This window comes from Nocardioides sp., assembly GCF_025964975.1.
Taxonomy (GTDB): domain Bacteria; phylum Actinomycetota; class Actinomycetes; order Propionibacteriales; family Nocardioidaceae; genus Nocardioides.
The window spans coordinates 1-49,768 of the sequence record NZ_JAOPXV010000103.1 but is presented as its reverse complement, the minus strand read 5'-3'; the positions used below and the strand labels follow the sequence as shown (position 1 = coordinate 49,768).

At 68.5% G+C, this 49,768-nt stretch carries 55 protein-coding genes and 1 pseudogene; 30 read left to right on the top strand and 26 right to left on the bottom strand.

Going from position 1 to position 49,768, the window contains the following annotated elements:
• The 5 genes from JWN68_RS19260 to xseA form a co-directional block, all read right to left on the bottom strand.
• On the bottom strand, positions 1–421 hold a 421-nt coding region (locus JWN68_RS19260), incomplete at its 3' end, for an HNH endonuclease signature motif containing protein (RefSeq protein WP_366519763.1).
• Positions 422–470: 49 nt separating this feature from the next.
• Entirely contained in the window at positions 471–941 is a 471-nt protein-coding gene (locus JWN68_RS07485) for a DUF222 domain-containing protein (RefSeq protein ID WP_297736974.1), read from the bottom strand.
• A 110-nt stretch (positions 942–1,051) separates the two neighbouring features.
• On the bottom strand, positions 1,052–1,903 hold the full coding sequence (locus tag JWN68_RS07480; protein WP_297736972.1) for a hypothetical protein: 852 nt from the start codon (positions 1,901–1,903) through the stop codon (positions 1,052–1,054).
• 248 nt (positions 1,904–2,151) lie between these two features.
• Positions 2,152–2,355, bottom strand: a complete 204-nt coding sequence (locus JWN68_RS07475; RefSeq protein WP_297736969.1) for an exodeoxyribonuclease VII small subunit — start codon at positions 2,353–2,355, stop codon at positions 2,152–2,154.
• Positions 2,348–3,616 carry an exodeoxyribonuclease VII large subunit gene (xseA, locus tag JWN68_RS07470; RefSeq protein WP_297736966.1) on the bottom strand — a complete coding sequence of 423 codons (1,269 nt, stop codon included), beginning with the start codon at positions 3,614–3,616 and terminating at the stop codon, positions 2,348–2,350. Before xseA ends, JWN68_RS07475 begins: the two co-directional genes overlap by 8 nt.
• Positions 3,617–3,680: 64 nt before the next feature.
• On the opposite strand from xseA, the gene JWN68_RS07465 reads away from it, so the two are divergent.
• Together JWN68_RS07465 and JWN68_RS07460 are read left to right on the top strand one after the other, a co-directional pair.
• Positions 3,681–4,679 (top strand): 4-hydroxy-3-methylbut-2-enyl diphosphate reductase, encoded by a 999-nt coding sequence (locus JWN68_RS07465; protein ID WP_297736964.1) that lies wholly within the window; start codon positions 3,681–3,683, stop codon positions 4,677–4,679.
• 8 nt (positions 4,680–4,687) lie between these two features.
• Positions 4,688–5,311, top strand: a complete 624-nt coding sequence (locus JWN68_RS07460) for an L-threonylcarbamoyladenylate synthase (RefSeq protein WP_297736962.1) — start codon at positions 4,688–4,690, stop codon at positions 5,309–5,311.
• A gap of 29 nt (positions 5,312–5,340) precedes the next feature.
• Here the strand turns inward: JWN68_RS07460 and JWN68_RS07455 are convergent, their stop codons facing one another.
• The 3 genes from JWN68_RS07455 to JWN68_RS07445 all read right to left on the bottom strand — a co-directional run bounded on the left by JWN68_RS07455 (position 5,341) and on the right by JWN68_RS07445 (position 7,836).
• Complete coding sequence (locus JWN68_RS07455) at positions 5,341–5,754, bottom strand: DUF6542 domain-containing protein (protein ID WP_297736959.1); 414 nt, start codon at positions 5,752–5,754, stop codon at positions 5,341–5,343.
• A gap of 76 nt (positions 5,755–5,830) precedes the next feature.
• Positions 5,831–7,531 (bottom strand): DNA recombination protein RmuC, encoded by a 1,701-nt coding sequence (gene rmuC / locus JWN68_RS07450; RefSeq protein WP_297736956.1) that lies wholly within the window; start codon positions 7,529–7,531, stop codon positions 5,831–5,833.
• Positions 7,453–7,836: a DJ-1/PfpI family protein gene (locus JWN68_RS07445; protein WP_297736952.1), complete on the bottom strand. Its 384-nt coding sequence runs from the start codon at positions 7,834–7,836 to the stop codon at positions 7,453–7,455. The genes rmuC and JWN68_RS07445 overlap by 79 nt, the downstream gene beginning before the upstream one ends.
• Here JWN68_RS07445 and JWN68_RS07440 point away from each other — a divergent pair.
• The gene (locus JWN68_RS07440) at positions 7,829–8,986 is read left to right on the top strand and encodes an MFS transporter (RefSeq protein ID WP_297736949.1); all 1,158 of its coding nucleotides are present in this window, start codon (positions 7,829–7,831) and stop codon (positions 8,984–8,986) included. The genes JWN68_RS07445 and JWN68_RS07440 overlap by 8 nt on opposite strands.
• On the opposite strand, the gene JWN68_RS07435 is transcribed toward JWN68_RS07440, so the two are convergent.
• The 3 genes from JWN68_RS07435 to JWN68_RS07425 are packed head-to-tail and all read right to left on the bottom strand — an operon-like array spanning position 8,979 to position 11,855.
• Positions 8,979–9,758, bottom strand: coding sequence for an exodeoxyribonuclease III (locus tag JWN68_RS07435; protein ID WP_297736945.1), 780 nt, complete (start codon positions 9,756–9,758; stop codon positions 8,979–8,981). The two genes, JWN68_RS07440 and JWN68_RS07435, sit on opposite strands and share 8 nt — an antisense overlap.
• A gap of 55 nt (positions 9,759–9,813) precedes the next feature.
• Positions 9,814–11,337 carry a PH domain-containing protein gene (locus JWN68_RS07430; protein WP_297736942.1) on the bottom strand — a complete coding sequence of 508 codons (1,524 nt, stop codon included), beginning with the start codon at positions 11,335–11,337 and terminating at the stop codon, positions 9,814–9,816.
• Positions 11,334–11,855 (bottom strand): PH domain-containing protein, encoded by a 522-nt coding sequence (locus JWN68_RS07425; RefSeq protein ID WP_297736939.1) that lies wholly within the window; start codon positions 11,853–11,855, stop codon positions 11,334–11,336. Before JWN68_RS07425 ends, JWN68_RS07430 begins: the two co-directional genes overlap by 4 nt.
• A gap of 69 nt (positions 11,856–11,924) precedes the next feature.
• Here JWN68_RS07425 and ychF point away from each other — a divergent pair, with 69 nt between their 5' ends.
• Positions 11,925–13,001, top strand: coding sequence for a redox-regulated ATPase YchF (gene ychF, locus JWN68_RS07420; protein WP_297736935.1), 1,077 nt, complete (start codon positions 11,925–11,927; stop codon positions 12,999–13,001).
• A gap of 44 nt (positions 13,002–13,045) precedes the next feature.
• On the opposite strand, the gene JWN68_RS07415 is transcribed toward ychF, so the two are convergent.
• The 3 genes from JWN68_RS07415 to JWN68_RS07405 form a co-directional block, all read right to left on the bottom strand.
• Positions 13,046–13,663 carry a site-specific integrase gene (locus JWN68_RS07415; protein WP_297736931.1) on the bottom strand — a complete coding sequence of 206 codons (618 nt, stop codon included), beginning with the start codon at positions 13,661–13,663 and terminating at the stop codon, positions 13,046–13,048.
• Positions 13,660–13,839 (bottom strand): hypothetical protein, encoded by a 180-nt coding sequence (locus JWN68_RS07410; RefSeq protein ID WP_297736927.1) that lies wholly within the window; start codon positions 13,837–13,839, stop codon positions 13,660–13,662. The genes JWN68_RS07415 and JWN68_RS07410 overlap by 4 nt, the downstream gene beginning before the upstream one ends.
• Positions 13,840–13,937: 98 nt before the next feature.
• Entirely contained in the window at positions 13,938–14,192 is a 255-nt protein-coding gene (locus JWN68_RS07405; RefSeq protein ID WP_297736924.1) for a hypothetical protein, read from the bottom strand.
• 1,171 nt (positions 14,193–15,363) lie between these two features.
• Here JWN68_RS07405 and JWN68_RS07400 point away from each other — a divergent pair.
• The 8 genes from JWN68_RS07400 (at position 15,364) to JWN68_RS07365 (ending at position 24,744) form a co-directional block, all read left to right on the top strand.
• On the top strand, positions 15,364–16,545 hold the full coding sequence (locus tag JWN68_RS07400) for a sugar ABC transporter substrate-binding protein (protein ID WP_297736921.1): 1,182 nt from the start codon (positions 15,364–15,366) through the stop codon (positions 16,543–16,545).
• Positions 16,542–18,095: a sugar ABC transporter ATP-binding protein gene (locus tag JWN68_RS07395; protein ID WP_297736917.1), complete on the top strand. Its 1,554-nt coding sequence runs from the start codon at positions 16,542–16,544 to the stop codon at positions 18,093–18,095. The genes JWN68_RS07400 and JWN68_RS07395 overlap by 4 nt, the downstream gene beginning before the upstream one ends.
• Positions 18,092–19,150 carry an ABC transporter permease gene (locus JWN68_RS07390; protein ID WP_297736913.1) on the top strand — a complete coding sequence of 353 codons (1,059 nt, stop codon included), beginning with the start codon at positions 18,092–18,094 and terminating at the stop codon, positions 19,148–19,150. The genes JWN68_RS07395 and JWN68_RS07390 overlap by 4 nt, the downstream gene beginning before the upstream one ends.
• A 166-nt stretch (positions 19,151–19,316) precedes the next feature.
• The gene (locus tag JWN68_RS07385; RefSeq protein ID WP_297736907.1) at positions 19,317–20,801 is read left to right on the top strand and encodes an aldehyde dehydrogenase family protein; all 1,485 of its coding nucleotides are present in this window, start codon (positions 19,317–19,319) and stop codon (positions 20,799–20,801) included.
• A 43-nt stretch (positions 20,802–20,844) separates the two neighbouring features.
• Positions 20,845–22,485 (top strand): GMC family oxidoreductase, encoded by a 1,641-nt coding sequence (locus JWN68_RS07380; protein WP_297736904.1) that lies wholly within the window; start codon positions 20,845–20,847, stop codon positions 22,483–22,485.
• A gap of 189 nt (positions 22,486–22,674) precedes the next feature.
• Positions 22,675–23,067 carry a hypothetical protein gene (locus tag JWN68_RS07375; protein ID WP_297736900.1) on the top strand — a complete coding sequence of 131 codons (393 nt, stop codon included), beginning with the start codon at positions 22,675–22,677 and terminating at the stop codon, positions 23,065–23,067.
• A 112-nt stretch (positions 23,068–23,179) separates the two neighbouring features.
• Entirely contained in the window at positions 23,180–24,022 is an 843-nt protein-coding gene (locus tag JWN68_RS07370) for a fumarylacetoacetate hydrolase family protein (RefSeq protein ID WP_297736897.1), read from the top strand.
• Positions 24,019–24,744 carry an SDR family NAD(P)-dependent oxidoreductase gene (locus tag JWN68_RS07365; protein WP_297736894.1) on the top strand — a complete coding sequence of 242 codons (726 nt, stop codon included), beginning with the start codon at positions 24,019–24,021 and terminating at the stop codon, positions 24,742–24,744. The genes JWN68_RS07370 and JWN68_RS07365 overlap by 4 nt, the downstream gene beginning before the upstream one ends.
• Positions 24,745–24,786: 42 nt before the next feature.
• Here the strand turns inward: JWN68_RS07365 and JWN68_RS07360 are convergent, their stop codons facing one another.
• Positions 24,787–25,497, bottom strand: coding sequence for a GntR family transcriptional regulator (locus tag JWN68_RS07360; RefSeq protein ID WP_297736890.1), 711 nt, complete (start codon positions 25,495–25,497; stop codon positions 24,787–24,789).
• 151 nt (positions 25,498–25,648) lie between these two features.
• Between JWN68_RS07360 and JWN68_RS07355 the strand changes: the two genes are divergently transcribed.
• The 5 genes and pseudogenes from JWN68_RS07355 to JWN68_RS07335 all read left to right on the top strand — a co-directional run bounded on the left by JWN68_RS07355 (position 25,649) and on the right by JWN68_RS07335 (position 29,200).
• Entirely contained in the window at positions 25,649–26,821 is a 1,173-nt protein-coding gene (locus JWN68_RS07355) for an alpha-hydroxy acid oxidase (RefSeq protein ID WP_297736887.1), read from the top strand.
• Positions 26,822–27,121: 300 nt separating this feature from the next.
• Positions 27,122–28,108 carry a C-terminal binding protein gene (locus JWN68_RS07350; protein WP_297736882.1) on the top strand — a complete coding sequence of 329 codons (987 nt, stop codon included), beginning with the start codon at positions 27,122–27,124 and terminating at the stop codon, positions 28,106–28,108.
• A 134-nt stretch (positions 28,109–28,242) separates the two neighbouring features.
• Positions 28,243–28,557: pseudogene (locus JWN68_RS07345) on the top strand (hypothetical protein); the annotation flags it as partial.
• A 133-nt stretch (positions 28,558–28,690) separates the two neighbouring features.
• Positions 28,691–28,819 (top strand): hypothetical protein, encoded by a 129-nt coding sequence (locus JWN68_RS07340; protein ID WP_297736981.1) that lies wholly within the window; start codon positions 28,691–28,693, stop codon positions 28,817–28,819.
• A 114-nt stretch (positions 28,820–28,933) separates the two neighbouring features.
• Positions 28,934–29,200: a hypothetical protein gene (locus tag JWN68_RS07335; RefSeq protein ID WP_297736879.1), complete on the top strand. Its 267-nt coding sequence runs from the start codon at positions 28,934–28,936 to the stop codon at positions 29,198–29,200.
• A 45-nt stretch (positions 29,201–29,245) separates the two neighbouring features.
• Here the strand turns inward: JWN68_RS07335 and JWN68_RS07330 are convergent, their stop codons facing one another.
• Positions 29,246–29,494, bottom strand: coding sequence for an SCO4226 family nickel-binding protein (locus JWN68_RS07330; protein WP_297736876.1), 249 nt, complete (start codon positions 29,492–29,494; stop codon positions 29,246–29,248).
• Between the two features lie 186 nt (positions 29,495–29,680).
• Here JWN68_RS07330 and JWN68_RS07325 point away from each other — a divergent pair, with 186 nt between their 5' ends.
• Positions 29,681–29,869: a hypothetical protein gene (locus tag JWN68_RS07325; protein ID WP_297736874.1), complete on the top strand. Its 189-nt coding sequence runs from the start codon at positions 29,681–29,683 to the stop codon at positions 29,867–29,869.
• Positions 29,870–29,958: 89 nt separating this feature from the next.
• On the opposite strand, the gene JWN68_RS07320 is transcribed toward JWN68_RS07325, so the two are convergent.
• The 3 genes from JWN68_RS07320 to JWN68_RS07310 all read right to left on the bottom strand — a co-directional run bounded on the left by JWN68_RS07320 (position 29,959) and on the right by JWN68_RS07310 (position 31,753).
• Entirely contained in the window at positions 29,959–30,891 is a 933-nt protein-coding gene (locus JWN68_RS07320) for a hypothetical protein (protein ID WP_297736872.1), read from the bottom strand.
• A gap of 261 nt (positions 30,892–31,152) precedes the next feature.
• Positions 31,153–31,275, bottom strand: a complete 123-nt coding sequence (locus JWN68_RS07315) for a hypothetical protein (RefSeq protein WP_297736869.1) — start codon at positions 31,273–31,275, stop codon at positions 31,153–31,155.
• A 1-nt stretch (position 31,276) separates the two neighbouring features.
• Positions 31,277–31,753, bottom strand: a complete 477-nt coding sequence (locus tag JWN68_RS07310; protein ID WP_297736866.1) for an SRPBCC family protein — start codon at positions 31,751–31,753, stop codon at positions 31,277–31,279.
• Between the two features lie 65 nt (positions 31,754–31,818).
• Between JWN68_RS07310 and JWN68_RS07305 the strand changes: the two genes are divergently transcribed.
• From JWN68_RS07305 to JWN68_RS07295, 3 genes are read left to right on the top strand one after another with little or no spacing between them, the layout of a single operon-like run.
• Entirely contained in the window at positions 31,819–33,186 is a 1,368-nt protein-coding gene (locus tag JWN68_RS07305) for a wax ester/triacylglycerol synthase family O-acyltransferase (protein WP_297736863.1), read from the top strand.
• A gap of 9 nt (positions 33,187–33,195) precedes the next feature.
• Positions 33,196–34,032 carry a thioesterase family protein gene (locus JWN68_RS07300; protein ID WP_297736860.1) on the top strand — a complete coding sequence of 279 codons (837 nt, stop codon included), beginning with the start codon at positions 33,196–33,198 and terminating at the stop codon, positions 34,030–34,032.
• A 25-nt stretch (positions 34,033–34,057) separates the two neighbouring features.
• The gene (locus tag JWN68_RS07295; RefSeq protein WP_297736857.1) at positions 34,058–36,346 is read left to right on the top strand and encodes an MMPL family transporter; all 2,289 of its coding nucleotides are present in this window, start codon (positions 34,058–34,060) and stop codon (positions 36,344–36,346) included.
• A gap of 9 nt (positions 36,347–36,355) precedes the next feature.
• Here the strand turns inward: JWN68_RS07295 and JWN68_RS07290 are convergent, their stop codons facing one another.
• A complete protein-coding gene (locus JWN68_RS07290) occupies positions 36,356–37,492 on the bottom strand; it encodes a hypothetical protein (RefSeq protein ID WP_297736854.1) in 1,137 nt (378 codons plus the stop codon).
• A gap of 24 nt (positions 37,493–37,516) precedes the next feature.
• Here JWN68_RS07290 and JWN68_RS07285 point away from each other — a divergent pair, with 24 nt between their 5' ends.
• Genes JWN68_RS07285 through JWN68_RS07265 form a run of 5 tightly spaced genes read left to right on the top strand, consistent with a single transcriptional unit; the run spans position 37,517 to position 41,249 of the window.
• Positions 37,517–37,915 (top strand): (deoxy)nucleoside triphosphate pyrophosphohydrolase, encoded by a 399-nt coding sequence (locus tag JWN68_RS07285; protein WP_297736851.1) that lies wholly within the window; start codon positions 37,517–37,519, stop codon positions 37,913–37,915.
• Complete coding sequence (locus JWN68_RS07280) at positions 37,912–38,187, top strand: hypothetical protein (protein ID WP_297736848.1); 276 nt, start codon at positions 37,912–37,914, stop codon at positions 38,185–38,187. The genes JWN68_RS07285 and JWN68_RS07280 overlap by 4 nt, the downstream gene beginning before the upstream one ends.
• A 4-nt stretch (positions 38,188–38,191) precedes the next feature.
• Positions 38,192–39,097, top strand: coding sequence for an N-acetyl-1-D-myo-inositol-2-amino-2-deoxy-alpha-D-glucopyranoside deacetylase (mshB, locus tag JWN68_RS07275; protein WP_297736844.1), 906 nt, complete (start codon positions 38,192–38,194; stop codon positions 39,095–39,097).
• A 6-nt stretch (positions 39,098–39,103) separates the two neighbouring features.
• Entirely contained in the window at positions 39,104–39,469 is a 366-nt protein-coding gene (locus JWN68_RS07270) for a hypothetical protein (RefSeq protein ID WP_297736840.1), read from the top strand.
• A 16-nt stretch (positions 39,470–39,485) separates the two neighbouring features.
• Entirely contained in the window at positions 39,486–41,249 is a 1,764-nt protein-coding gene (locus tag JWN68_RS07265; protein WP_297736837.1) for a VanW family protein, read from the top strand.
• A 143-nt stretch (positions 41,250–41,392) separates the two neighbouring features.
• Here JWN68_RS07265 and aspS read toward each other — a convergent pair whose 3' ends face one another.
• Positions 41,393–42,664 carry an aspartate--tRNA(Asn) ligase gene (gene aspS / locus JWN68_RS07260; protein WP_297736834.1) on the bottom strand — a complete coding sequence of 424 codons (1,272 nt, stop codon included), beginning with the start codon at positions 42,662–42,664 and terminating at the stop codon, positions 41,393–41,395.
• A gap of 229 nt (positions 42,665–42,893) precedes the next feature.
• Positions 42,894–43,874, bottom strand: a complete 981-nt coding sequence (locus JWN68_RS07255; protein WP_297736831.1) for a helix-turn-helix domain-containing protein — start codon at positions 43,872–43,874, stop codon at positions 42,894–42,896.
• A gap of 105 nt (positions 43,875–43,979) precedes the next feature.
• Here JWN68_RS07255 and JWN68_RS07250 point away from each other — a divergent pair, with 105 nt between their 5' ends.
• Positions 43,980–44,663 (top strand): DJ-1/PfpI family protein, encoded by a 684-nt coding sequence (locus JWN68_RS07250; RefSeq protein ID WP_297736798.1) that lies wholly within the window; start codon positions 43,980–43,982, stop codon positions 44,661–44,663.
• A complete protein-coding gene (locus JWN68_RS07245) occupies positions 44,660–45,169 on the top strand; it encodes a carbonic anhydrase (protein ID WP_297736795.1) in 510 nt (169 codons plus the stop codon). Before JWN68_RS07250 ends, JWN68_RS07245 begins: the two co-directional genes overlap by 4 nt.
• A gap of 14 nt (positions 45,170–45,183) precedes the next feature.
• Here the strand turns inward: JWN68_RS07245 and JWN68_RS07240 are convergent, their stop codons facing one another.
• On the bottom strand, positions 45,184–46,086 hold the full coding sequence (locus tag JWN68_RS07240) for a GNAT family N-acetyltransferase (RefSeq protein WP_297736792.1): 903 nt from the start codon (positions 46,084–46,086) through the stop codon (positions 45,184–45,186).
• A 54-nt stretch (positions 46,087–46,140) separates the two neighbouring features.
• Between JWN68_RS07240 and fdxA the strand changes: the two genes are divergently transcribed.
• Both fdxA and dapC read left to right on the top strand, forming a co-directional pair.
• Positions 46,141–46,467, top strand: coding sequence for a ferredoxin (gene fdxA, locus JWN68_RS07235; protein ID WP_297736787.1), 327 nt, complete (start codon positions 46,141–46,143; stop codon positions 46,465–46,467).
• Positions 46,464–47,615, top strand: coding sequence for a succinyldiaminopimelate transaminase (dapC, locus tag JWN68_RS07230; RefSeq protein WP_297736784.1), 1,152 nt, complete (start codon positions 46,464–46,466; stop codon positions 47,613–47,615). The genes fdxA and dapC overlap by 4 nt, the downstream gene beginning before the upstream one ends.
• A 5-nt stretch (positions 47,616–47,620) precedes the next feature.
• On the opposite strand, the gene JWN68_RS07225 is transcribed toward dapC, so the two are convergent.
• The 3 genes from JWN68_RS07225 to dapD all read right to left on the bottom strand — a co-directional run.
• Entirely contained in the window at positions 47,621–47,866 is a 246-nt protein-coding gene (locus JWN68_RS07225; RefSeq protein WP_297736780.1) for a hypothetical protein, read from the bottom strand.
• Between the two features lie 74 nt (positions 47,867–47,940).
• Positions 47,941–48,933: a hypothetical protein gene (locus JWN68_RS19255; protein ID WP_366519761.1), complete on the bottom strand. Its 993-nt coding sequence runs from the start codon at positions 48,931–48,933 to the stop codon at positions 47,941–47,943.
• Positions 48,934–48,936: 3 nt separating this feature from the next.
• The coding region (gene dapD / locus JWN68_RS07215) for a 2,3,4,5-tetrahydropyridine-2,6-dicarboxylate N-succinyltransferase (protein ID WP_297736777.1) at positions 48,937–49,768 on the bottom strand (832 nt) is incomplete at its 5' end.

The following is a 49,768-nucleotide window of genomic DNA, read 5'->3' as shown; positions in this document are numbered from 1 at the left end:
TCGGCCTAGGTTCGTCGGTGGAAGCGGTAGTCGCCGTGGGGGAGGCGGTGGGGTGAGGTAGCGGGTGTGGTGGGCTCGGTGGTGGTGGTGGGGTGCTGAGCAGTGCGGCGTTGGTGAGGTCGGTCTTGGCGCCGTGGCTCCAGGGGTCACGGTGGTGGGTCTCGCACCAGGCGGCGGGGACGGTGCACCCGTCGGCCTGGCAGTGGGGGTGGCTCAGTCGGATGGCTTTGCGTTGCGCGCTGGAGTGGAGGCGGCGGGTGCGGCCGAGGTCGAGGACTTCGGAGGTGCCGCCGAGGACGGCGGGCAGGGTCTTGGCTTGGCAGGCGAGGCGGCGTGCTTGTCCTGCGGTGATGGCGTCGCCGGTCTCGAGGGTCGCGACGCCGGCGGTCTCGAGGTCGGCGGTGAGGTGGTCGAGGCGCAGGTGGACGGTGACGGTGGTGGCGGTGCCGCCGTGGGCTGGGGGTGGGGGCCTAGTCGTCGGCGAGATCGATGAGGTGCAGCTCGGCCCGCGTCCGGACCTCGGGCGTGATCGTAGGGTCGGTGGGGAGGTCGTCGAGGGCGTGGGTGATGAGGTGGGCCTGGTCGAGGTTGACCCGGCCGGCCGGGACAACCGCGGACAGGTGGGGGTAGTCACGGTCGAGCGAGGAGGCGAGGCGGTCCAGGGCGGTGGCGGGGCGGTGGTCGTGGCGGGTCGCTGCGGCGTACCACGCACCAGCGGTGCGGGCACCGGTCTCGTCGGCGACGTCACCGGACGCGGCCAGCACCGACAACAGCAGTCCTTGGGTGCGGGTGATGATCGTGGACAGCTCGCGGAGGGCGGTGGGCTTGTCGCCTGCCGGCACGAACGTGGGGTTGAACGTGGCCGCCTTGTCGAGCTCGCCGGCGATGCCCGCGACAACGTCCAGCAGCGGGAGCTGGCTCTGGTCGCGGGTGGTGGACATGCCAGGACTCTACGAACAATTGCCGAACACCTGTTCGAGTCATCCACATACGGCCAGAGAGACGTCCGCACCGCAGATTGTGGACCGAAAGTGGCCCGAGGCAACCGCCCTCAGAACGGGAACGTGTACGTGCGGCCGGCAGGGAGCGCGATTTCGTAGTCGAGTACGTCCACAGAGCACCGCACCCACGCAGTGCGTCGGCCGGTCTCACCCACCACGGTCTCGAGCAGCACATGCGTCGAGTCCTCCCACGTGACCGGGCCGAACCGGCCACCGGGGGGCGGAGCGATGGTCTGGACGTCACCCGAGGCCGAGTCGCGGACGCGGACGCCTCCGTCGCGGTCGTGGTAGGCGAGCGACCCACCGGTCGCTGAGAAGCTGCCTCCGGCGGCCCCTCCGATCCTTGTCTGGGACTCGATGAAGGTGCGGGAACGCAGGCGACCGACGACCGCACGCCTGTTGCTGGTCAGGATCAAGCCGTCGCCGGCGACGCTCTCGATGTAATACCAGCGGCGGAGGCCCTGGATGGGGGCGACCCTGCCGCCGCTCCTGAGCGGAGCGAGCCAGGCAACACCACCGCCGGTGGCGAAGACGCGGCCCTGGTTGTCGACCGCATTCAGCGTCAACGGGTTGTCGCAGCACGTCGGCTTGAACGGGAACGTGACGGTGTGCGCTAGCGGTGTGCGGCGTTCGACATCCCAACCCGCGACCCTCGCGTAGCCGTCCGCCGAAGTCGCGAGCTGCCACGCCACGAACCTGCCGTCCGGGCTGATCACCGGCGTGGAACCGTCGTCGGTGAGCAGTCGCAGCGAACCACGCCACCCCTCCAGGACTTGGTAGACCGAGTACGCACGGCCGCCCTTCGACGGGCCGTAGACGAGCGGGACCGCGTTGTCCGAGAGGCGGAGGCTTGTGTACTTGAAGGGTGACGCGATCCTCGTGCCCCCGGGAGTGACCATCATGCCGTCGTCGACCTACGCCAGCTTCGGCTTCGCCCCGACGTCCAGATCTTTCAGGCGTGGTGGCGAGGCTCCGTCCTGGGGCATCGCAGGGGTGCTGTCGCCGGTAGGTGAGGCGGACGCGGAGGTTGGGACATTCTTCTCCGCGCTCGTGCACGCCGAGCCCGCCACAGCGACGAGCAGGACGGCCGCAGCGGTGCACCCGGATCTCATCAATTCTCTCCCCGTCGTGGGGCGCTCACTATGGCGCCTCACTCGGGGTCGTCGTCGGACCTCGCCGCGTCGAGTCGTGCGCGGGCACCGTCGAGCCACTGCTGGCACGTCGTGGCGAGCTTCTCCCCGCGCTCCCACAGCGCCAACGACTCCTCGAGGCCGGTGCCGCCTGCTTCGAGGGTGCGCACGACCTCGATGAGCTCCTCGCGGGCCGCCTCGTAGGACGGGTTGTCGTCACTCATCTCCGGTCTCCTTCTGATCGGCAGGTGTGGGTGGGCTGATCGCTTCGGTGCTGCTGGCCGTGGCCGCGATGCGGCCGTCCACGACACGGATGCTGAGCTTCTGCTTGGCCAAAACCTCGTCGACGCTGGTCACGACGTGACCGTCGGCGTCTTGGACCACGGCGTATCCGCGCTGCAGTGTCGCGAGGGGCGAGAGGGACTGTGCTCGCGCCCGGTGGTGCCCGATGTCGTCAGCCGCCCGGTCGAGGCGGTGCGCGAGGTGGCGGCGGGCGCGCTCGCGCAGCTCGGTCACCTCGTCGGAGCGGACGTCCAGGATGGTGCGCGGATCGCGCATGACGGGCCGTCCGCGGAGGTCGTCGAGCCCGCGTTGCTCACGCTCGACGAGCTGGCCGACGACCTGGCGCAACCGGTCGCGCGCCCAGATGACTCCGCGCAGCTCCTCGGCCATGTCGGGGACGACCAGCTTGGCCGCGTCGGTCGGCGTCGAGGCGCGGACGTCGGCGACCAGGTCGAGCAGGGGCGAGTCCGGCTCGTGCCCGATGGCCGACACCACCGGGGTGCGCGCCCGGTGGACGGCCCTGATCAACGCCTCGTCGGAGAACGGCAACAGGTCTTCGACCGATCCACCCCCACGTGCGATCACGATCACGTCGACGTCCGGGTGACGATCCAGCTTGTCCAGCGCCTCCATCACCTCGGCGGCGCAGCGGGTGCCCTGCATGGCTGCGTATGCCACCTCGAACTCGACAGCGGCCCAGCGCCGGCGCGCGTTGTCGAGCACGTCGCGCTCCGCAGCGCTGTTGGGAGCGGTGACCAGGCCGACCCGTCCGGGCAGGAAGGGCAGGCCGCGCTTGAGCTCCGGCGCGAAGAGGCCCTCGGCGGCCAGGAGCTGGCGCCGACGCTCGATCCGCGCCAGGAGCTCGCCCAGACCGACCATGCGGATCTCCCGGGCGTGCAGGGAGAAGGTGCCGCGATTGGCGTAGTAAGAAGGTCGCGCGTGGACGACCACGCTCGCGCCCTCGACCAGCGGTGGGTTGAGCGAGTCGAACAAGGTGCGCGGGCACGTCAGCGGCATCGAGATGTCGGCATGCGTGTCGCGCATGGTCATGAAGACGGTGTTGATCCCTGGCCGTCGGCTGATCTGGGCGAGCTGACCCTCGACCCAGACGCCGCCCAGCCGGTCGATCCACTGGCTCACCGCGTTGGCCACGGCGCGGACGGGCGCAGGGGACTCCGGGGTCGCGTCGCGCAGGGAGGGCACGCAGGCGAGAGTAGGGGACGGCGCCGACATCGCCGATCAGCCGCCCGCCTTCTAGACTCGGCCCATGACGACCGACCTGGGCCTGCCGCCCGTCCTCGACCCGGCCGCCGCGCGTGAAGTGCTGCTCGCAGCGCCCCGCGGCTACTGCGCCGGCGTCGACCGGGCGGTCATCACGGTGGAGAAGGCGCTCGACCTCTACGGCTCACCGGTCTACGTCCGCAAGCAGATCGTCCACAACAAGCACGTGGTGGCCGACCTGGAGTCCCGCGGCGCCATCTTCGTGGAGGAGCTCGACGAGGTCCCCGTGGGGCAGACCGTCGTGTTCTCGGCCCACGGCGTCTCGCCCGCGGTCCATGCCGAAGCGGCTGAGCGGGGTCTGAAGACCATCGACGCGACCTGCCCGTTGGTCACCAAGGTGCACCACGAGGCGAAGCGCTTCGCCAGCGACGATTACGACATCCTCCTCATCGGCCACGAGGGCCACGAGGAGGTCGAGGGCACCGCCGGTGAGGCGCCGGACCACATCCAGCTCGTCCAGAGCCCGGCTGACGTCGCCGGCATCGTCGTCCGCGACCCGGCCAAGGTCGCCTGGCTCTCGCAGACCACCCTGTCGGTCGACGAGACCCTGGAGACGGTGGCCGCGATCCGGGAGAAGTTCCCGCTGCTGCTCGACCCGCCCAGCGACGACATCTGCTACGCCACCCAGAACCGTCAGCTCGCGGTCAAGGAGATCTCGCCCAACGCGGACCTCGTGATCGTCGTCGGCTCGCGCAACTCGTCCAACTCGGTCCGCCTGGTCGAGGTCGCTCTCGAGACGGGCGCCAAGGCTTCCTACCTCGTCGACGACTACACCGAGATCGATGAGTCCTGGCTGGACGGGGTCTCCAACGTGTCGGTGACGTCGGGAGCCTCGGTGCCCGAGAACCTCGTCGACGGTGTCCTGGCCTTCCTCACCGAGCGTGGCTATCCCGCTGCGCGTGCTGTCCACTCCGCAGAGGAATCCCTCATCTTTGCGCTGCCTCCTGAGCTGCGCCGTGACATGCGCGCTGCCCAGAACGGCTGAGCGTCCCGATGGCGCGTTATCTCGACATCCACCCTGAGAACCCTCAGCCCCGATTGGTCGCTCAGGTCGTTGATGCGTTGCGAGGCGATGCCCTGATCGCCTACCCGACCGACTCCGGCTACGCCCTGGGGGCACAGCTCGGCAACCGCGACGGGCGCGACCGGATCCTGGCGATCCGCGGGCTCGACGAGCGTCATCACTTCACCTTGATGTGCAAGGACTTCGCCCAGCTCGGACACTTCGTGCACGTCGACAACGCCGCGTTCCGGGCCATCAAGGCGGTCACCCCGGGGCCATACACGTTCATCCTGCCGGCGACCGGGGAGGTGCCGAAGCGGCTCATGCACCCGAAGAAGCGAACGGTGGGCGTCCGGATCCCGGACCACGCGCTCGTCTGCGCGATCCTCGAGGAGCTCGGCGAGCCGATCCTCACCAGCACCTTGATCCTCCCGGGCGAGGATGAGGCGCGCACGATGGGCTGGGAGATCAAGGAAGAGCTCGACCATGTCGTCGAGATCGTGATCGAGGCGGGGGAGACGCCCGCCCAGCCGACGTCGGTCATCGACTGGTCGGGTGCGGATCCCGAGGTCGTCCGCCGCGGCGCGGGCGACGTGGAGCGCTTCGAGGCCTGATCCGGCATCCGCCTCGAGCGGGTCCGGACTCAGACGCGCGCAGCGTCACGGCGGCGCGTGCGTTGGCGCAGCGCCAGCGTGCCGAGGCACAGCGCGTAGCCGGCGACCAGGGCGCCGCTGTGGTGAGCCAGACCGGAGACGACGGCCTGCACGATCCCGTCCCCCTTGTCGGCGACGGTCTCAGGGGCGACGGCACCCAGCAGGGTGACGACGGCCAGCATCATCAACGGGGGCAGCACCCCGACGGTGAAGAAGTCGTGCGGTTTGACGACCAGCGCGAGCCCGAGGCAGAGCACGATGAAGCACAGGTCGAAGAAGAAGCTCAGCTCGCCGACGAGGGTCACGTTGACGGCCACGATCGTCAGGGCGACGGCGATTCCCAGCGCGACCGCTTGGCGGCCGGGCTCGAGACCCTCGGTCCACACGGATCCGGTCTGGCTCACGGGCAACAACGTAGGACCGGGAACTCGTGGCTCATCGGCGCCGCGCCGCGGGGAGGCAACGGTCCGTGCCCCGGCCTCAGGCACGGCGGATCCTCGGTCCGTCGGCCTCGGGTGCGCTGTTGAACAACATGGCGTCGGCGATGCCTGGTCTCGCCACCTCACCCAGCGCCTCGAAGTCGTCCACCTCGAAGTCATCCCGGTCCAGGTCGTCAGTGTGGAGGTCGTCAGTGTGGAGAACACCCGCCGACACGTCGTCTGCCCCGAATTCCGGTGCACTCAGGCGGCGCGGAGCCGCCTCGACCTGTCGCGGGGCCGGCAGGTCGTCCGCGGTGACCCCGAGGTCCGAGAACCGTCGTGCCGTCACCAGAACCCGACCCTCCAAGGACCCGACGCCGGCGTTGTACGCCGCAACAGCCGCCCCCAGTGCCCGGCCCACCCGGTCGAGGTGGGTGGCCATGGACCCCAGCCGGCTGTGGAGCTCCTGGCCGAGCCGCTGCACCTGCTGCGCCTGGGCGTTGAGGACCTCGTGCTGCCACCCCTGAGCGACGGTGCGCAGCAGCGCGATCAACGTCGACGGCGTGGCCAGGACGACGTTCTTCGCAGCGGCCTGCTCGACGAGGTCGGGGACGGCCTGCAGCGCTGCCTGGAGAATCGTCTCGCTGGGGACGAAGAGCACGACGAACTCCGGTGTCTGCGGCATGGCCTCCCAGTAGCGGCGCGAGCCGAGGTCGTTGACGTGCTTGCGGACGTGCTCGCCGAGGCGCTGGAGGGCGCGGTCGTGCTCGGCAGGATCGTCGGTGCCTGCGGCGTCGAGGAACGCAGCGAGCGGCGCCTTGGCGTCGACAGCGATTGTGCGTCCTCCGGCCAGGGTGACCACGAGGTCCGGTCGCAGACGGCCGTCCTCGAAACGAACCTGCTCGGCGAAGTCGCAGTGGTCGACAAGGCCGGCGAGCTCGACGGTGCGGCGCAGGTGGAGCTCGCCCCACTGGCCGCGGACCTGAGGCTTGCGCAGGGCGGTGGCCAGGGTGGAGGTCTCGCGGCGCAGGCCCTCGGCCGAGAGACGCATGTCGGCCACCTGTTGGTGGAGCTGGGCCTGCCAGGCGACCCGGTCGTGGGACAGGTCACTGAGCTGGTCCTGCAGGCGGTCGAGGCCGTCGCGCACCACGGCATCGTCGGCCGCCCGCTGCTCGAGGGCGGCGATGAGGGGCGGCGCCTCGACCCCGCGGGAGCGGGCCCACAGCATCCCGATGAGCGTGCCGAGGCCGACGCCGACTAGCAGTGTCAGCAGCAGAGGGAGGAGGGTGCCGGTGTCCATGCCTCCACTGTGGCGGACGCCACCGACACTCAGGGGGACGTCGGGACGGAGACCCGTTCGAGGTGGGTGCCGCGGAACGTGCGCCGATAGGTCGAGGGTGACACGCCGACGCTCGCGCGCAGGTGCTGGCGCAGTGACGCGGCCGTCCCCGACGTGACGCTCGATGAACTGGGCCTGGCCGCCGTCGCGCCACGGCGCCACGACCATGTGGCCCGCGACAGTGTTGGCCACCGCCGCACCGTGGTCGCTGCGCACGATGTGCAGGCACAGGTCGATCCCGGCACTCAGGCCGGCGGACGTCAGGACCCGTCCGTCGTCGGTGAACAGAACGTCCTCGTCGAGCGCTGCGTCGGGAAAGAGGCGGCGGAAGTCGTCGGCGTACTTCAGTGGGTGGTGGCGCGATGGCCTTCGAGGATCCCTGCTGCGGCCAGTACGAAGGCACCGGTGCAGATCGACACCCACCGGGCGTCCGCGGGCACGGAGGCGAGTGCGGCGCGCACGTCGTCGGGCAGCGTGCCCGCACTGCGGGGACCGGGGACCCGGGTGCCGGGGACGATGACGGTCTGTGCCGTGGTCAACGCCTGTGGCCCCGCCGACGGGACGATCGCATATCCCCGGGACGTGGCAACCGGACCCCCGTCCATGCTGACGACCTGGATGTCGTAGAGCGGGTGGCCCTCCGGGTCGAGGCCTCGCAGAAGACCTGGGGCGGGATGGTCAGGTCGTAGCCGATGACGGGCGGCAGCGCCAGTGCCCGGCGTGCTCATCGAGCCGCTTCACGAGGAGTTCGGCTGGTCGCACGGGCTGATCGGCTCGGCCGTCTCGCTCAACCTGATGCTCGTCGGGGTGATGTTGCCCTGCGCCGCTGCCCTGATGGATCGCTTCGGCGTCCGCCCGGTCGTGACGTTCGCGCTGGTCATGGTCGCGGTCGGCAGCGGTCTCACGGTGTTCATGACCGAGCCCTGGCAGCTCATCCTGTGCTGGGGGCTGCTGGTCGGGCTCGGGACCGGGTCGATGTCGATGGCCTTCGTGGCCACGATCACGAGCCGCTGGTTCGTCGCCCGCCGGGGCCTGGTCAGCGGCATCCTCACGGCCGGCAACGCCACCGGACTACTGATCTTCCTGCCCGTGGTGGCGTGGCTCGCAACCGAGCACGGATGGCGTACGGCGGCGCTGCTGGCCGCCGGGGCGGCAGTGGCCGTCATCCCGCTGGTCCTGCTCCGCAACCACCCTGCTGACATCGGCCTGCGTGCCTACGGAGCCACCGAAGCCGATCCGGGACCGCCGCCCCACCAGCAGGCCGGGTCGAGCGCCGGCCGTGCTCTGGCGGTGTTGCGCGACGCGTCGCGGAGCCGTACGTTCTGGCTGCTGTCCGGAGGCTTCGCGATCTGCGGCATGACCACCAACGGCCTGATCGCCACGCACTTCGTGCCGGCGGCGCACGATCACGGGATGCCGCCCACGACGGCCGCCTCGCTGCTCGCCGTGGTCGGGATTTTCGACGTGGTCGGCACCATCGCGTCCGGCTGGCTCACCGACGAGGTCGACCCGCGGCTGCTGGTGGGCTACTACGTCCTGCGCGGTGTCGGACTGATGACGCTCCCAGCACTGATGTCGCCGCACGTCGCGCCGACGATGTGGGTCTTCATCATCGTCTACGGCCTCGACTGGGTGGCGACCGTGCCGCCGACGGTTGCGCTGTGCCGCGATCGCTTCGGTCCCGGTGTCGGCCCGATCGTCTTCGGCTGGGTGTTCGCGAGCCACCAGATCGGGGCAGCGGTCGCAGCAACCGCGGCGGGCGTCGTACGCGACGTGACCGGCGGGTACGACCCGGCGTTCTACAGCGCTGCCGGGCTTTGCGCGATCGCGGCCGCCATGTCCTGGGCGATCCGCAAGACGCCGCAGCCGGTCACATGAGGTCGACGATCACCGGCGCGTGGTCCGACGGAGACCCGGTGCCCTGCGCCGGGTCCCGCTCGTCGCGATCGATGAACGCGCCGGTCACTCGGGCAGCGAGGGCGGGAGTGGCGACGACGAAGTCGATCTTGAGTCCCCGGTCACGCTCGAAGCGCTGCCGGTAGTAGTCCCAGTAGGTGTAGCCCGGCGCGTGCGCCCGCGTCGTCTCGACCCAGCCGTCGTCGAGGAAACCCTGGAACGCCGCCCGTTCTGGCGGCGTGACGTGGGTGGACGTGGCGAACTGCTTGACGTCGAAGACGTCGTCGTCCGTGGGACAGATGTTCCAGTCGCCGACCAGGGCGGTCTGGGTGTCGACCCACCCGCTGGCAGTGGCCCGGAGACGGGCGAGCCAGTCGATCTTGTAGAGGTAGTGGGGGTCGTCGGGCTTGCGTCCGTTCGGCACGTAGAGGGACCAGACGCGTATGTCGCCGACGGTCGCGCCGATGGCACGCGCCTCGGCGATCGACGGATCGCCGTACTCAGGCATGCCGTCGAAGCCCACGGTGACGTCATCGAGGCCGACGCGTGAGATCAGGGCCACGCCGTTCCACTGGTTGGAGCCGGCGACGGCGACCTCGTAGCCGCGTGCCTCCAGGCCCATCAACGGCAGCTGGTCGGCGCGCGCCTTGGTTTCCTGCAGGGCCAGGACGTCGATCTCGTGGCGGTCGAGCAGCGCCTCGACGCGGTCGATGCGGGAGCGGAGGGAGTTGACGTTCCAGGTCGCGATGCGCACCTCCTCACCCTAGGAGGACGTGCGTTCCGTGCCCGAACTGGCCACGATCCGGCCGTCAGGCCAGCCAGTGGCTCAGCACCCCGGGCGTGCAGCGGTCCGCCAGTCGGATGGCGGCGGACAGCGGAATGTCACGTGCCACCACCCGCTCGGCGCCGGCAGCCGTGGTGGCGACGAGGGTGGCGAGCTGCAGCCGTCGCTGGAACCACGACTGGTGCAGCACCCAGCCGATGATGCCGTCGTGCTCGAGCACGGTGCGCACGCGCGCCACCTCGCCGCTCCCCATGACGAGGTGCTCGTCGGTGGTGCCGTGCCCGAGATGGCGGTAGGACACCTCGGCCACCACCGCGGACAGGCAGAACCCGAGGACGGCCACGAGGGCGGGCATCCACCACGGAAGGTCGACCCAGATCATCAGGAGCAGCGTCCCCGCCAGCACGATGCCGGTGGACAAGAGGTTCTTGGTCCAGGAGCGCCGACGCGCAGCCGGGCCGTGCCGCGTCAGCTGCAGGCTCATCGCCGTACTGCTCCCGAGGACGTCCGCCCCGACCGAGCGGGCCACTGCCTGCGGACACGGGGGCAGCACGGCGGTCACACCGCCGGAGCCCACGCCGGTGGCCAGGGTGGAGAGCTCCGCTCCGCCGACCAGCCGCAGCAGCACGGGCTCCTTCATCTCGACCCCGCGGACGCGCTGTTCCTCCACGCTGATGGACCGGGTGGTGAAGAGGCCTGCCGTGAGGTGGAGCGACCCGGCCTCACGGGTCAGCCGCATGTCCCACCACTGCACGACATAGCCGCTCACCGCGATCATCACCCAGCTCGTGAGCCCGCCGATGATGAGTCCAGCGATCACGACGGCGAGCGCGAACTGCCGCACCCATGACCAGGCTGACTCCGCCACGTCGGCCACCGGCAGCTCGTCGCCGAACTGCGAGAGGGCACCGACGGCCGCGGCCAGGACGACCAGGCGGGCGAGACTGAACGGCGCGAACCGCAGCCAGGACCAGTCGATCTGGGCCAGCACCCGGGGCGCTTCGACGGTACGGTCCGCAGCCTGCCCGACGGCCGGCTCGCCCACCGGGGGCGGCCTCATCTCCATTCCCGAGGTGGCCGGCGTCGCGGACGCGGCCACTGCCGCGGCCCGTCGGGCGAGCAGGAACGCGCGGAGGCTGTCGGCGTCAGCGCGCGAGACCGAGTTCAGCGTGATCCGGTCGTCGTCGACGCCCGTGCCGATCTGCACCTTGGACAGGCCGACCAGGCGTTGCAGCAGGGAGGCCTCCAGGTCCACGCTGCGGACCCGGTCCAGCGGAGCGGTCTTCATCTTCTTGTTGAGCAGACCGGTGCGGATCTGGAACTGGGTGTCGGTGGTCCGGTAGAAGGTCGTGAGCCAGGGGAGGACGCCGACCACCACCGCCCCCGCGACCACGAAGGGCAGCGCCCACCACGGCATACCGCCATCGCCCTGGCTGATGCCGACGAGGGTCACCACGGCGGGGAAGGCGAACTGACCCAGCACCTTGACCGGGTCGATGAGCAGGTTGCGCGGCGAGAGCCGGAGCCACGGGGTCTCCGCAGCACTCACGTGGCATCGCCCTCGCTGGCGCTGGTGATCTCGGTCAGCTCGGCCACCAGTTGTCGAGCATCGTCGCGGTCGAGGCAGTCGATGGTGAGGGGCCCGGCCGCGGACGCTGTCGTGACCGTGAGCGACGAGAGACGGAACAACCGCATCAGGGCGCCCTGGGTGGAGTCGACCGTCTGCACCCGGCTCAGCGGGGCGACCCGGCTGTTGATGTTCAGCCAGCCGGCGCGGGTGTGGATCGCGGTCGGAGTGACCTCCCAGCGGTGGATCCGGAAGCGCAGCTGGGGCATGAACAGCACGTGGGCCAGCGGCGCGACGAGCAGGAACACTAGGACCGGCAGGGCCCACCGCGGGCGCTCCCCGTCGAAGATCGCCGGTAGTGCGAAGGCGTAGACCGCAATCGTGATCGCCCACTCGACCACGGCCCCGATCAGGGCGCTGACACGCCAGTAGGTCACCGCTCGTGGTGACACCTGGTGGAGCGGGTCGCGCAGCAGTGCGGCGTCGGGTGCCTCGATCATGGCGCGAGCCTAGAGGCACGTCGGGCGACGAATCGCGGAGGCGTCCGTGCCGCCGTAGACTCCCCGCCCGTGGCTCTCACCATCGGCATCGTCGGTCTCCCCAACGCGGGCAAGTCGACCCTCTTCAACGCCCTGACCAAGAACGACGTGCTTGCGGCGAACTACCCCTTCGCCACCATCGAGCCCAACGTCGGCGTCGTCGGGGTCCCGGACGACCGGCTCCCGAAGCTCGCCGAGATCCACGGCTCGGCCAAGCAGCTGCCCGCGACCGTCGAGTTCGTCGACATCGCCGGCATCGTGCGCGGCGCCTCCGAGGGGGAGGGCCTGGGCAACAAGTTCCTCTCGCACATACGTGAGTCCGCGGCCATCTGTCAGGTCACCCGCGTCTTCCGCGACGAGGACGTCACCCACGTCGACGGCGAGGTCAACCCGGCCTCCGACATCGGCACGATCGCGACCGAGCTGATCCTCGCGGACATCCAGACGGTCGAGAAGGCGATCCCGCGGCTGGAGAAGGAGGTCCGCGGCGACAAGTCCAAGGCTGCCGTCCTCGACGCGGCGCGTACGGCGCTGACCGCACTCGAGGGCGGGACGCCGGTCATCGACACCGCCACCGACCGCGAGCTGCTGCGCGAGCTCTCGCTGCTCACCGCCAAGCCCTTCATCTTCGTCTTCAACTGCGACGCCGACGAGCTCTCCGACGAGGCCCTGCTCGACAAGATGCGCGCTCTCGTCGCCCCCGCCGAGGCGATCTTCCTCGACGCGAAGTTCGAGTCCGAGCTCGTCGAGCTCGACGACGACGCCGAGGCGCGCGAGATGCTGGCCGACATGGGCATCGAGGAGTCCGGCCTGGACAAGCTCGCCCGCGTCGGCTTCGACACCCTCGGCCACCAGACCTACCTGACCGCCGGCCCCAAGGAGACGCGGGCCTGGACGATCAAGAAGGGCGCTACCGCACCCGAGGCCGCCGGTGTGATCCACACCGACTTCCAGAAGGGCTTCATCAAGGCCGAGATCGTCTCCTTCGACGACCTGATGGCCGCGGGCTCCATGCAGAAGGCCAAGGAGGCCGGCAAGGTGCGCATCGAGGGCAAGGACTACGTCATGGTCGACGGCGACGTCGTGGAGTTCCGCTTCAACGTTTGAGCGCACACTCTGTTTGTGCAGGTCAGACCGTGTTTTGGGGCCGCCTAGGCCCGTCCTGCCGTCACTGTGCCCTCACCAGAGCCAGCGACTTCGGCGAACGGGTGCGCGGCTGCGTCCCGTACGCGGTCTTCAGCGGTGGGCCACAGGGGGGCGTAGGTGGTGAGCGCTGTCGTCGACTTCGTGTGACCCAGAGCGCGCTGGACGGCTACCACGTCGCAGCCCGAGGCGATCAGCCCGGAAGCGTAGAAGTGCCGCGGATCGTGCAGGCGCACGTCCTCGACGCCAGCCCTACGGAGCGTGGTGCGCCACCGGTGACCGACGGTGTTCTGGTGCGGCGGCAGGTCTTCGACCTCGGCGAAGAGCCAGTCGTAGGCCAGGCCCAGTGCCGCGTGCTCCGAGAGCATCTGGAGCAACGCGTCAGGGACGTGGACCGTGCGCTCGGAGTTGTACTTCGGCAACCTGATCTCGACCGTGCCGTCGAGACGCTGGACCTGTCTGCGCACGTGCACCTGGCGACGCAGGAAGTCGATGTCGCCGACCTGCAAGGCCGCGGTCTCGCCGAGTCGCAGACCGGCGAAGGCGCAGAGCCCCACGAACGCGCGACACCGCGGCTCTGATGCCTCGAGGATGCTGCGGACGACCTCGGGCGTCGGGATCGTCATGGTGCCTCCCGACGGCGAAGCCGCGGCAACCGGACCTGGAGGGTCGGGTCGACCGCGATCATGCCGTCGCGCACGGCCGCTCGGAACACGGAGCGCACGTTGACGAATCGGGTCTTGATCGTGCCCGGCGCGAGCAGACGCGGCCGGGTGGCGGTCGCCATGGTCAGGGACTTCACCCACGTCTCGACGTGGCTGGGACGGATCAGGCGCAGGTCAACGTCAGCAAAGTGGTCGACCGGGCGACGAGCGACATCGCTTTGCGGGTCCCGTCGGTTCAGAGCTGGTCTCGTCCCCACGCCTCGAAGTAGCTCAGGAACGACACCTTGCCCGCTTCGGGGTCCACCCAGCGCCCCCGGTCCAGAGCATCGAGCTGCTGCCGGCGCCACCGCACGGCGTCGACCTGCTTGTCGAAGGTCCGCTGGTGCTGGCGACCCGTCCCAGGATGGCGGTAGCGAGCCCGCCAGGAGTCGCCACGACGGGTGACGCCCTCAGCCATCAGCGTTCCCGGTGGTGGTCCGGTGGAAGCCATGTCATTCCTCTCCGAGGCGCACCACGGTAGCTGCGCCCGCCGACGGTGGCCGAGGCCTGTTACTGGTCGCATTGCACTACCGACGGTTGACATCGGTCACTGACGCAGATCTCATCTCGTACTCCGGCGTCCCTCATTGGGCGGCCGCCTTTGAGTGACGCACCCCGTCCATGGCCGCTGTCTTCGATCGCGACCGATCAGTTGCGATTATTTGAGTCATCCGGTTGGTCGTCGTTGGCCAGCTGGCGCAGCCGGGTGGCCTCGCGGACGCTGAGTTCGCAGGCAGCGGCGGTGCGTACGGCACCCGGCACCCGACGTCATGGATCTCAGGCAGGCAGCGGCCGGCACGTAGCTCCAAACCGGCGACCAGGACGTCTCGATGCGAAGGGACGTTGAGGACCTCGGCGACGACGAGTTCGAATTGGCGCTCCCGTTCCCGTGCCAGTTCTCGACGTGCGCGATCCGGTGTGCCGCCTTCAGCTGCATCGCGTCGTACCCATTGTCGATCGCTCTGAGTCATTGAGCGCCCCATCGCAACCGCGCGCGCTGCGCCGGGCGTACCCGTTGGAGCTCCGCCTCGACGCTGCTCCACCGCGCGTCTGACAGCCGCCCGTTCGTCGCACCCTCACGGATATCCCGGATGATGCGCCGACAAGCCCCGGGCGACTCGAGCACGGCGCGCACGCAGTCGTCGAGGTCCGCCTCCACCCGGACGTACTCGATCCCAATTGCGCCGCTCGCGGAGGCTCGTCCCTCCTCCGACGCCGCCCGCCGGCGCTGCGGAGAGCACCAGCGACGCGGTCTTCCCGCGGGACGTGGCCACACCTCGTGGATGATTGCGCCGCACCTGGGGCATGTCCGTTGCGGGCTTCGCAATCGGCCGCCTAAGCGCCAACCGACGCCAAGACGGGGTCCCGCCTGCACCGTGATGGGAAGGGCTCTCAAAATGCCAAGAAACTGCAGCTTCAGCATCATGGCCAAACACTCCCGTACTGCGACTTAAACGCCTCCCATCGCGTCGGGTCCTCCGCGCTCAGTAGCGACCGGAGGCGCTGGGAGGCGGCTCTGCTCCGTCGGCCGGCTCTGGGGGCGCGCAGATGTGACGCTTGACACTCCTGCGTGCTGCATGCAGGATTCAGGCAATCCCGTTAGGCAATTTGAGGAGTAGGTCATGAAGAAGGTCACCCGGCGGATCGCGATGAGGCCTGCACGCCTCCGCGTCGTATCCCTGTTCGCTGCCCTATTGGTCGTTGTCTTGGTGGGGTCAGGCTGCACCACTGCTACCGAGCAGTCCGCGGGGTCCGACAGCGAGGTCTCAGATTCTGAATTGGTACCCGAGGCTGCCGCGGCTAAAGAGGTGGCCGAAGGTTTGATGACGTCCGAGGCCACATGGCAGGGACCGGCCTCAGCTCCGGCGCCGCAGGCGGGCCAGCGGGTAGCCGTTGTTTCGTGCTGCCAGGCTTCGGAGGGAGCCGCCCGCCCGACTGCTGCAATTCAGGAGGCCAGTAAGGCCATCGGCTGGACGGCCACGGTCTTCGACGGTAAGGGAGATCCAACCGAGCAAAACAAGGCCATCAACGCGGCGGTGGACGCGGATTTCGACGCGATCGCGCTGGTCTTCGTCGACACCACCACCGTGTCTGAGTCGCTCCAGCGCGCGTTGGCAGCGGACATCCCCGTGATCACCCTCGGCGCCCTCCGTAACACTCCTGACTCGATCCCGGACGTATCGCATGACTGGGTTGGATACGGCGAGCAGCTCGCCAACTACATGATCTGGAAGTCGAATGGATCCGTAGACGCGTTGATGCTCAACAACACTGATCTCCTCATTGCTTACGGCGGCCAACTGAAGGGCTCTGAAGAGGTTCTGGGAGATCCGTCACTTTGCCCGGACTGCAACATGGAGAAGAAGGATTGGTCTCTTGCAAATCTGGACACTCAGCCCGCCGAGCTCGCCACGGCAGCGCTGCAGGCCAATCCCGACATCAACTGGGTTTGGTGCTTCGATGCCTGCATGAGCCGGGTGTCGCGCGCACTCACAGCGTCTGGCACCACAACAGCTGATGTTCGTGGGGCGGGGTTCGACTGTAATGGCGAGAACCTGCAACTCATCCAGGAGAACAAGATTCAGGTCGTCTGCGCCGCTGACCCGCGTGATTGGGAAGGGTATGCCGTTGTGGACAACCTGAACCGCATGCTTCAAGGCGAAGAAGCCGTGGACCAGAAGATCCCGACCAAAATGTTCGACGCCTCCAATATTGACACCCTTTCCGACGAGGAGTTGAAGAGTGGCTGGCAGGGTGACATCGACTTCCGGTCTGAGTACGCGAAGCTTTGGGGTCTTTCGTGAGCGAGTTCACTCACGAGGCGGGGGCACATAGCACGTCGGCGGCTCCGTCGACCCCCGAGGCGGGCTGGGTGGTTCGGGCCGCAAACGTTTCGATGGTGTTCGGGGCGACGTCCGCTCTGCGGGAGGTCGACCTGGTCCTTCGGCCGAGCCGCGTACACGCCCTGCTAGGCAAGAATGGTTGCGGTAAGTCCACCTTGGTGAAGGTCCTGGCGGGGTATCACGTTCCCAGCGCAGGTGAGGTGCAGTGGGCCGACACTTCGGCTGACGCGGGGCAGCAGATAGCGTTCGTTCACCAAGATCTTGGGCTGGTTCCTACGTTGACGGTGGCAGAGAATCTGGGCCTTGTTACGGGGTTCACCACCAGGGCCGGCGCCATCGATTGGCGCGCGGAGCGTCGGCGGGCCACGGAGGCGTTGGCGGAGCTGTCAGTCGACTGTAAGCCTTCGCAGGCCGTAGGCGAGCTGGGGCCGGTGGAGCAGACGCTGGTAGCAGTGGCTCGCGCTCTTGCCATTCTGCCTTCGACGGGCGGTGTGCTTGTGCTGGACGAGCCGACGGCTCGACTGCCGGCCGAGGCGGCGCGGCGGTTGGTGTCCCAACTGACCAAACTTCGGCGGCGTGGTACAGCAATCCTGTTCATCTCCCACCGTTTGGAGGAGGTGGAGGAGCTTGCCGATGAGGTCACTGTGCTGCGGGACGGAGTGGTGGTCCACCATGGGGAGGCCGACGAGCTTGACCACGACTCGTTGACATCGCTGGTCGTCGGGGAAGCTGCGGCGGCTGCGGTCGAACGGACCGCGGCGCTGGGTTCGACCGATGTATGCGTGGACGTCCGCGGCCTGACAGGTCAGAAGGTGCGTCGCGTCGACCTGCAAATACGGCGCGGTGAGGTGCTCGGTGTCGCAGGTCTGGTGGGCTCCGGACGATCTGAACTGGGCCGCCTTCTTTTCGGGCTCCAGGACGTGCGGGAGGGGACCATCGAGGTCGATGGAGTGGATGTCACCCGCTCGCGAGCCCGGGCCAACGTCGGGCGCGGGTTCGGTTACGTGCCTCAGGATCGTAAGGACGGGCTTTTCCTCGAGCTGAGCGTGGCCGACAACGCGGTCATTGCCGACTTGCGCAGTCTGCGGGTTGGCTACGGCGTCTCCCGCGCTTTGGAACGGTCGGCAGCACGCGAAGTCGTCGCCAGCCACCTGGTCAAGTCGGACGGCATAGACGCCTCAATGTCCACCCTGTCTGGCGGCAACCAGCAGAAGGTCGCCATCGGCAAGTGGATGCGACGTGACCTCAGGTTTCTCATCCTCGACGAGCCGACTCAAGGCATTGATGTCGGAGCCCGAGCGGAGATACTCAGCCAGATCCGGGCTGCTGCGCGCCTCAGGGGCCTGGCGGTGCTGGTGATGGACTCGGATGTCGAGATCCTGGTCGAGCACTGTGACCGAGTGGTTGTGATGAGCCGTGGACACGTCGTGAACGAGCTTGCGGGCCAACAGCTGACCACCGACAACGTCAACCGCGCCGTGTACGGCACCGGAAGGATGCAGGCGTCATGAAGTTTCCCGTTTCGATCGGCAAGTACGGCCTCGTGTGGGGCCTCATCGTCCTAGTCGTGGTCTTTGCCGCCCTCCGCCCGGAGAGCTTTGCGACCACCAAGAACGCAGGATCAATACTCAGCGACAGCGCCGTGCTGTCATTGATCGCCTTGGGCATCATGGTGCCGCTCATCGTTGGGCACTTCGACCTGTCCCCGGGGTTCGTGGCTAGCCTGTCCGTGATGCTGACTGCTGGACTCATGTCGCGCAACGAGATGCCATGGCCGGTGGTGCTCGTGACAGTGATTCTTGTCGGGGCAGGGATCGGCCTGTTCATGGGCTTTCTCGTGGGCTACATGGGGCTGAATTCGCTGATTGTCAGCCTTGGGACCGGGACGGTCGTCTCAGGACTGGTCCTCATGTACTCCGGTGGCGAGATCATCTTCCAAGGGATCCCCCCCGCAGTCCTCAACATCGGGCAGACGCGACTCGCGGGGTTCATCCCGTTGCCGTTTCTGTACGCCCTAGGTGCTGCTGTGATCATTTGGTTTGTCCTGGCCTACCGGCCCGTAGGCCGGCGTCTGTACGCCGTAGGGGGCAGTCCAGAGGCGGCTCGCCTGGTCGGCATCCCCGTCGCGCGCTACATCATGTTCTCCTTCATGGTGTCGAGCTCGATGGCTGCGCTTGCCGGCTTCGTCCAAGTTGCACGACTCGGCGCGGGGCACCCCACCTCGGCGCAGTCCTTCCTCTTGCCGGCTTTCGCCGCCGCGTTCCTCGGCGCTACGTCGTTTCGCCCCGGTCTGTACAACGTGTGGGGGACCTTTGTCGCGGTCTACTTGCTGGCGGTCGGAACGACGGGACTTTTCATGCTGGGGGCCCAGAGTTACGTAGACCCCATCTTCAATGGAGCGGTGCTTCTGACCGCGGTTCTCGTGGCTAGTCTCAGCGCTCGGCGGAAGAAGCGCATTCTCGAGGGCCGGGCATCGGAGAGTGCGAGCACCGGCGGCCCGCACTCCGATCCTCCTGGGGTAGGAGCGAGTGTCACCTCAGAGGGCCAGGCTGTGCCGGCGAGTTAATGCCGCGTCACCCAGCCGTTGAGTGCGATTGACACGCCACGGAATTGCATGAATGCAGTGGTTCCACGGTCCCGAGAGCGAGGTCCGTCGTCGCGACAGCGTCCACCCATGTACCTAACCCATCAGGCCGTGATCAAGCGGCCTTCGACCCGGAGGACAGATGACCATGACTGAGACAAGCACTTCTGCCGACCTGCGTGCAACAGCGATCGAACTCGCGGGGGACGGTCTTCAGCTCCTGGTAGGCGGGCGACTCGTCGACAGCATCGAGGGCGCAACCCTTCCAGTGTTCGACCCGAGCACGGGGGAGGAGGTTGCTTCGGTGCCGCGTGCAGCTTTGAGCGATGTCGACGCGGCGGTCACAGCCGCTCGGGCCGCCGTGAAGAACGGCTGGGGGCGCCTGAATGCGAAGGACCGCGAGGCGGCTATGCGCAGAATCGCGGCGCTGCTGGATCGCGACCGCGAACAGCTCGCGTTGTTGGAGGCGCTTGATACCGGCAAGCCCATCGCGATGAGCCGCGCTGTGGACGTGCCGCTGGCCATCGACACGTTCGACTATTACTCGGGTTGGCCTACGAAACTGTTCGGCGACACCATTCCCTCCGGCGGGCCAGACATGCACGTCTACACACGTCTTGAGCCGGTTGGTGTGACGACGCAGATCATTCCGTGGAACTTCCCGATCTTCGACGCCGCTGGGCGGATCGCGATGGGCATGGCGGCGGGCACCCCCGTCATTCTCAAACCGGCTGAGGTCACACCGCTTTCGGCTATGTACCTGGCCAGACTTGTCGCCGAGGCCGATCTTCCAGAAGGCGTCGTCAGCATACTGCCGGGCTACGGTCACGATGCGGGTCAGCGACTGGTAGAGCACCCGGGGATCGACGCGGTCGGGTTCACCGGATCGACGTCGGTAGGCAGGAAGCTAGCGGCGACCGCGGGTTCGCTCTTGAAGCCCATCAGTCTCGAGCTGGGCGGGAAGAGCCCGAACGTGCTGTTTGCGGACTGTGATGTCGAAGCAGCAATCGAGTCAGCGGTCTCAGGTATCTACCTCAATGCGGGCCAAGTCTGCAGTGCCGGTAGCCGGTTGCTCGTCCAGGACGACATCTATGACGAAGTCGTGACGGCGCTGGCCGCAAAGGCGGACGGGATGCGGGTCGGGCGCGCATTCGACGACGGGACCGAGATGGGGCCTGTGGTCTCGGCCGCGCAGTTGCAGAAGGTCCAGGAGTATGTCGGTTACGGGCATGAGGATGGCCGCGTGCTCACGAGTAGCGGCGACCTGCCTACGGACGGCTACTTCGCAGCGCCAACGATCGTGGCAGATCTTCCAAGGGACTCCCGGGTGATCACCGAGGAGATATTCGGGCCGGTCCTGGCTGTTGAAAGATTCTCCACGTTCGACGACGCCGTGGAACTCGCCAACGGTGGCGCCTACGGCCTCGCGTCCGCAGTCTGGTCTGAGAACGGCCGAACCGCCACTCGCTTTGCTCATGCGCTCGAAGCAGGGACCGTTTGGGTCAATTGCTTCCACCAGTACGACATCGCGGTGCCGTGGGGCGGCGTGAAGGCCTCTGGTTTCGGTCGTGAGCGTGGCAAGGAGTCGCTCGGACACCTGACGACGCCCAAGGTCGTCTGGAACGCCCTCTGATTTCGTCTGCACATCCCGGCACTCAGCACGGACAGGAACTTTCATGAACCTTCTCGATCCCAAAATCGATACGGCGGACGTCGTGATCATCGGCGCCGGGCCTAGCGGTGCGGTCGCTGCGCAGTCGTTCGCTGAAGCCGGCTTCTCGGTGGTTTGCCTGGAGCAGGGCGAGTATCCCGATTACACCCTGGTACGCAGCACCGAGCCGGAGTTCGAGCTCACCAAGGACCAGCACTACGGGTGGTACCCCAACCGCAGGAATGCTCCGTCGGACTACCCGATCAACGACACCGAGTCCGACGTCGCGCCGCTGATGTGGAACGGGGTAGGCGGCAGTTCGGTGATCTACGCCGCGGCGTGGCATCGCCTCAAGCCATCCGACTTCCGTGTTCACACCGTCGATGGGGTGGCAGCCGACTGGCCTCTGACGTATGCCGATCTGGAGCCTTATTACCAGCGAGTGGAAGAGCAGTTTTCGGTCTCGGGTGCACCGGGAGACCCCGCCTACCCGGACGGCAACGAGCCGCCCCTGCCGCCGTTTCCCCTCGGAGCGATGGAGCGCAAGTTCGCAGCAGCGCACGACCGACTCGGATGGCACTGGTGGCCGGGCGTCAACTCGATCGCGACGGTCCGTCACGGAAACCTCACCCCGTGCGTGCGCCGGGGGAGTTGTTTGTGGGGCTGCTTCGACGGCGCCAAGGCATCGGTGGACCGCACTCACTGGCCGCGAAACATCCAACTCGGCGTCAAGCTAGTTCAGCGCGCACGCGTGACCAGGATCGAGACCGGTTCCGATGGCCTGGCCACTGGCGTGTCGTACATCGACCGTGCCACGGGTAGCGAGCGGTTCCAACCGGCCCGGACAGTCATCGTCGCAGCGAATGGGGTCGGAACGCCGCGCTTGCTGCTCAACTCGGCGTCAGCGACCCACCCCCAAGGGCTTGCCAACAGTTCAGGCTTGGTTGGCAAGAACCTGATGATGCACCCGTACAGCACCGTCGTCGGGTTGTTCGACGACTTCTTCGAGGGCTGGCAGGGACCATACGGGCAACGGGCGTACTCCTTGGAGTTCGCGGAAACACGTCCCGAACACGACTTCGTTCGCGGGGCCAAGTGGCAACTCATGGGCACTGGCGGCCCCCTGAACACCACTGGGTCGTTTCCGTGGGGCGGTTCCGGAGCCTGGGGCCCGGACTTCCATCGCGAGGTCAAGCGTCGCTTCGGGCACTCGGCGTACTGGGCCATCATCGCCGAGGACCTCCCGAGCGAAGAGAATGCGGTCACCTTGGACTCGTCCCTAACCGATGCCGATGGCATGCCGGCTCCGAAGTTGAACTACCGAGCTTCGGAGAACACCAACCGACTGATGGAGTTCAATTACACGAAGGCGATCGAGTCCATGAAGGAGGCCGGCGCCTACGACACGATCATCGCACCGATCGTCCGAGAGACGGGTTGGCACCTCCTCGGGACGGCGCGCATGGGAAAGGACCCCGCGAGTTCCGTCGTTGACGGATTCGGACGCACACATGACGTGGCCAATCTGTTCGTCATGGACGGCAGTGTCATGCCCACCTCGGGCGCGGTGAACCCCACCGGGACCGTTGCCGCGCTGGCCCTGCGGAACGCCGAGCACGCAATCGCAAGTGCGCGCTCCCAGCGGCTCAGCAACGCCTCGGCCTGATTAAGCCTTCACCTAGATTGGAAGACGCATATGCCAGATGGTCCAGACAACATCTCAGACCCGGCGAACGAGGTCGAAGTGGCTCCCCAACTAAGTTGGGTCAACGTGGAGGCCGTAGCTTCGCCTCCCGGCCCAGCAGACAGTGACCTTCCCCTAGCGTCCACGGATCCCGTCCTAGCTCTGGCTGACGTGGCTGACCAGCTCCAGTGGGTCGCCGACGCTCTCATCCCTGCGGCGCCAGAACTCGACATGCCATCGGCGGTGGAGGCCGGTGTCATCGACCGACTCCTTCCGCGGGCCCTCCAGGCTCGCCCCGACCTAGCTGGGCCTCTTGTCGCGGCCCTAGCCGATCTGCCCGTGCTCGTCCCTGAAGACCCGCTCGGTGCGGTGAGGGCCCTCGAGGGTGCTCAATTCGAACTCGTCAGCCACGTCATTGCCGGGGCGTACTTCCTGGATGACGAGATCAACCGACGGCTGAAGTACCCCGGGCAGGAGTCGTTGGGTTACGACCCCGACTTCGAGGAGATCGAAGAGGTAATCAACCGAGTGATCGCCCGCGGGCCTGTGTTCATCGACGTATAGCGACATCAGTGCCCGTGCTGACGCCGACTGTGCCCAACGCGCCCGCAGGCGGCACCGGCCGGCCGCCCGCATTCTGTCCTGCGGCCCAATATTGAAAGGTTGACTTAATTAAATGCGACTGATAAACCTTGCCGGACGCGCCCATCTGCAGACTGACAACGGGGCGATTGACATCGCCCAGGTCAGCGATGGGAAGTTCGGCCCAGACCCGCAGTCTCTGTTCGCCGACTGGAAGGCGTTCGCCGCGTGGGGCGAGGACGCTGACACATCGTCGGCGACGCCCTTCGACGTGCAGGCGCTCGGGCCGCCCGTTCCGGCGCCACGACAGGTTTTTGCTATTGGTCTCAATTACAGTGAGCACGCCCTTGAGGCCGGCTTCGCGGTGCCAGAGACGTTGCCGCCCGTTTTCACCAAGTTCGCCAGCGCCTTAACAGGACCGGAAGGTGAGCTGGTGCTGAGTGGCGAGTCGGTCGACTGGGAGGTCGAATTGGTGGCGGTCATCGGCACGGAGGCGAGCCAGGTCAAAGCCGAGGACGCGCTGTCCTATGTGGCAGGAGTGACGGTAGGGCAGGACTTCTCTGACCGCGCCGTGCAGATGATTGGTCCTGCCCCCCAGTTTTCCATGGGAAAGAGCTTCCCTGGCTACGGCCCGACCGGGCCCGCCTTGGTCACGCTGGACGAGGTAGGAGACCTCTCTTCGCTGCGTCTGCAATGTTGGGTGGACGGTGAGCTCGTGCAGGACGGCATCGCTGGTCAGATGATCAACTCGCTACCACTCTTGGTAGAACGGCTCTCGGCGATCTGCACGCTCCACCCGGGAGACCTCATTTTTACTGGCACGCCAGCCGGGGTCGGGATGGGCCGGACGCCCGCGCGCTACCTCACGGCAGGTGAAGTTGTGCGCACGGAAATTTCCGGTCTTGGATCGATGACCCACCGCTGCGTCTCATTGTGAGGATTCTGCTGACAGGAGCCGCCGGCGGCATTGGCGGACGCATTGCCCGGCGTCTAGCCGAACAGAGTCATCGGGTCTTCACTGCCGACCGCGTCCTGGTGGCCGGGTTTGACGGCGTAGTAGCGGACCTGTCTGAGCGCGAAGGCAACCGCATCGCAGTAGATGCGGCAGTGGAGTCCCTTGGAGGTTTGGACGCAGTTATTCCCTCCGCGGGTATGCAAGTCCTGGCGCCAGTGGACAAGTTCCCAGAAGACGATTGGGACCGTTTGCTTGCAGTGATGCTCACCAGTCCGTTCCTACTCGCCAAGTACGCGTGGCCCCACCTCGCCGCTAGTCAGCAAGGACGGTTCGTCGCTATAGCGTCGGCCCACTCACACGTGGCCGGGCCGCGAAAGGCCGCGTACGTCTCGGCGAAGCACGGCGTCCTGGGACTGGTGAAGGTGCTGGCGGCCGACGGGGCCGCGGACCGGATCGGGGCTGTTGCGGTTTGTCCCGGCTACGTGGAGTCGCCCATGACACAGCGCAGGGTTGACGACATCCGTCGGCTCTGCCAACTCGACTACGCGGAGGCGGTCCGAGACTTCGTTGCTGGTACCCACCTAATCCCGGAGATGGTGCCCGTCGACGCGGTCGCTGAGTGCGTTGAACTTGCACTCGGACCATCAGGCCTAGCTCTGACTGGGGGGACGTTGACGCCCGACCTTGGCTGGACCGCTCATTGATGGGGGGGCGGCCACTCGGCCGTCGAGCCACGACAATGAGATTCAGTCGCCGGAGGGTGTGCTTTCGGGCCACTCAGTGGTGACTCGACTTCGAGCCGCCTCCACGTGGTGCAGGGCAGCGAGCCCGGCCGCCGAGGAGTCCTTGGCATTCAAGCAGTCCAGGATTGCTCGGTGTTCTTCGACCGCTTGATGTTGGCTTGCCCCCCAAGCTGCGGAGTAGGTGGCGAGGATGACTTGGGCTTGGAGTCGTTCGAGGTGTTCGATCAGTACCGGGTTTTGACTGCGTTCCTGGACGGTTTGATGGAATTCCAGATCTGCGCGGCGTGCGACCGTGGTGTTGTCCGCGCTGACCGCACGAGCGAACCCCTCGTGAATATCCTCCAAGCGCTGCAGGACACCCGCGTCGAGCAGCGGGGTTGCGAGTGTGGTAGCGAGTGACTCCAGGGGACCGCGTACCTGCAGTGCATCGAGCAGGTCTTGACGCCGCATCTGCCGCACGAGGAGGTTGCTGCCTCGCTGAACTAGGAGCCCCTCGGCGGCGATCCGCTCGGCAGCAGCACGCACCGGGCTACGGCTCATATCTAGAGCGTTGGCGAGTTTCACGACACTCAAGACATCGCCCGGCGCGAGTTCGCCGAGCAACAATGCGTCGCGAATCCGGGCGTAGGCAAGATCGGTCAGCGATGGCGGCCTCGGGATGGGCGACTGACTCAGGTGCAAATACGGCGATGCGTCCGGGTTATGGGCAGTCACGGTACCTCCGAAGTCTGGTATCACGATTCTAGCAAAGGCCGCATGCTGCATGCAATGGACGGAAAGTGTTGACTCTACGGCATCCTGCATGCAGGATGCAGTGGTGAAGCGACGCATACCACGGTGGCGCGATTTGAGTCCGCTCCTGACAATGAAGAAGTTCGAGATCTCCCCAACTACACGGCGGTTGGCGCGGGCTGTGACCGTGGAGGACCTGCGGTTGGCCGCTCGGGCGCGCACCCCTCGGGCGGTGTTTGACTACACCGACGGGGGCGCCGGCGAGGAACTCTCAATGGCACGGGCGCGTACGGCCTTCTCACGGGTCGAGTTCTTGCCCAGCGTTCTGCGGGACGTGTCCGTCGTCGACCCAAGCACCGACATTGTCGGTCGGCGTGCGGAGCTCCCGCTTGTGCTTGGTCCGACTGGTTTTACTCGGATGATGCACTACCTGGGGGAGCCAGCTGTGGCCCGCGCGGCTGAGCGTGCAGGCCTACCGTACGTGCTCTCCACCATGGGCACCACGCCGCCGGAGAGGCTCGCGGAGGAGGTCCCGAACGTCCGGCGATGGTTCCAGCTCTACCTATGGCGCGACCGGGCTGCTTCCGCTGACTTCGTGCAGCGAGCCAAGGCCACTGGATGCGACACCCTCATGCTGACAGTGGACACCCCGGTAGGAGGTCCGCGCCTGCGCGACCAGCGCAACGGCATGACGATCCCACCGCAGCTGACGATGCGGACATTTTTCGACGGCGCCCGCCATCCGCACTGGTGGTTCAATTTTCTGTTTACTGAGCCGCTCGAGTTCGCATCGCTCAAGCACTTCAACGGTACCGTCGCCGAGCTCTCGAACATCGTCTTTGACCCGACGGCCAGCTTCGCCGATATCGACTGGCTCCGCACGCAATGGGACGGAAAGCTTGTGATCAAGGGCGTGCAACTGCCAGACGACGCAGCGCGCGCGGTAGCGGCGGGTGCCGACGCGGTCGTCATCTCAAACCACGGTGGGCGCCAACTTGATAGGTCGCCCACTCCGCTGGAACAGCTGGAGTCGGTGCTAGAGACGGTCGGAGATCGTGCCGAGGTGTACATGGACGGGGGTGTGCGTTCCGGCTCGGACATAGCGGCCGCCGTCGGCCTGGGTGCTCAAGGTGTCATGATCGGGCGTGCGTACCTGTACGGCCTGATGGCAGGGGGCGAGAAGGGTGTCGACCGTGTCCTCGAGATCATGCGGGCAGAGTTCATCAACTCTATGCAGCTGATTGGCGTGAGCACGGTGGACGAGTTGCGCAAACAACGCGCCCGTCTTCGCCCCCCTGGCGTCTGACGGCCGGGGGAAATCGTATGGAGCGCAATGATCCCGTCAAGTGCTCGCGGCCAAGTCGGGAGTCGGGTGACGCAGATGGCGGAGCCACCATCAGGTGGCCTTTCGACCCTCGATGGCACGACGTCAACTTTGGACGGGAAGGTAATGGTGGTGGCTTCTCTGCGGGTATCTCAGCCGCTGGACCCGTTCGAGGTCGCGCGCCCACTTTCAGGGCGGCTTCCCGAGGCTGTAACGCGGCGCCTCGACGAGGTCAATATATGGGGATAGCAATGCTTCATCCGTACCCGCCATGGGGCGAACATGCTGGGTGTTGAGGTGGACAGGCGATTGGTCGTGGTGACTGACCACGGCTTCGAAGACCTACGGCTAGAGCAAGCCGTTGCACGCAAGCACGGCGCGGACCTTCTGGTCGCCGAATGCACCGGAGTAAACGGGACACCCGAAGCTGTGGCCGCCGCGGTTGCCGGAGCTGCCGTGATCATGGTCGGGCACACAGCCATCACACGAGAGGCCCTTGAAGCCTTGGCTCCGGGTGGAGTCGTTGTGCGAGTGGGAGTCGGGGTAGACAACATCGATCTCAGTGCCGCACGTCAGCTCGGCATCAAAGTTGCCAACGTTCCCGACTACGGAGCCGAGACCGTAGCGGACCACGCAGTCGCGTGCGTGCTGAGTCTCAGCAGGAAGCTCCAGCAGTACCACGGGGTGATCGATGGTAACGGCTGGGGCACCCCTGGTGATGTCGGTCCCGTGCGTGGTTTGCGTTCGACGGTGATCGGCCTCATCGGGTTCGGTCGTATCGCGCGAGCCGTGCACCGCCGTCTAACGCCCTTCGGTGTCGAGGTGATCGCTGTAGATCCCATGGTGGCGGACAGAGTCTTCACCGAGTCGGGTATCGAGCGGGTGACTCTTCAGGAGTTGCAGGCTCGAGCCCATGTGATCTCGCTTCACACGCCTGCCACCGCACAGACCAGACATCTCGTCAACGCAGAATTTCTCGCGGACCTGCAGCCCGGAGCGGTCTTGGTCAACACGGCGCGCGGCGCCCTTGTCGACCACGACGCGCTGGCTGACGCGCTGATCCACGGCACGCTCGCTGGAGCGGCACTCGACGTTACGGAGCCGGAACCTTTACCGATGGATCATCGGCTGCGTGGACTCGACTCAGTGCTACTTACTCCTCACGTCGCCTACTATGACCAGGATTCGTTCGGCGCGCTGCAGCGGCTGTCCAGCGAGGAGCTTGGGCGGGCCCTGCGAGGCGAAGCCCTCCGATGTCAGATCGACTGAGCCTGTAGCTGATGATCTCCTGCCTGAGTCTGAGCTCGACGTCTTCTCCAGACGGTATGGCGACTTGACCCGGCATGGAGTTCGAGTCAACCGAACGTTCCTGAGTTGCACCGCCGTCTGAACGTTTGTGCGGGATGCCGTCCGCGAGCTTCATAGCGCACATCCCCGGAAGCGCACGATCCGCGGGCTCGTCGGGAATCACGATCAGAGGAGGGGCCGCGAGGCCACGCATCATGAACATTGTCGTCTGTGTGAAGTACGTGCCTGACGCCACTGGCGATCGGCAGTTCGAGTCGGACTACACCGTCGATCGCGTCGGCGTGGACGGCTTGCTGTCCGAGCTCGACGAATACGCCGTCGAGCAGGCGTTGCAGCTCCGCGAGAAGCGCACCGACGAGGAGATCACGGTCACCGCGCTGTGCGTCGATCCGGAGAAGGCCGTCGACGCGGTCAGCAAGGCCCTGCAGATGGGCGCCGACAGGGCCGTCCACGTGGTCGACGATCACGGCGGCCAAGAAGGAGCTGCTCGAGACCTACTCCCTGGCCGACCTCGGCATCGACGCCGACCGGGTCGGTCTGTCGGTGGCCTGGACCCAGGTCGCGGACACCACGCCCCGCCCGCCGCGCACTGCCGGCGAGATCGTCACCGACGAGGACGGCTCGGGCGCGGTCGCGCTGGCCGGTTTCCTCGCCTCCAAGAAGTTCATCTAAGAGAGACCCGGACATGTCTGAAGTTCTGGTTGTCATCGACCACACCGACGGTGAGGTCAAGAAGCCGACCTACGAGCTGCTGACATCGCAGGTCGTCTCGGCGAGCCCTCCGCGGTGTTCTTCGGCTCGGCGGACAAGGCCGACGCGGTGGCCGAGAAGGTCAAGGCGTACGGCGCGGCCAAGGTCTCCGTCATCGACGACGCCGGGCTCAAGGGCTACCTCGTGGCTCCCAAGGCCGAAGCCATGGCCCAACGGGTGACGCAGCTGAGCCAGCCGGCCTTGCCTAGGTCCAGGCCTGGCGGCGTGGTCGCCTGGGTCGTGAGGGCCACTGACAAGGCCGGGAACGTGACCGTTCGCCGAGGCATCCGCCGGAAGGGCTGACGAGTCGTGATGTCCAGGAGTTCCGCTTCGACGTCTGAGGCGGCGCTAGATCTGCACCGGCACCTCGTAGATCTGGTCCGCCGGGTGACCCGCGCGCTCGTGGATCCGTTGTACGGCCCCGGCGTCCGGCGCCTCTGAGAGACAGAAGACCATCCCGCTCTCGGGGTCCGCCCAAGCCTGCTTGAAGTTGACGCCCTCCTCGTCCTGGATGGCGAGGTCTGCGTCGTGGGCCTCCGCCAGCCCCTCTGGTGTCACTCCTTGCATGGTGGTGTGTACGTCCATGAACTCGGGCATGGTGCCCTCCTGGTGTGGGGTTTACTGAAGCTTTCGAGTGTGCTCCCACCGGGACGAGTGCGCAACGCGTTGTCTGGACAACGTGCTGCGGAGGCACGGACCCTCCGCCCCCCTCACACCCCTGAGCTCGCCTCTCGCGTCGGCCTCGTCCGCGACGCGTCCGAGGAACTAGAGCCAACTACGGAGGTGCTGCGTGACCTGCCTCCGATCGCTGTATCGCCGTACGAGCGGAGCCGGGTCGTGGCCGACCTGACCGGGGGTGACCTGGTCCTCAACGACGGAGGGGAGTACATCCCATTGGCGCGGGACCCGGTCAAGGTCGACCTGTTGCTGCGGGAGTTCGTACGGGCCTGCGACCCCCGGCGCAACCGGTGAGCCGTGGCGCCGGTGACCGCGCTCGCCGAACGCCGTACGCCGCCGGTGCGTGGAGGTCAGCACCTGCTGACGTCCATGCAACACTGGGTCTACGAGGCGCAGATCGTGTAGGTCTCGAACTGCGTCGCTGTCTGCAGAAAGACGTTGATGGTCCAGTACTTCGCGTCTACGAGGTCGACGGCTCCGACGGCGTCGCTGGGATAGTCGCCCGACACCAGCACGTTCTCGAAGTCGGGGTTGTTGACGGAGGGGGCGGCGTGATGGGCCATGCCGATGGCTGTCTCGCTCGCTGCGCAACTGACACCCGTGATCGTCGTGTAAGCATTCGTGCCGATGACGACGGGGCCCGGACGGTAGGTCACCGCGAACGAGCTCGCACCGGTCGCTCCCGCGGGGCCGGGGATTCCCTGCGGTCCCGCAGGGCCTTGCGTACCGATCGGTCCCTGTGAGCCGACCGCGCCGGCAGCGCCCTGAGGTCCGGGAGCTCCGCTGCCTCCGGTCAGGCCGTCGGCCCCAGTTGCGCCAGCAGGACCGGTTGCGCCGTCCGCGCCCGCCGGGCCGGCGGGTCCGCTCAGGCCCATCGGGCCGATGCCCCCGGTCGCCCCGGTCGCACCCGAGTCGCCGGTCGCACGATCAGCGCCGCCGGGGCCCGCAGGTCCGCTGGCACCCGTTGCGCCCTTCACACCGTCGGCACCCTTGGCACCCGTGGCGCCGGTGACACCCGCGGCGCCAGCGGCACCCGGAGCTCCGGCGTCGCCCTTCTCGCCCTGCGCCCCGCGCGGACCCTGGTTGCTGCCCTGGCCGGAGTCGCCCCCACGGACCCATCGAATGCGGTCCTCGGAGCCACGGCACGACTGGGCGTTGTCGACGACCCTGATCGAACCGGTGTCCGTGTTGAAACAAGCGGTGATGACACGCTTCGGAGCGGCCTGTGCGGCGCTGGCGGAGCAGACGAGGGTGGTGGCGGCGATGGCGGCGACGGAGAGGGAGACGAGGACGGAACGTGCGGGAGAGTGGGTCACGTGCGCAACGTAGGGGACGGCTGGACCGCCGGGCCGTTTCACCACAGAGCGGGCTAGGCCACGTCATCTGTCAGAGGGTGCCTCGACGTCCGCCATCGAGGCCTCCAGCCGCGCGCCGCCATCGCGCGTCAGGGGCACCGCGAAGCACGACCCCCACCCCTGAGCCGACGCCTGGTCCTGCTCCGGTGCCGCCGCTGACCCCGGTCCCGCTCGACCCCAACCTCGACGAGCTCATCGACTGACGGTCGACGGCTGTCGAGGTCAGTGGGTGAAGGCTCGTGCGATCACGCTGAAGACGTGCGCAGGGAGCTCCGCCACGCCACCGATCAGCCCGACCCGGTCGCGGCCCGGCTGCCCGTCGGTGCCGTTGCTCTGGTCGTCCATGTCAGGCCTCCGCTGCGGTCTTGATCCGGGCGAGCGTCTCGCCCATGCCGGCGAGCAACGATTCGGAGAAGGCGTCCTGGCCCCCCATGAAGCCGTCGGTGAGTTCATGAGAGAGGTCGGAGATCCCGTCCGGCACCTCCCGGCGCTGGGTCAGGCGGGTGCCGTCGTCGGTCGGATCGAGGCGGAAGGACCAGACGGCCCAGTTCTCCTCCACCCGGAAGGCGAGCTCGTGCTCGGGCTCGAACCGGACGATCTCGGCGTGCGTGGTCCACTCCAGCTCGCCGTGCACGTTGCGGTTGGTGAACTGGGCGCCGAGCGCGCACGTCTCGAAGCCGCTCCGCAGCCGGGTCGAGGTCACCTGCGGGCTCCAGTCGGGCATGCGGCGTACGTCGCTGACGAGCTCCCACACATCGTGGACGGGCGCGGCGATGTCGATGGTCTGCTCGAGCACGGAGCGTACGGCGTCCGGCGATTCCACGCCGCGACCTTACTGGTCTCCCGGGCCAGCGTCCGCGGCTTGGGCCCCCATGACAGGCTCGGCGGGTGAGAGACCATCGCGTCAACCCCGTCGACGCCGTCTGGCTGAACATGGACGGTCCGCAGAACCTGATGGTCATCGAGAGCCTGATGTTCCTCGACGGGCCGGTCGACCGGACGCGGCTCGAGCACGTGATCCGCACGCGACTCCTGGAGCTCTTCCCGGTCTTCTCCCGTCGTCCCCTCCCCGGTCGCGGGAAGTGGGGTCGCCCCCGCTGGCGCGACGTGGGCCAGCTCGACCTGAGCCAGCACATCCGAGAGGTGCGGCTGCCCGCGCCGGGTGATGACGCCGCCCTGCAGGACTATGTCGGGAGGTTCCTCGCCACGCCCCTGCCGCGGGACCGTCCGCTGTGGGACATCCACCTCATCGAAGGCCTCGCCGAGGGCTCGGCGATCTATGTGCGACTCCACCACGCACTGGCCGACGGGATCGCGTTGACGCAGGTGCTGTTCTCCCTCACGGACCTGTCCCCGGAGGGCGATCGCGACGGCTCCTTCCATCCCGACGGCCGTCACCACCTGCTCTCCGAGGTGGTCCAGGCGGCACGCCGGGTCGCGCCCGAGGTGCCGCAGCTCCTCCGTCCGGCTCGGGTCCGGGCCGGCTTCCGGACGGGGGTGCGGCTGGGGTTCAGCGGGGTCGGGGTGCTGAAGAAGCTGCTCTTCACCCGCAACCCCGAGAGCCCTGTCTCCGGCGTCGCCGGTCCGGAGAAGCGGGCGGTGTGGTCGGAGCCGATGCAGCTGCAGCGGGTCAAGGACATCGCGGCCCACGCCGACGCGACGGTCAACGACGTTCTCGTCTCAGCCCTCGCCGGCGCGCTCGCCCGCTACCAGGTCGAGCACGGCGGGCGTGCGGTCGACCTGGCGACGATGATCCCGGTCAATCTCCGCCCCCTCAACGTGCCGCTCCCGCGCGAGCTGGGCAACCGGTTCGCACTCGTCCTGCTGAGCCTGCCCTCCGGCCCCGGCGCACCCCTCGCCCGGCTGGCCGAGACCAAGCGCCGGATGGACGTCATCAAGGCCTCCCCGGAGCCTGCGATCACCTTCACCCTGATCCAGGCGATCGGGTGGCTGGGCAACCGGCTCAACCGGCCCCTGGTCACCTTCTTCGCCGGCAAGGTCGCCGGCGTGACCACCAACGTCCCGGGCCCGCGGGAGCCGCGCTACCTCGCCGGCACCCGGATTTCGGGGCTCCTGGGCTGGGTCCCGGGTTCGGGTCAGCAGGCGCTCGGGACGTGCATCATCACCTATGCCGGCACCGTCCGCATCGGCTTCAAGACCGACACGGCCGTCATTGCTGACCCGGAGCGCATCCTGGCCGCCTTCCACGCCGAGATCGAGACCCTCGAGGCCGCCTTCGTCGCTGCTGCCTCCTAGGCTCCCCGCATGTCGAACATCGAGTGGGACGACCACATCGCAGTCACGCCGACCGGAGACGGCGTCTTCGCCGCAGACCTGTCCGCCGGCTGGGTCGTCGGCGGGGGAGTGAACGGCGGCTATCTCCTGGCCACCATCGGCAATGCCCTCAGTCAGGCCGCGCCCGGCAAGCCGGACCCCCTCGCGGTCAGCGCCTACTACCTCTCGGCCACCGTGCCCGGGCCCGCCACCGTGTCGACGCGCGTGCTGCGCGAGGGCGGCAGCGTCGCCACCCTCGCGGCCGACCTGGTGCAGGACGGCGAGATACGCATCACCGTGCTTGCGACGTACGGCGACCTCGACCGTGACGCAGACGACGTCCGGACCACCGCGACCCCGCCGACGATGCCGCCGCTCGAGGAGTGCGTGCCCGGCTCCATGGCGCCGCCCGAGGTGCTCGAGCTCGCGCCGGTGATGGGTCGCTTCGACATGCGCTTCGACCCGGCGTGCGCCGGGTGGGCCATCGGGCGGCCCAGCGGCAACGGGGTGATGCAGGCATGGTTCCGCCTGAACGGGGAGCGCGACCCCGACCCCGTCCAGCTGCTGATGGTCCTCGATGCCCTGCCCCCGGTGACCTTCGACCTCGGCATGCCCGGCTGGGCGCCAACCCTCGAGCTGACCGCCCACGTCCGAGCCAAGCCGGCCCCCGGCTGGCTCCGGGTCTCGCACCGCACCCGCAACATGGCGGGCGGGATGTTCGAGGAGGACTGCGAGGTGTGGGACTCCGCCGACCGGCTCGTGGCGCAGGGGCGCCAGCTCGCGCGGATGCCGCGGATCATGGACCTGCCCGGGGCCCGCACGACCTGAGCCGACCGTCTGGGAGTCTTGCGCCGTGACCGCGCGCGAACCCCTCCTGTTCCGGCTCGGCCGAAGCGCCGCCCGGCACCGGTGGCGTTGTGTGGGCACTTGGCTCGTGCTGATGGTGCTGGGCTTCGTCACCAGCCTCGGGCTGCTGGGCAACGAGTCGTTGTTCGACCGCCTGGAGTCCGGCGACACGGAGGCTCCCGGCGAGGCGCAGACCGGACGGGAGCTGCTCAACGCATCCCGTGACCGCGGCCTCAGCGTGATGCTCCGGGTGGACGGCGTCGACGTGCTCGACCCGGCGGTGGCCGACGCTGCCGAGGAGGTCGTCGCCCGGGTGCGTGCCATCGACGGGGTGGGCCGGGTAGACGCCCCTATGACCATGCCCGGGTGGCCTCGCGACCCCACGTCGCTGGTCTTCGTTGCAGGCAACGAGACGGCGAGCGGTTCCTTCGTGATCGTCGCCGAGACCAGCGGGGGCGCGGGCAGCCCGACGCAGGACGCGGTCGTCGCGGAGCTGACGCGGTCCGGTGACGAGCTGCTGTCGCCGTACGCCGAGAAGCTCTCCGTCGGCGGCACGGGACTGCTGGTCGAGGACATCGTCAGCCAGATCGAGGCAGACCTCACCACCGGCGAGGGCATCGCCCTCCCCCTGTCGCTGCTGCTGATGGTCTTCGTGTTCGGCGGGTTCGTGGCGGCCGGCATGCCGATCATGGGGGCGATCTCGGCGATCTCCGGCGGACTGGCGATCCTCCTCGGCTTCTCGCACGTGATCTCGCTCGACGCGTCGGTGGTGAACATCGTCACCGTCATGGGGCTCGGCCTGTCCGTGGACTACGGGTTGTTGATGGTGAGCAGGTTCCGCGAGGAGCTCGCTGTCGTCGCCCCCGGGGTGGCGCCCCACGACCTGAGCCGCCAGCAGGTGGAGGACGCGGTGGCGGGGGCCGTGGCGACCGCGGGGCGCACCATCTTGTTCTCGGCGCTGATCGTCGGCATCTCGTTGTCGGGGTTGTTGTTCTTCGAGGCGCAGGTGATGCGTGCGATCGGTGCCGCCGGTGTCTCGGTCGTGGTCGTCGCTCTCGTCGTGGCGCTCACCCTGGTGCCGGCCCTGTGCGCGCTCGGGGCGAAGCGGCTGGGACGGCGACGCGGTGTCGAGGTGTCCCCCGACGAGGGGGTCTTCAGCCGACTCGCTGCCGCCGGCCAGCGCCGCCCGGGGCTCACCATGCTGGCCAGCGTCGCCGTGCTCGTCCTCCTCGCGCTGCCGGCCCTGGACCTGCGCCTCAACACCTCGGGCGTGGAGCTGCTGCCCGCCGACGCCGAGCAGCGCGTCTTCTTCGAGGCGCTCGACCAGGACTACCCCGCGCTGGCTGCGCCCGGTGTCACGGTGGTCGCGCAGGCGACCCCCGACCAGGTCGCGGTCTGGGTGCCGGAGATCGAGGCCCTCGACGGGGTGACCGGTGTTGACCCCGTGGTCGAGCTGGGGCCCTATCCGGACGAGGTCGAGGCGGCGGGCAGTGACCCCGACGGCGGCGGCCTGGTCTCGTTCGGCGTCCGGACCGACGGCGGCGCGCTGGACGACCCGGCTCGCGAGGTCTCGCGCACGCTGATGGCAGCCGATCCCGGGTTCCCGATCTGGGCCAGCGGGCAGGCTGCGTCCCTCCATGACTTCACCGACTCGGTGATCGACCGGGCTCCGTGGGTCGCGCTCTGGCTGGGCAGTGCGACGTTCCTGCTGCTGTTCCTGCTCACGGGCAGCGTGGTGCTGCCGCTGAAGGCCCTCGTCCTCAACGTCGTCTCCCTCGGCGCCAGCCTCGGGATCCTGGTCTGGGTCTTCCAGTACGGCCACCTCGAGTCGGTGCTCCGCTTCGACTCCGCCGGCGGCATCGAGTCCGTCATCCCGTTGCTGGTGCTGGCCTTCGGCTTCGGGCTGTCGATGGACTACGAGGTGTTCCTGCTCGCCCGCATCATCGAGCTGCACGAGCAGGGGCACGACGACGACACCGCGGTCCGGCTCGGGCTGCAGCGCTCGGGGCGCATCATCACCTCGGCGGCGCTGATCATGGTGATCGTCTTCGCCGGCTTCGCGGCGGGGGACATGTTGGTGATCAAGCAGACCGGGCTCGCGCTGGCGGTCGCCGTACTCATCGACGCGACCATCGTGCGGATGGTGATCGTGCCCGCCACCATGACGATGCTGGGGGGCTGGAACTGGTGGGCGCCGGGGTGGCTGAAGAAGGTGCACACGAGGTACGGCGTGAGCGAGCACTCCTCGCCGCTGCCGGCCCGGCCGCTCGCGGGCGGCGTGGCTGCTGAGCGCTAGGCGAGGGGTCTAGTCGAAGGCCGAGCGCTTCATCGCCACGATCCAGCGGCGGCGCGGGTGCTCGGTCAGCGACCAGAGCATGTCGGTGGAGGGCCAGTAGGACAGGTCCTCCGGACCCATCGGCAGGGCCAGCCGTTTCGGCTTGAGGCGGCCCGACGCGCCGGCATAGATGGTGCCGGGCATGAAGGGGCCGTGGGAGACGGTGGCGTGGTAGCGACCGCCGGCGAGCGCCACGCCCTGCATCTGCACCACGCCGCCCTCGTCGATCTCGAGGGGTCGGGAGAACCCGTCGTCACCGGTCTGGAGCTGCCAGGTGTCCGGGTCGAGCTGGTAGCGCGCGAGCCGGCTGATGTCCGAGCCGGTGTTGTACTCGCCAGCCACCACGGCCGGCGGGTCCGTGCCCCGGTCGAGGGAGGCGAAGGAGTAACGGAGCTTCCGGTGGCCGTCGTCGGTGAGGGCCTTGTAGGTGGCGCGCACGGGGAGGACGTAGCGGTGGCCGAAGGAGGCGACGCGGCGCCCCTCGACGCCGATCTCGTCGGGGCGGTCCTCATCGCCGGCGACCCGCATGATGTCGTCGACCCGGGCCGTCACGAAGCCGCGCCTGGTCGCGGCGACGTGGAGCCACTGGCCGGCCCAGACGATGCCGCCGGCGTGGATGTTCATGGGGCGGAGGGTGAGGTTGCCGGCTTTGTCGAAGACGGGGATCACCAGCAGGACGTGGCGGTACTCCAGGGTCTCGAGGTCGAGGAAGGTGACGCGGGAACCGCGCTTCACGCCGTCCCGGCCGGTGGAGTACCACGTCGCCACGAGCACCCGTCGACCCTCGACCGTCTCGGTGTCGGACGCGTCGGCAGAGGTCGAGATGCCCTGGGGATACCACTGACGGTCACGCTGGTCGTAGTCGTTCCACGTGTAGGCCTCACTGACCGCCCGACCCAGCAGGCGTGCGGGGATCCGGCTGCGACGAGCCTGGTACTTCAAGTCCCCGAGCAGCCCGTCGAGCCCGGCCGGCTGCCCGAGCACCGCCGCCAGGGCCTCGATCTCCCGGACGTTCTCGTCCGTACGCTGAAGGTGGACGCCCTCGACATAAGGCGTGGTGACGGGCTCGGACGCGCCTTCGGGGGCAGGCTCAGCGGGAGGACGCATACGACCCACCGTAATCTCGCCTCCGTGACCGACCCGACGCGCACCCACGTCGTCGGCGCGGCGATCGTCCGCGACGGAGCCGTCTTCGCCGCCCGACGCACTTCCCCGGCCGAGCTGGCCGGGCGGTGGGAGTTCCCCGGCGGCAAGGTGGAGCCCGACGAGTCGCCCGAGGAGGCGCTCGTCCGGGAGATCGCCGAGGAGCTCGGCTGCCGGATCGAGGTCACGGGCTGGCTCCCCGGCAAGGCCCTGATCGGTGAGACCCACGAGCTGTGGGTCGCGTGCGCCGTACTCGTCGAGGGGGAGCCGGCGCCCACGGAGCACGACCACGTCCGCTGGGTCGGGCCCGACGAGCTCGACGACGTGGACTGGCTGGAGCCGGACCGGCCGTTCCTGCCGGCGTTGCGGGGGAGGATGATCTCGTGAGGGCGATCTTCTTCGACGAGGACGACGCGCGTGAGGCCGTCGGCCGACTGGTGGCCCAAGGCTTCGAGGCGAGCGCCGAGCGCGAGCGACTGTCCGGTGAGGACGACGACGAGGGGCATCCGTGGGCCGTCGTGACAGATGCGCCCGAGCTCCTGGTGGAGCTCGCGGTCGACGAGTTCGACGGCTGGCTGGACTCCGAGGCTCCCGCGCCCGTCGTGCCGCCGCTCGACCTGCCGGCGGCGCCGAAGCGCATCAAGAAGCCCCTAGGCTGACGGCATGACCGCAGATCAGCGCGCCGTTTTCGTGCACGCGCACCCCGACGACGAGACGATCAACAACGGGGCGACGATGGCCCTCTATGCCGCCCAGGGCCGCGGCGTGACACTCGTGACCTGCACCGCGGGTGAGATGGGCGAGGTGCTGGTCCCCGAGCTGGCGCACCTGGCCTACGACAAGGACGGCGGGCTGGGGGAGCACCGCAGAGGCGAGATCGCGGCCGCGATGGCGCACCTGGGCGTCACCGACCACCGCTGGCTCGGCGGCTTCGGGCGCTTCCACGACTCGGGGATGGCCTGGCACGCCGACGGTCACGCCGTGGCGGGCGAGTTCGTGCCCGACAACGCCTTCTGGAACGCCGACCTCACCGAGGCCGCCGACGAGCTGGTCACGGTGATCCGCGACGTCCGCCCCCAGGTCCTCGTCACCTACAACGAGTTCGGGGGCTACGGCCACCCCGACCACATCCAGGCCCACCGCGTCGCGATGTACGCCGCAGTGCTGGCGGCCGCTCCGACCTACAAGCTCCACCTCGGCGAGTCCCACGACGTGGCCAAGATCTACTGGTGCGCGATGAGCGAGTCGCGGATGCGCGACAGCATCCGCCAGCTGCGCGAGGCGGGGGACACCTCCACGTTCGAGGGGATGGACCCGGATGGCGAGATGGGCCCGTTCGTCACGCCTGATGACCTGATCGCGGCTCGGGTCGATGGCACCGAGTTCGTCCACACCAAGATGGACGCGTTGAAGCTGCACCGCACCCAGGTCGACGCGGACGGGCCGTTCTTCGCGGGCGCCGAGTCGGGCCATGCCTTCTGGGGCGACGAGTTCTACGTCCTGGTCAAGGGTGAGCGCGGACCCGTCGGCGAGGACGGCAAGGAGACGGACCTCTTCGCCGGTCTGTGAGTGGCCGTGCTTCTCGTCCGTCTCGCATTGGCCGTCGCGCTGCTCGTCCTCGGGGCGTCTGCGGCACTCGCCGCCACCTTGGTCCACCAGCGCTGGTGGGGCCTCGTGCTGGGTCTCGCGGCAGCCGCGCTGGCGACGCTCGCCCTGCCCGGCGGGAGCCGTCGGTTCGCCTTCATGCTGGGGTGGTTCGGGGCGATCGCGTACGCCGTCCTGCCGCGCACGGAGGGTGACTACCTGATCGCGGCCTCCGGGTCGGGCTACACCCTGATCGGCGGCTCTTTCCTGTTGTTCCTGACCGCGTTGACGACGCTGCCCCGGCCGGGATCGTCGCGTCGGAGCCGTGGCGACGATCAGGGGCTTCTTGAGAGTTGAACCTAGGATCGGACGCGTGCCGATTCTCTCCCGCGACGCCGACGACGCTGCCCAGGACAAGTCCGGGGGCCGCGTCGTCCTGTGGTTGTTGCTCGGTCTCGGGCTGCTGATCGGCGGGGCGTACGCCGGTGCCTACTACGCCGCTGCGGACAAGGTGCCCCGCGGCACCACCGTCTCCGGCGTCAGTATCGGTGGTCACCCGAAGGCCGAGGCGGCCCAGCGACTCCAGGCAGGATTGGCGGAGCGGGTCTCCGGCCCGATCGAGCTGACGATCGACGGCAAACGCACGAGTGTCGATCCGGATGCTGCCGGCATCTCCGTGGACTACGAGGCCTCCGTGGCCGAGGCCGGCGGCGAGCGCACCTGGGACCCGGTCTGGCTGTGGAACTACTTCACCGGGGGCGAGGACCTCGAGGCGGAGGTCACCGTGGACGGCGCCGCATTCGCGCAGACCGTGGCCAGCCTGGACGAGCAGTTCGGCCGGGCTCCGCGCGAGGGCGCGCTCGGCTTCGACGGCGGGTCGATCACGACGGTCACCCCGCTGGTCGGCAAGAAGCTCGACCGGACGGCGGCGCGCGACGCGCTGGTGTCGGCATACCTCAGCGAGGACGGCACGACGCCCGCGCTCACGATGACGCAGGCGACCCCGGAGATCGACCAGGCAGACATCACGGAGGCGCGCGAGACGTTCGCCAACCCCGCCGTGTCGGGCTCGGTCACGCTGAGCTTCGAGGAGTCGGCGGTCAAGCTCTCCCCGGCGGACTACACCGGAGCCCTGAGCCTGGAGCCGGTCGACGGCAAGCTCGTCCCCCGACTTGACGGCGCGAAGCTGGGTGAGCTGCTCTCGACCAACGTGGTCACCGAGGGGGCGCCCGTCGACGCCACGGTCGCGCTCGTCGGTGGCAGCCCCAAGGTCATCCCCGCCCAGCCCGGCGTCACGTTCGACCAGAAGCAGGTCGAGGCGGGCTTCCTGGAGCTCGTGGCAGCCCCCGAGGGCCAGCGCACGCTCACCGTGGACGCGAAGGTCGCCCAACCGGACTTCACCACCCAGGAGGCTCGCGACCTGCAGATCAAGGAACGCGTCTCGACGTTCACGACCTACTACCCGTACGCCGAATACCGCAATGTCAACATCGGCCGGGCCGCCGAGCTGGTCAACGGCACGGTGCTCAAGCCGGGGGAGACCTTCAGCCTCAACGGCACCGTGGGGGAGCGGACCCGCGCCAACGGCTTCACCGAGGGCTACATCATCCAGGACGGCATCCTGGTCACCGACCTCGGCGGCGGCGTCTCGCAGATGGCGACCACGACCTTCAACGCGATGTTCTTCGCCGGCCTTGAGGACGTCGAGCACAAACCCCACTCGTTCTACATCGACCGCTACCCAGTCGGCCGCGAGGCCACCGTTGCCTGGGGCTCGGTGGACCTCCAGTTCCGCAACGACACCCCTTACGGCGTGCTGATCTACGCCAACGTCACCCCGGCCACGCCCACGTCGAGCGGTGTCGTCACGGTGTCGATGTATTCCACGAAGCACTGGAACATCACTGCCGCGGAGTCCGAGCGCTACAACGTCACCAACGCCAAGGTGCGTCGCGTCGACACCCTCGAGTGCCACAGCAACGAGGGGTACGGCGGCTTCGAGATCGACGTCACCCGCTACTTCGAGCCGGCGGGCGCCAACACCGAGACCCGCGAGCCCGAGGTGTTCCACACGACCTACACGCCCAGCGACACAGTGATCTGCACCAACCCCGACGCCGTCGACGACGTCAGCTAGGCGACAGCGAGTGGCCGGCGGGCCGACAGGTCTGACTCGGTGCGCAGCCCACCGGCGAAGTTCATTTGCGTACATGAACTTCGCCGGGTGTGGGTTCGGCCCGACATCCATGCCTTTGCTGACCTGCGGATGTCCAACCCGCGCTACGGCGTCAGCCGGGGCAGGTCACGCGGGAACAGCGTGACCTCGCGGACGTTGGTCGCCTCGACCAGGCGCGCCACCCAGCGCTCGAACCCGATCGCGAAGCCTCCGTGCGGCGGCATGCCGTGCTTGAAGGCCTGGAGGTAGGCCGAGTAGTCGGCCGGGTCCTCGCCGCGGGCCCGGATGGCGGCGTCGTAGTCGCTGTGCCGGTGCAGTCGCTGGCCGCCGGTCACGAGCTCGAGCCCACGGAACAACAGGTCGAAGCTGTTCGACCACTGCGGGTCGCTCGGCTGCGGGTGGGTGTAGAACGGCCGCTTGTGCATGGGATAGCCCTCGACGGCGAGGAAGTCGGACCCGTGCTCGGCGAGTGCCCACGCGCCCAGCTCGCGCTCGTGCTCGGGGGCGAGGTCGGGCTCGTCGGCAGGGGCACCGACCAGCGCAAGTGCGTCGGCGAAGTGGATCACCGGGATCTCGTCGGGCACGACCGGGACGACTGCCCCTGTGCGCTCGACGGCCGCAGCGGCACGTGAGTGCACGGAGGCGACCATCCCGGCCAGGACCTCGCGGAGCACGGCCAGCACGTCGCGGTGGTCGCGGATGAAGCCGAGCTCGACGTCGAGGGAGCGGTACTCCGCGAGGTGGCGGACGGTGTCGTGGGGCTCGGGGCGGAAGACCGGCCCGACCTCGTGGACGCGCTCGAAGACCCCGACGAGCTGCTGCTTGTAGAACTGCGGGCTCTGCGCCAGATAGGCGGGCCGGCCGAAGTAGTCCACGGCGAACACGTTGGCGCCCGACTCGGTGGCCGACTCGACGAACTTCGGCGTCACGATCTCGGTGAAGTCGAGACCGTCGAGCGTCTCGCGGAACCCGCGCAACGAGGCCACAGCCAGCTCCCCCTTCGCGCGCTGCGCCGGGTGGCGCCAGAGGACCGGGGCGTGGTCGAGGAGCGTGGGGAGGGAGACGTCGAGCGCCGGTCGCCACAGCTCCGCGGGCGGCGTCGCAGCGGCCTCGGTGAGAGCCTCGATCGTCGTCTCGGTGAGCTCGACGCCGCCCGGGGCCTGTGGGTTCGCGGTCGCCGTACCGACGACACGGATGGTCGTCTCCTGCGGCGGCACCTCGGTGCCTGCCGGCAGCACGACCTGGGCCAGACCCGTGCGGTCGCGGACGATCAGGAACGTGACGCGCGCGAGCTCGCGGCGCCGGTGCACCCAGCCCTCGAGGGTGACGACCGAGCCGGGCTCGGCGGTGGGCAGGGATGAACAGAGTGATCTCATGACGACCTCCAGTTGGCGTGGCCCTGGAGGTGTGGGCGGGGGCAAGGTCGCGGTGCCACCACACCTTCGCCGAGCTGATCACTCGGCCTCTCGTCGGTGACGCCGGACGCGCGGACGATCGGATGGTGCGGGGGTTGTCAGTCCGCTCGGTCGACCCGCCCATGGTGACCGCAGACAGGGTGAAGAGGCAAGTAGGTTGTCCGTGCTGGGTGTCCCCGCAACAGCGCGATCACCGCCCAAAAGTCCGGCGGTAGTGCGACGGGGTCATGGAGACCGCTCCCGTGAACAGTCGGCGGAAGGTGCTCGTGTCCGCGTAGCCGACGCTGCGGGCGATCTCGGTCACGCTGAGATCAGTGCCCTCGAGCAGCTGTCTGGCTCGGGCCACCCGGGCGGACTGCAGGAAGTCCAACGGGGTCTGGCCCGTCTCGTCGCGGAAGCGTCTCAGCAGGGTCCGCGTGCTGATGTGGTGGCTGGCCGCCAGGGCCGGCAGGTCGTAGCGCTCCCCGATGTGTTGGACGAGATGGCGGCGCACCTCGGTGGAGAAGTCGCGACTCACCCGCTGGTGAAGCGTGTCGTCGACGTACGGGGACTGCGAGGAACGGCCCTGCTTCGTCAGGGTGATGTTCGACGTGGCCCGCACGATCGACTCGCCCGCGTGCAGGCGGACAAGATGGAGAGCGAGGTCCACCGACGCGCTGAAGGCGCCGGTCGTCGTGACGGGACCGTCCTCGACGAGCATGGCCCGAGGATCGATCGTCGATGACGGATGACGCACGGTGAGCTCGTCGGCAAACAGCCACGACGTGGTGGCGCGTCGACCGTCCAGCAGACCGGCCGCACCGAGGAGGAAAGCCCCGACGCAGACAGTGGCGACGGGGATGCCCCTGACCGCCACACGCTGGAGGAGCTTGACCTCCGCCGACCGCCTCCGCAGACGAAGGTCGAGGTCCTGCCCGGGATCGAGGTCGAAGCCGGGCACCACGAGGAGGTCGAGGGCGAAGTCGACGCGTCGAGCTCGGATTTCGACGCCGTTGGCCGCGCGCACCGGACCGGGACGGGCGGCGTGGATCGAGGTCCGGAACGGTTCCGGTTGCCCGGTGTGGAGGGCGACCCGGTTGGCGATCGCCAGCACGTCGACGAGGCCGAGGGCCTCGGAGGCGAGGCAGTCGTCGTAGAGCAGGACCCCGACGCGGATCGCGGGATGAGGCATGTGGCGAAATTACCGCGAAAGGTGGCAATTGCGCCACTAGGCGCGACCCACCGCCGCCGGAGAGCATGACGGACCGGCACTTGCCGGGGAGACTGAGGAGGCCAGATGAGATTGACGATCCTGCTGTTTGACGGGTTCACCGCCCTCGACGTGGTGGGCGGCTACGAAGTGCTGGCGAACGTGCCGGGCGTGGAGGTGGAGTTCGTCGCTGCCACGCCGGGAGTGATCGCGGCAGACACCCGTCGGCTCGGCCTGCTGGCCTACCGAGGCCTGGACGAGGTGTCCTCCACCGACATCCTCTATGTCCCGGGCGGGCCGGGAGTGGTGGCCGCAATGACGGACGCCGAGCTCTGCTCGTGGATTGCCGACGCACACGCGACGGCGACCTGGACGGTGGGGATCTGCAATGGCGTCGGGCTCCTCGCGGCGGCCGGCGTGCTCGACGGCGTCAGCGTCACGACCAACTGGGGTTGGCGGGAGCGCATCGCGTCGTACGGCGTCGAGGTGGTCCCCGAGCGTTTCCACCGGGACGGTTCGGTGATCACGGGCGCAGGGGTCTCCGCCAGCATCGACGCTGCTCTCTTCCTGGCGGCGCTGATCGCGGGCGAGGACGTCGCCCGCCTGGTCCAGCTCGGCATCGAGTACTTCCCGGCGCCGCCGGCCCTGGCTCGGGCGAGCCTCTCCGAGGTGTCCGAGGCTGAGAAGGAGCTGCTGCTCGCCCTCGAGGAGGGCCCGATGATGGAGCGTCTGAGCACGGCGACCCTGCCAGTCATCGCGGCAGCCCGATGAGCGCCCTCGTCAGTGACGAGCTCCTGGCCCGCAGCTCCCAGCGTTCGGAGCGACTCCGTCTGCTGAGCCACTCGACGGAGCCGGCACTCAAGGCCGTCGTGCTCACGTGCGCCGACCATCGCGTCGACCCGGCCCACGTGCTCGGGCTCGAACCGAACGACGCCGTCGTGCTGCGCAACCCCGGGGGACGCGTCACCGGCGACGTCCTGCGCAGCCTGGTCGTCCTGTCGGCGGTCGCTGCCGTCGAGCAGCTGAGCGGCGGCGTCGAGATCGTCGTGATGCACCACACCGACTGCGGAATGTCCCGGCTCGGCGGCCCGGGGCACCTCGGCCTGGTCGCCGACTACCTCGGCACGACCGTCGAGGCCGGCGCCGACGTCCCGGTCATCGATCCCCGCATGAGCCTGCGGCACGACGTGGCCGCCCTTCGAGCGCTCGTGGGAGCGACCCCCGTGACCGGCCTGCTCTTCGACGTGGAGTCCGGCAGGGTTCATCGCCTCGAATGAGGCGAACTATCAGCTCAGCCGCCGAGGTATCGGTTGCTGTGGTGGGTCACGAACCCGAGCCGTTCGTAGGCCGCGACCCCGGCGTCGTTGTCGGTCTCGACGTGCAGCCACGCCGTGGTCGCTCCGAGAGCGGCACCCCAGTCCAGGAGGTCCGCGACCACCTTCGTCCCCAACCCCTGGCGACGGCGGGACGGCTCGACGTGAAGCCCGTGCAGGCCGAGCCAGTCGCCGTCCAGGGCAGCCTCCCCGCGGGCCACGACGACCTGGCCGTCGGCGTACACCACGGCGCAGCGCGGACCGTCCTCGGTCAGGCGACCCTCGCCGGTCGCCGGACCTGCGGCGCGCAGGGCGCGCGAGACCGAGGCGAGCTGGCAGTGCGCGTCGCCGGTGCCGAGCGGGGTGAACCCGAGTGGCGCGAGTGCTCTCTCGAGGTCACCGTCGGCCTCGACCTGGATCATCGGCGTCTGGCCGACCTCGGCGTAGAAGGCCCGGACCCGCTCGACGGCATCCGCCAACGGGAGCCCCGGGTCGTTCATCGCCAGCGCCGAGTTGCCGCGCCGGCGCAATCGCCCCCCGAGCGGGGGTGCGATCCGCAGCACCCAGCCGCCCAGTGGCTGCGTGGTCAGCTCCGGCCAGATCGACGCCACGTGCATCTCGACGTCGTGGGCGGACACCCGGTGGCGCACCGACGGGCGCGGGGGGACCGGCTTGCCGGTGACGATGTCGGCGATCGCCACCTCCACCGGACCGCGGTCCGAGCGGATCATCACGGTCGCCGGTCCCCACGACGTGCAGACGCCCAGCACGTCGGTCGCGCGACCGTCCGGCAGGAGATGGCGGACCACGACCCGCTGGCCGACGACGTGCGGGCCGAGCAGGTGCCTGCCCACAGGTTGGGGTTCTGGCGCATCGGTCATGGCGGGATACTAAGGTTGCCCGTGTCCCACCCCGTGCCCCTGTAGGAGGAACCGGTGACCTACGTCATCGCCCAGCCGTGCGTCGACCTCAAGGACCGCGCGTGCGTCGACGAGTGCCCCGTCGACTGCATCTACGAGGGCAAGCGCATGCTCTACATCCACCCCGACGAATGCGTCGACTGCGGCGCCTGCGAGCCGGTCTGCCCGGTCGAGGCGATCTTCTACGAGGACGACACGCCGGAGGAGTGGAAGGAGTACTACACGGCCAACGTGGACTTCTTCACCGACCTCGGTTCTCCCGGTGGCGCCGCGAAGATGGGTGAGATCGACAAGGACCACCCGATCGTCGCCGCGCTGCCTCCCCAAGAGCACGACGAGTGAAGCCGGAGCGCTCCAGCGCTCCATCGGCACAGTCGGTCTCGACCCGACTGCCCGACTTCCCGTGGGACAAGCTCACGGCGTACGCCGAGACGGCGCGCGCACACCCTGACGGGATCGTCGACCTCTCGGTCGGCACTCCGGTCGACCCCACGCCCCAAGTCGTCCAGGACGCGCTGCGCGGGGCTGCGGACGCGCCGGGCTACCCGACGACCATCGGCCTCCCGGAGACCCGACAAGCCGCGATCGACTGGCTGGCACGCCGCTTCGGCGTCATCGGCCTCGGCCTGGACGGCGTGCTGCCGGTCATCGGCTCCAAGGAGCTCATCGGCTCGATGGCCGTGCACCTCGGCATCGGCCCCGGTGACCTGATCGGCTACCCCGCCCTGGCCTACCCGACCTACGAGGTGGGTGCGGCGCTGGCCGGCGCGCGGGCGGTGGCCACCGACTCGCTGACGTCCTTCGGGCCCGAGACCCCCCGGCTGCTCTGGCTCAACTCGCCGTCCAACCCGACCGGGCGGGTGCTGCCGGTCGAGCACCTGCGCAAGGTCGTGGACTGGTGCCGTGAGCGCGGCACGATCCTGGTCTCCGACGAGTGCTACATCGAACTCGCCTGGGAAGCTGCGGCCGACTCTGGGCCCGGTTCGGGGCCCGTCAGCGTGCTCCACCCCGACGTCTGCGGCGGGTCGCACGAGGGGATTCTGAGCGTCCACTCGCTCTCCAAGCGGTCCAACCTCGCGGGCTACCGCTGCGCGTTCGTCGCCGGTGATCCCGCCCTCGTGGGCGAGCTCCTCGCCGTACGCAAGAACCTCGGCCTGCAGGTGCCGGGGCCCCAGCAGCGGGCGATGATCGCGGCGCTCGCGGACGACGCCCACGTCGTGGAGCAGCACGGGAGGTACGCCGCACGGCGAGCCAGCCTCCGCACGGCCCTGGAGGCCGCGGGCTTCACCATCGACCACTCCGAGGCATCGCTCTACCTCTGGGCGAGCAGGGGCGAGGACTGCTGGGACACCGTCCAGTGGTTCGCCGAGCGCGGCATCCTCGTCGCCCCGGGCGAGTTCTACGGCGCGGCAGGTCGGCGCCACGTCCGGGTGGCCTTCACCGCCACCGACGAGCGCATCGCCGCGGCTGGCCTGCGTTTGACGAGCTGACGCGGCTACTCGTCCGGGGAGCGGCCCGCGAAGGCAGCGGCGTCGGGCACCCTCACCGCGTCGACACCGGCAAGACGGACGATCGACAGCTCGCCGTTCGCCCCGAGCAGCATGACGCCCTGCCCGTCGGTGGCACTGACCCGTCCGGCCATCCACTCACCGGCCACGAGGATCTCGACCGCCATGTCCTCGTCCTGCGCACGCCGAAGCGCGGTGCCGATCGTGTAGACGACGGCGGCGAAACCGGCCATGGGGTGCCTCCTGGTTGGGGTCGTGCGGATCGTGCGGTGCAGCGATCGTAGGCGACGTCAGACGCTCAAACGGCTCAGTCGGCGACATCGACGTGGACGTGGTCCCGGTGCTCGAGGATCGCCCGGTCGCCCTTGGAGGACGAGGGCACGTCGTAGTCGGTCCAGCCGTCGTCCGAGCGCGAGCCGGCGTGCCAGATGCGGTCGTCGAAGATGACGGTGTTGATCGAGAGTCGGTCGGCCTGCGCCACGAGGTAGGACGCCATCGCCCAGCCGCGCTTGCGGTTCTCGGCGTTGATCGGTCGCACGAAGACGTCGATCGCCCGTCCTTCATAGTGCGCCGAGCCCGACATGTGACCACTCGAGACGCCGCCCGGCTGGAAACCACCCAGGGACAGGCTGCCGAAGACCGAGCCGAGCTCCTCGCGCACGACTGCAGCCCGCTTCACCAGCCCGGCGTCGTCGAGCCGGTCGCTGGCCTCGTCGGCGTCACCGCTCGTCTCGCACCAGAAGGCGCGGGGACTGTTGCCGGTGAGGGCGGAGGCGATGGCCCGGGCGTCGTCCTCGTGGTCGGCGTAGGCGTCCGGGTAGGCGGACCGCTGCACCGCCTGGGCCGCCTCGGTGATCTCCATCGTCTCGTAGCCATCGATCTCGACCAGCGCGTCGTAGAACGCATGGGCCGAGTAGGCCGGGTCCTGGATCTCCTCGATCGTGCCCCAGCCCTGGGAGGGCCGCTGCTGGAAGAGCCCGACGGAGTCGCGGTCGCCGTAGTCGAGGTTGATGATGTCCGACTCCTGGTAGGCCGTGGCCAGGGCGATGCTCGCGGCGCGGGCCGGCAGGCCCCGCTGGACGGCAATGGCGGTGATCAGGGCCGCGTTCTCGGCCTGCTCCAGCGAGAGCTTGACGGTCACATCGCCGACCTCGGTCGCGCACCCCGCGGGTCGTGACAGGGGCCCGACGCCGTTGTCCACGAGAGCCCGTCCTGCCACGAACACCAGCAGGGCTGCCGACCCGGCCACGACGAGCTTGCCCGCTCTCCTCAGGCGGGGCCTGCCCTTCTGTCCGGCCATGTCTCAGTTGCTGTGGAGAGCGGTGTTGAGGGCGATGCCCTCGCCCTTCCACGGCACGGCCTCGATCGCGCCGCTCACCGAGTTGCGGCGGAAGAGCACGTTGCTGGCGCCGGAGAGCTCGAGGGCCTTGACCACCTTGCCGCCGTCGGCGGGCAGGGTCACCTTGGTCCCGGCCGTGACGTAGCAGCCGGCCTCCACGACGCAGTCGTCGCCGAGCGAGATGCCGATGCCGGCGTTGGCGCCCAGCAGGCAGCGTTTCCCGATCGAGATGATCTGCTTCCCGCCGCCCGAGAGCGTGCCCATGATCGAGGCGCCGCCCCCGATGTCGGACCCATCGCCCACCAGCACACCGGCCGAGATCCGGCCCTCCACCATCGAGGCGCCGAGCGTGCCGGCGTTGAAGTTGACGAAGCCCTCGTGCATCACCGTGGTGCCCTCGGCCAGGTGGGCGCCGAGGCGGACCCGGTCGGCGTCCGCGATGCGCACCCCCGTGGGCATCACGTAGTCGACCAGGCGGGGGAACTTGTCCACCCCGAACACCGTCACGTGCTGGCCGGCGGCGCGCAGCCGGGCGCGGGTGCTCTCGAAGCCCTCGACGGCGCAGGGTCCCGCGCTGGTCCACACGACGTTGGCGAGCAGCCCGAAGACCCCGTCCATCGAGATGGTGTGCGGCCGGACGAGACGCGAGGAGAGCAGGTGCAGCCGGAGCCAGACGTCGGCGGTGTCGGCCGGCGCCGCGTCGAGGTCCTCGATCTCCACCAGTCGCACCTCACGGCGTACGCCGCGGAGCTCATCGTCGCCGGCAAGGGCGGTCAGCGAGCCGGAAGCCTCGGAG

Coding starts and splice junctions, on each gene's coding strand:
- JWN68_RS07465 (WP_297736964.1), top strand. CDS start 3,681: ATGACGACCGACCTGGGCCTGCCGCCCGTCCTCGACCCGGCCGCCGCG.
- JWN68_RS07415 (WP_297736931.1), bottom strand. CDS start 13,663: ATGACGATCCCGACGCCCGAGGTCGTCCGCAGCATCCTCGAGGCATCA.
- JWN68_RS07330 (WP_297736876.1), bottom strand. CDS start 29,494: ATGCCCGAGTTCATGGACGTACACACCACCATGCAAGGAGTGACACCA.
- JWN68_RS07460 (WP_297736962.1), top strand. CDS start 4,688: ATGGCGCGTTATCTCGACATCCACCCTGAGAACCCTCAGCCCCGATTG.
- JWN68_RS07445 (WP_297736952.1), bottom strand. CDS start 7,836: ATGAGCACGCCGGGCACTGGCGCTGCCGCCCGTCATCGGCTACGACCT.
- JWN68_RS07380 (WP_297736904.1), top strand. CDS start 20,845: ATGAACCTTCTCGATCCCAAAATCGATACGGCGGACGTCGTGATCATC.
- JWN68_RS07255 (WP_297736831.1), bottom strand. CDS start 43,874: ATGCCTCATCCCGCGATCCGCGTCGGGGTCCTGCTCTACGACGACTGC.
- JWN68_RS07245 (WP_297736795.1), top strand. CDS start 44,660: ATGAGCGCCCTCGTCAGTGACGAGCTCCTGGCCCGCAGCTCCCAGCGT.
- JWN68_RS07400 (WP_297736921.1), top strand. CDS start 15,364: ATGAAGAAGGTCACCCGGCGGATCGCGATGAGGCCTGCACGCCTCCGC.
- JWN68_RS07225 (WP_297736780.1), bottom strand. CDS start 47,866: ATGGCCGGTTTCGCCGCCGTCGTCTACACGATCGGCACCGCGCTTCGG.
- mshB (WP_297736844.1), top strand. CDS start 38,192: ATGACCGCAGATCAGCGCGCCGTTTTCGTGCACGCGCACCCCGACGAC.
- JWN68_RS07485 (WP_297736974.1), bottom strand. CDS start 941: ATGTCCACCACCCGCGACCAGAGCCAGCTCCCGCTGCTGGACGTTGTC.
- JWN68_RS07370 (WP_297736897.1), top strand. CDS start 23,180: ATGCGACTGATAAACCTTGCCGGACGCGCCCATCTGCAGACTGACAAC.
- JWN68_RS07250 (WP_297736798.1), top strand. CDS start 43,980: ATGAGATTGACGATCCTGCTGTTTGACGGGTTCACCGCCCTCGACGTG.
- JWN68_RS07350 (WP_297736882.1), top strand. CDS start 27,122: ATGCTGGGTGTTGAGGTGGACAGGCGATTGGTCGTGGTGACTGACCAC.
- JWN68_RS07390 (WP_297736913.1), top strand. CDS start 18,092: ATGAAGTTTCCCGTTTCGATCGGCAAGTACGGCCTCGTGTGGGGCCTC.
- JWN68_RS07300 (WP_297736860.1), top strand. CDS start 33,196: ATGTCGAACATCGAGTGGGACGACCACATCGCAGTCACGCCGACCGGA.
- JWN68_RS07385 (WP_297736907.1), top strand. CDS start 19,317: ATGACTGAGACAAGCACTTCTGCCGACCTGCGTGCAACAGCGATCGAA.
- JWN68_RS19255 (WP_366519761.1), bottom strand. CDS start 48,933: ATGGCCGGACAGAAGGGCAGGCCCCGCCTGAGGAGAGCGGGCAAGCTC.
- JWN68_RS07480 (WP_297736972.1), bottom strand. CDS start 1,903: ATGATGGTCACTCCCGGGGGCACGAGGATCGCGTCACCCTTCAAGTAC.
- JWN68_RS07425 (WP_297736939.1), bottom strand. CDS start 11,855: ATGATCGAGGCACCCGACGCCGCACTGCTGCGCGACCCGCTCCACCAG.
- JWN68_RS07355 (WP_297736887.1), top strand. CDS start 25,649: ATGAAGAAGTTCGAGATCTCCCCAACTACACGGCGGTTGGCGCGGGCT.
- JWN68_RS07290 (WP_297736854.1), bottom strand. CDS start 37,492: ATGCGTCCTCCCGCTGAGCCTGCCCCCGAAGGCGCGTCCGAGCCCGTC.
- JWN68_RS07405 (WP_297736924.1), bottom strand. CDS start 14,192: ATGGCTTCCACCGGACCACCACCGGGAACGCTGATGGCTGAGGGCGTC.
- JWN68_RS07315 (WP_297736869.1), bottom strand. CDS start 31,275: ATGGACGACCAGAGCAACGGCACCGACGGGCAGCCGGGCCGCGACCGG.
- JWN68_RS07240 (WP_297736792.1), bottom strand. CDS start 46,086: ATGACCGATGCGCCAGAACCCCAACCTGTGGGCAGGCACCTGCTCGGC.
- JWN68_RS07475 (WP_297736969.1), bottom strand. CDS start 2,355: ATGAGTGACGACAACCCGTCCTACGAGGCGGCCCGCGAGGAGCTCATC.
- aspS (WP_297736834.1), bottom strand. CDS start 42,664: ATGAGATCACTCTGTTCATCCCTGCCCACCGCCGAGCCCGGCTCGGTC.